Below are 56,716 nucleotides of genomic sequence, written 5' to 3'. Positions count from 1 at the left end.
TTTGGCTTGCCAGTTGATGAGTTAATTGTTACCGCACCCCTTCTCATTCTGGGGGTGCTTAACAATCTGTCAGTTGAACTTGGCGTTATAGCGGGAATCCTCTGGTTCATCGTCAGATATCTGAAAAAAGGGCAGGGGTCGTACTGGTTACTTAATTTCTGTTACTGGCACCTGCCATCACTTTTATTCAAAGTAACCTTTCGCCAGATACCTGATTCTAGTTTCCGGCACTGGAGGGCATAGTTTTCATGAAACTGAATATTAAAGGAGAGCGCGATAAACAACTCCGCTATGCGTTTATTGGTCTTTCAGCTTTAACTTTACTTATGGGGGCAGGCAACGTACTGACAGGTTCGCTTGCATGGTATTTTGCCACCACCCAGAAAACCATTACCACACCATTAACATTTAACCGCCCCTTCGCATCAGATTCAAAAGGTGTCGATGCCCCAGGCCTGACACAATTCGCCGCCTCCTTTATTTACTGGCGACTGAACGTCACCCCGGAAAACATCGACAACAACCAGAAAATGATTCTTGGATTCGTCCCTTCCGACGAACGGGACGAACTCAAGAAAGCTCTGGATATTGAAGCTGAACGCATAAGGAAAGCAGGCATCTCCACTCAGTTCGACACGAAAGAAATTCGCGTCATGGATGATGGCTCCGTGCAGTACAGCGGAGTTCTGAAATCCTCCACCACTAACGGCGTAATCATCACGCCATTAAAAGACCAGGAAAAAACCTACCGCCTGAAACTGAGTTATGAGAACGGTGTGATTAACCTCCACAGCTTCGAAGAACTCCAGCCGGTATCCACCACCAACTAACAGGACTGCCCATGAAATTTCGTATTTCACCGGCAGCTGCTGCTGTGTTTCTGGCAGCGGGATTATTTAACAGCGGCCTCCGGGCCGCTTCCGCACCCGCAGCCATTCCGTTTGAGAACGACGCCGCCTTTAACGTCACTCTCAGCAACACCAACCCGAGCAAGGTTGTTGTCGACGGAGAACTCATTACCAGCATCAGCGGACCAACCGGTGCCTATGACCAGAGCCAGACCGACGACGGAGCACTCATTCTGTCTCCACTTGTCAGCCAGAACTTCACGCTGTTTATTCAGACCGATCGCGGCTCATCCCTGAGCCTTAACATCAGGCCGCAGCCAGGTAACGGGAAAACACTGCGCTTCACTCCGATGTCGCCACCACTTCGCAAGAACGACGATGCGAAGACATGGGAAGAAGGGCAGACCTACGAAAAAACACTGGTCGCACTGTCCCGCGCCGTAGTCAACGGTCAGGTGCCGGACGACTACCAGGAGTATCCGGTCAGCCGCATGCCTGCATACACACCCGCCAGTGATGTACGCCTGACACCGGAACGCCAGTTTGTTGGTAACCACCTGCGCGTTGTGCGCTACCGGATGAGCAACCCTGGCAGCATCACCCGCAGCCTGCGCGAGCGCGATTTCTGGCACAAGGGCGTCCGGGCCGTGATGCTGTCGCAGAACCAGCTTTATGCCGGTGGCGAAGGCTACGCCTGGATTGTGTTTTCAGATGACGGAGACACCCGCCCATGAGTCTGAATAAAAACCTGAAAACCCGGCGCAAACAGCTGGCCATTCTTGCCGCCGTTATCACGGGAGGCGCCGCCGCCACGAGCGGCGTTATCTGGTACGGGCAACATCAGCAGGAACAGAAACAGCCCGCGCCGGTCGCCACCCCAAACATGACCGGTGTGGTCACGGCAGCGTTTAACCAGCAGGTTAATGATGCCGCACTGGCACAGCAGCAGGCCAAGACCTCCGCACTTGAGGACAGGCTCGCCACGCTCACCCAGCAGTTTGCACAGAACAAGCTCACCACCGAGCAACAACTGGCCAAAAAGGATGAAGAAATTCAGCGCCTGAATGACCAGCTAACGAAAGCCCCCGGCAGCAAAACGACCACTGGCCAGCAGACACCACCTGCCGGACAGAACGGAACACCACTCCCCGGTCCCGTTGCTGCCGGTCAGGCCCGGCCACCCGAATATACTGTGACCCCCGCAGGCACACCGGCCGCCACTGGTGTGAATATGGGGCAGGGCGCAGCGTTCTACCCGGGCGGCTCTGGCCAGAGAATGACAGGCGGGCTGAGCACCACAAAGTTCAGCTATGAAAGCCTGAAGAAAAAGCCAACGAAACTGCCATGGATTCCGTCAGGCTCCTTCTCTGACGCCATCATGATTGAAGGTGCCGACGCCAACGCCAGTGTTACCGGCCAGCAGAACACCCAGCCCGTCACTATCCGCCTGCTGGGCAATATCCAGATGCCGAACAACAAAGAATACAGCGCCGACGGCTGCTTTGTGGTGGGGGAAATCTGGGGTGACATCTCCAGCGAGCGCGGGATTGTCCGGACGAAATCACTCAGCTGCGTACTGAAAAACGGCAAGCACGTCGATATGGAGTTCGATGGCCACGTCAGTTACCAGGGTAAAGGCGGTGTTCGCGGCAAGCCAGTCATGCGAAACGGCATGATTGTCGGCTACGCCGGTGCAGCAGGCCTCCTGTCAGGTTTTGGTGAAGGCATCAAATCTGCGGCAACACCTTCTGTCGGCCTCGGTGCCACTGCTGATGTTGGAGCTGCGGATGTGTTTAAGCAGGGCTTTGGCGGCGGAGCCAGTAAGGCGGCCGACACGCTGAGCCAGTACTGGATTAAGCGCGCCGAGCAGTATCACCCCGTGATTGATATCGGCGCTGGTAACCTGGTAACTGTGGTCTTCCAGAAGGGCTTCCGCCTTGAAACCATCGAGGATGCCGATGACGCGAAAGCGAAAGAGGAACTGCAGAAAGCCGGCAACGCCGCGCAGAACGCCGTGACTCCTCAGCCTGCGAGCCAGACCACTGCATCCAGCACCACCTCAGTGGGCAATATCAACCCGGATGATGTTCTCCGTCAGGCCAGTCAGCTGCGCCTCGGTGACACCATCAACTGATGAGGGATGAAGATGGACGCACGAAAATTACTGTTTTGGGCAACAACCCGATGGAGGCCAGCGCTGACATTCATCGTTTCATGGTCCATTTTGTTCGCCACTCTTTACTCCAGTTTTAAGTGGATACAGCTGACCGGATTAGTTATCTGGCTGGCTGGAAACCTTTTTCTTGCTGAATCAATTCCCGGGGGCATGGTTTGGCGTACGCTGCACCCTTCCCCCTCAGCACCTGAAGAAAAGGAGGGCAAATGAAAACAACAGCGCAGGGGGACGGGCCAGACCACAAAGCAAAGGATGTGAACCGTCGATTAAGGATAACAGTTAACTGGTTCTATTCGATTTGCTGGGTTCTCTGGTGGGTGGCGGTGATTGCAATCATTATCAAAGGAGTACGGGAGGAATACGCATTTCGCATCTTTGGTGCAATCTTCATGGCCATCGTCCTGATTCGTATACGACCTCCCATCTGGCCAGATGACTCCGCCGAACCCCTCCCGGGACCAAACGACAGTGACCAAAAGGAGGGCAAATGAAGGGACCACGCATAGATGACCGTATCAATTTTCTGAGGGGTATTGAACGGGACTGGAAAGACTGGTCTGCAGGAAAAAAAACAAAACCCCACTGGATATTTTTTGTAGGAGTATTAACCGCTACAGGGATGCTGATTTTTAGCTTCTGGTCAGGCAATCAGAGGCTTGCCGTGGCTTCCTTTGCTATTGGAATAGCATTTATTCTCGCCGGATTGTTACAGCCAGGTGAAACATGGGAAGAAAAAATACAGAAGAAAATTCGGGCATATGAGCCGCTTGATATTGATGCCATGCGTACCCTGGCCGTCTCTGTTTTTCATAAGGATGAGTTGATGCAGGAAGAACTCAGACAGTGGCTGGATGCGGAGTTCAGCGCCATTTCGGATGCCGTTCTTCGTGATGGGCGCCAGCCACATTCCGGCGACACCATTAACTAAGGAGGCACTGCATATGTCGTATAAAACCAGGCTGGATGTTATCGAAGAAGACCTGAACAAATGGCGTGCCGGGAAAAAGATTTACAAGTACCGGCGGTTTTTGATGCCCACAGCGCTCGCACTTCTGCCTTGCAGTATTTTTCTCTACGGTGTTTTTCATAATAAGGCTGTATTTGTCGTTCTGGGCTTCATGCTCGCCTTCCTCCTGTTCCGGCTCTTTACAGGAAAAGAAGATACCCCGGACACCTGGGAGGATCGAATCAATCAGGCATTGCTGTCCTACAGCCCAATGAATCAGGACGCGTTCGAAAAACTGTGCCGCACCGTAAATGAGAAGAGGGCAATAGAGCCTGATGATGTTGCTGTATGGCTCAAGGACGAAAAAGAAGCACGTGCGCTTTTCAGGCGTCAGCGAGATGAACGGCAACGCTACAGTTTCACTAAATGGCTGGATAAACGGGAGTCTGACCAGAAAGCTGAATGTAATGAGGAGGACAAATGAAGCGCACAACCGCAGTTGTGCTGATTCAGTACCCCTCATCTTGCTACCGCCGGGATGGGCAGCGCACTGGACTCTTTATTTGGGTCTGCGACCGGGCGCGGTGAAGAAAGCTTCCAGGTGGCAAAGAAAAAGGCCCTCGCTGATAAAGACCCCTGGCATGCCTGGCTGGAATTGTCTGCCAGTGACCCGGGCGATATCTCCAGCGATATCCGAGAACAATACAGCGAGCTGGCAGCTTCACTGGTTCTGAGCGCAACCCGGAAAAATAACGGTCAACGTAATTAATTTGTACCAGAACCTTCTCATTCGTTTTTCACCACAACCCTGAAATTCCAACCGGAGTTACCCCCATGAAAAAACTACTGGGTGCTGCACTGCTGTGCAGCGCACTGACCGGCTGCGCCGGTCTCAATTCTGATTTCGACTGTAACAAGACCGCGACCGATCAGTGCCTGACCACCGGTGAGGCCAATAAGCTGGCCGCTCAGGGTAAAAGTCTGGATGACCTGACGGCAGAGAAAACCGCAAAAAAGCCTGCGGGTGAAACCCTGCCGGCACTGCGCAATTCGGCACCGGTCGTGAATCCGTTCCGTCCTGTCTCCGTCGCAGCAACCGGAACCAGCGCCGCTAAGCCACTCACCACTGCGCCAGCGAAAACGTCCGGTTCACTGGTCACGCCGCTGGCCACGACCAGTCATGTGACCCCCGAGCCGGTTAACACGGCGGGCCGCGTTCCGGTTCAGCGTATTCCTGACGCCACGCAGCGCCTGTGGATTGCCCCCTGGGTGGACACGGACGATAACTTTCATCAGCCGGCTGTGGTCGAGTTCGTGAAAAACAAATCCCACTGGGATGAAGAAAGCTACCGCGTTATCGGGGAGGGTGGGGAATGAGCAGCCACTACGTTTCCGGCAGGAACGGCATCGATCATCCGGTGAAATCATTCACCCATACACGGAAAGGAACGGCGCAAATCACCGCCACACAGTCAGTCGATACCGACGATGAAACGCTGGCCGTTCTGAGCGTGAGCTGTGGTTGGCAGATTAAGACTGCCGGTGATGCAGCGCACACCGGGCAGATGAACGAAGAGAAACTGCGTCGCCTGGAATTAATCCGGGCCGCTGCGGAGGGTCGAAAATGAGTTTTGTCGACAACCTGATGGATATGCTGAAAAACGGGAAAGAGGAAGACGGTGCCGCTACGGCCCGCGAGAATCTTTCCCAGACATGGGGCTACCCGTCCCTGGTTGCGGCACTGCCGTACCGGTATTACGACGACATCAATGAGATTTTCGTCAACGCCGGCTCTGCAGGCTTCATCATGGAAGCCGCCCCGCTGCCTGGCGCGAACGAACAGGTGATGGCCGCGCTCGATGACATGCTGCGCAAAAAACTGCCCCGCCAGACTCCCGTCACCGTCATCATGCTTGCCAGCAAGTGTGTCGGGGAACGTATCGATCGCGGTGTGAGTAACGACATGTGGAAAGGAGGGATGGCCGATCACCTCAATAAAATCACCCGCGCGTTCTGGCAGCGCTCTGCGCTGCACGGCCTGGCCAACGAACGCGAATACCCGCTTTACCTGCGTAACTACCGCATCTTTCTTGTCTATGGCCAGCCGCTGAAGCGCGCTTCCCAGACGCAACGGGTGATTGATGATCTGGTTCAGATCCGCAACACCATCCGCGTCTCCCTGGGGGCCGCGCGCATCGACAGCGTGAACGTTGATGTGAACGGTTTCCTGTCCGCGGTACGCGAGCAGATGAACTACCGCCAGGAACAGGTGCTGACGTCCTCCGGGGACTACAACGAGGATGAAAAGCTGAACCGCCAGGTGGTTGATCAGGGGATAGGGCTTGATGTCTATCCGTCGCATCTCCGGATGACGTTACCCGAAACCATCGACGCGCGCGGGACTCGGTTGCCGGCATCGGCATGTCGCATCATTAACATGCAGCTTGCCAAAACGCCTAAACGCTTCGCCCTGTGGCAGGGGGCGGACAATCTGCAGAACATTCGCTTTCCTGACCTCGGAATACCCTGTCCCTTTATGCTGACCTGGACAACGGAGCTGGAGGAGCAGACCAAAAGCCAGAGTGAGGCATTTCGCAAAGATACTGACTTGTCCAAAAAGGCCAACTCAGCCTACGCCGCACTTTTTCCCGGTACCAAAAGAGCCGCAGAGGAATGGCGACGTACCCGTGAGCAACTGAACAATAACGAAATTGCACTCTGCAATACGTATTTTAACCTGACTCTGTTCGCGCCGGACAACAATACTGACGCACAGGCCTGTGAGCTGGCCGCCGTGAACGTGTTCCGCAAGAACGAGCTGGAGATGGTAACGATACAGTACCAGCAGATGCGTAACTGGCTGGCCGGCTTCCCGTTCGTCATGCAGGAAGGGATGTGGGAAGACCTGAAAACAACAGGCGCGACGCTGCGCGCCAAGTCATGGAACGCGGTGAGTCTGATGCCGGTCGTGGCAGAACGCCAGCTGTCGAATGTTGGTATGCCGCTGCCGACCTATCGCAACCAGGTCGCATTCTACGACATGTTTGGTGAGGAGAACGGCAGCACCAACTTCAACATCGCCGTGACCGGCACGTCTGGAGCGGGTAAATCCTTCCTGACGCAGGGTATCCTGCGCGACGTGCTGAATGCCGGGGGATACGCCTGGGTTATCGACATGGGTGACAGTTATAAAAACTACTGTCATCAGGCCGGCGGGGTTTATCTCGATGGCGCTAAACTGCGCTTTAACCCGTTCGCCAACGTCAAAGATATCAAGCACTCTGCTGAAGGGATTGTGCGTCTGCTGACGGTACTCGCCAGCCCGACGCAGCCGCTTGATGGCGTCTGCGAGGCGATCCTGCAGAAAGCGGTAATGGATGCGTGGGAGAAGAAGGCAAACAAAGCCCGTATCGACGACGTTCATAATTACCTGACCAATGAGGATGTGAATCAGGCGTTTGCAGACAAGCCAACCATCATCGCGCGTCTCGCTGAGCTGGCCATGCTGCTCGATACCTACTGCACCTGGGGACCGGACGGAGAATACTTTAACGCCGACACCCCGACGCTCGATGGTGAAACCCGCTTCGCGGTGCTGGAGCTGCTGAGCCTGGAAGACAAGCCGAAGCTGCTCTCCGCTATCCTGTTCTCGCTCATTCTGGCGATTCAGGAAAAGATGTACCACAGCCCGCGCGACCTCAAAAAAGTCTGCATCATCGACGAGGCCTGGCGTCTGCTGGGTGGCTCCAACCCGCACGCGGCACGGTTTATCGAAACCGGCTACCGCACCGTGCGTCGTCACCGTGGCGCGTTTATCACTATCACCCAGGGCATCAAGGACTTCAGCGCCAGTAAGGAAGCGGAAGCCGCCTGGAACAACAGCTCCACCAAAATCACCCTGTTGCAGGATGCTAAGGCGTTTAAACAGTACCTTGCCGATAACCCGGATCAGTTCTCGGACATGGAAAAAGAAGTTATCCGTGGCTTCCAGCCAGCCCTGCAGACCGGTTACAGCTCCCTGCTGATAAACGCCGGCGAATACAGCTCCTTCCACCGTCTGTTCGTCGACCCCGTCACCCGCGCCATGTTCAGCTCGCGTGGTGAGGACTTTGCCTTCATGCAGAAATTGCAGAAGGAAGCCGGGGCCACTGCGGAAGAAGCGGCATATCTGCTGGCGGAGAAGAAATTCGGCAGTGAACTTCGTGAGCTTGAAGAATGGGTGAAAGCAGCATGAGTGAACAACAGGACAAGCCGTATGAAGGCGATACCGTTAACGATGGGGCAACGATCGCCGGCAAAACATCCCGCTGGGTAAAAGCCGGCATGCTGGGGCTGGCGGGACTTCTGGCCATGACAGGTGTGGCATATATGACGGCGAAAGCCGTCACCCCGGAGGTGGTGGTCTTCGATATGAAGGGAACCGTTGACCTGTTTATGCAGCAGTCCGCGCAGCTGCAGCTCGATGAGGACAAAGCCCGGGTGCTGACAACGCGTTTCAATACCGCGCTGTCAGACAGTCTCGGTGAATGGCAGGCAGCACATAACGCCATCATTCTGGTGAAACCGGCGGTGATGAGTCCGCAGCGGGATATCACGAATGAGATCCGTGCCGACATTGCGCGCCGCACTCAGGGGGGCCAGTGAAAAGACGACTGAAGCTGATGGGGATGTTGCTGCTGATGCTCTCCGCCGGCAGCGGAGCGAAAGATCTCGGAACCTGGGGCAACGTCTTCGAGCCTGCAGAGCAGGACATGCTGGCGTTTATCCAGAATCGCCTGAAGGGAATGGAGCAGACGGGCGAACTTGACCGCCTGCGCAAAGAGGCAACGGAAAGAGTGAAGGAGCATGCGGTACGTCCGACGCCGGTGGAAGGGCTCACGAAAGCGAAGGAATACCGCAGCTTTGCCTGGGACCCGACATTTACCGTGATGGAAACGATCACTGACATGCAGGGCAACGTGATCGCCCGGAAGGGCGATACGGTCAATCCTCTGGATAAGGTGCCTTTCAACCAGGTGCTCTTTTTTATCGACGGCGATGATAAGGAGCAGGTGAACTGGACCCGACAGCAGCTCGCCGGTCAGACCAGCGTGAAGGTCATCCTGGTGAAAGGCAACATCAAAGAAACCAGTGATGCGCTTAATGAACGTATCTACTTCGACCAGTCTGGCGTACTGACCCGTAAATTCGGTTTTGAACACATCCCCGTGCGGATATCGCGCGATGGCCGCGTGATGAAAGTGGAAGAAATTCCGGTATCAGGAGCAAAAAAATGAGTGCAACAACGTTAGGTGACCTGTTTCCCGAAATGCGTCAGGTGGCCATATCCCATCGCCGTTACGCCAGAAAACCGCGTACACCCGCAGAGATAACTCCGCGCATGGGAACAGCAGAACGGCTGAAGACGCTGTACCCCGAAATTGACTCCTGGCATCCGGTACTGGTGACCAAAGCCTGGCTCCACTGGTGTGAGCAGAACCAGCAGGACAGCCGGGAGCCGTCGAAACGTGATGAACGTTTCCCGGACTACATCATCCACCTCTTACTGGAGAACATGCGGGCCGAGGACAGCGCGAAACGTAAAAAAAGGCCGTCTATGTCTCTTTCTGAGCGCCTCGACAGGTTGTTCGCAGGCGAAGGGCAGGAGAACGCAGAATGTCACTGAGACACAATACTGGAACCAAAGGCAGTGAAGAGGAAGTGAATCGCCTCTGTCAGCTGTACCCTGAAATTGCATCATGGCAACCGGCGCTGATCACCGGTGCCTGGAATCAGTGGTGCGCTGAGAACCCGCATCTGCCGGCGATGCCGGAAAAACGTGACGAGGCGTTTCCCCTGTACCTCGTCAGGCTTATCCGCAACAGAATGGAGGAGATGAACGCATGGCGTTAATCAGCTGTTTCACCAGTCCCCAGGGACTGCAGGGGATGCTCACCTGTTTGCGCGATACTGAGGGCATGACCGGTATTCTTGTCGTCGTTGCGCTACTCGCTGGCTGGATTGCTGTTCAGTATTTTGCAGATGCACGGTGTGTACGTCAGGCGTGGGAGAGCAGACCGGGATTACCTGTCCCTCTGGCGCAATTTGGCAGTGCCCGACATGCCGATGCGGTTCATGCCTTTGCTAACCGGGAATTATACCAGGCGATGCTTCGCGGGCTGGAAAACGGTCTGACTGAAACGGGCTACAAACTGACGCGTGATAGATCCCGGCGTGTGGTGGCAATACCACTGGAACACAGACTGACGATCAGTCGCTGGGTTTTTCGGGCGCGGCAGTGGTACATGTCGCCAGGAATGTCTGAACAAAGGACGAAAGACATTGAAGATGACGCGGTGAACGACGGGTACGCTGGCATGCTGCTCAATGTACTTATCCGTGGATGTGCTCATGAGGGCTGGTACATTACAGAACCGGTACCAGAATTCACCCCGACATCCTTTCCGCTAAAACAGGTATCCATCAATGTCAGGGCCACACAGGCTGTACTGACCAGCGATGTGGTGAGCATCATCAATGACGTTGCTGGAAAAGTGAGAATGCAGCCATCTTTCCCCCATCACCCGACGTGTACTGTCGCTGACGTGGTGAACAGCGGGCTGAATTATGAGGTCCGGCAGCAGGAGATTGACGAGCCGCCTGGCTGGTTTAATTCTCCTGCGGGATGTGAGCTACCGGACGATATCACCGAAGGACATTCTCCACTCTTCATGACATCTGGACACCGGCATTTCATTGTCCGGGTGCAGGGAGGGAGATTTTATACACAGGGTACGCTTGCTTTCTTTATAGAGCAGGCCGCACACAGGATTGCACAGGGTGAAGTCAGCGGAGCGTGCTACGAAGATGACAGCGGCTATGCTTTTGCCGTGACGCCTGCAAAAAACACGCCCTGATACAACCGCGCTGCCCTTCAGGATGTTCGGTGCTCACTGCGTTGCGCTCCGCCTCAGCCTGAATGTCATCCCGGTTTCCGATTAACCCCCGACCAGGTAACGCCATGAAAAAAGACCCTGATACTGAAAAGGGCCGGAATGTTACAGCCGTTCGTCATGATGAAAAATCGGCTTTACGGCTTAAGGCCATTCTCGCAGAAAATCCCCTTTATTATCCCTCAATCGTGTTAAGAGCAGGCCTGCTGGCTCTTGAGGATATGTCCAAAGAGCAGCGGCTGACATTCATCATGAAAGCGGCTGATAAAGCGAAAAACCACTGACCATTTCTTAAGCCCTCCCGCCGTCCGGTGGCTGCGGCACGCCCGGAGATACCCCATGACTCACCCTGAAACGCTCAGGCCGGTGACGGTTACCCGTGACCGCAACGGCTTCTGGACGCACCCTCATTATTTTGCCCCCGCCAGTGATGAGGCCACGCAGACTGAATTTAGTGACTGGATTCGACAGCACAGGCTGACCTGCGCCACCCGCTGGATGGAAAATGACGCGCCTCCCCATGTTATCGCGGCCTGGGAAAAGGGCATACAGGACGTCAGTGACTGGCATCCCTCAGCGCCAGAGGGCGAGGGCTGGTTCATGGGCTCCATTCATGACACTGAGGATGGCCCGGTTTGTGTGTGGCTCCGGGAGGTGAAATGAAGCACTTTTCATGGCTGGCCGGTGTGTTGCTGGTTCTTATTTCCTGGATGCCATCCCAGGCAACGGCCGCAGCCAGTAATGCCGGTGACGGCAGATGGGTGAATCCGATCACGGACGTTTGCTGGAAGTGCCTGTTTCCAATGACGCTCGGTAATATCCAGCTGGCATCCGGGCCACAGAAAGACACGTCCAACCCGTCTTCACCCATCCAGATTTGCCCGGTGGGGATTCTGTACCGCATCGGTCTGGCCATCGGATTCTGGGAGCCGATGGCCATGGTGGACGTGACCCGTGAGCCGGGCGTCATGGTTAACATGGGCGGCTTTAAAATCGATCTCGGGCGAACGGGTACGGGAACCGCAGGTCAGAGTGACAGGCCCGCAGCTGGTACGTTCTACCACGTCCACTGGTATAAGTACCCGCTCATTTTCTGGCTGAACATCATCACCAGTCTGGGTTGTCTGCAGACCGGCGACATGGATATCGCCTATCTTTCCGAAGTCGATCCTCTCTGGAATGACAGCACGCTCTCAATGCTGATCAACCCCGAAGCCGCACTGTTCGGCAACCTGATAGCTCAGGGCGCGTGCGCAGCTGATGCCGCCGCCGCTTCAGCGGGTCTGCCGCTCTCGCCGTTGTTCTGGTGTGCAGGGAGTCAGGGGTCAATGTACCCGCTGACGGGCTATACCAGTGGTGAGTTTTCTCCGCTTGAGGCCTCTCTGCTGGTTGGCGAGCGAATGGCATTCAAGATGCATCGAGAGGGGCTGGTCTGGAATTCTATTGGTGCAGATAACGCAGTATGTAACCAGTATCCGTCACCGATCATCCCGAAAGAACGATGGCGATATCAGATGGTGAACATGTATCCCGAGACGAACAACTGTCATCCCTTCGGGGCCAGTACGCAGCTGTGGGGTACAAAGCACAATTCCCCGTCCTCCAAAAAGAACTTCGGCTATCTCTTCTGGCGCAAACGTAACTGCGTCTTCCTCTAAGGACATGACAATGAAAAACGCTTATCTCCGGGTGCTGACGATCGGCGTCCTGATTGCTTTCGCGCCGCTGGCTCTGGCGAGCGCCCAGACCGATATTTCCGTTTCCGACCATAGCTGGATCAAAGGTCAGCAGGACGCGCTGGCCGCCATGAAGGAAGACCTGCAGGGCCATCCGGCAACAGATTGGTCTGTGTTGCCACAGCGACAACAGGATCTGATTAGCCGCCTGCAGGGCGATATCGCCGCGCAAACCAACGCTATGGGGGAAAAAGACACGTTCCCGGCTATTTACTTTGTGAGCCTCGGTATTCCGCGCGAAGGTCTGCTGTCCATGCTGAAGGATGCCCGTCGTTTCAACATACCGCCAACGTTGCGTGGACTGGTCAATAACGACATGCGACAGACTGCGGCGGCCATGTTTGAGCTGAATAAGGAGGACAAGGACGCCGGCGTACAAATCGATCCAACGTTATTCACTCAGTACAACATCACCACGGTGCCCGCCCTGGTGGTGACCTGCCCTGGCCATCATGACGTTATCCGGGGAAGTCTGCCCCTGCAGCAGGCGCTGGAAAAGGTGGCAGAAAGCGGTGATTGTGCAGCAACAGCCCGCCATCTCCTGGAGGCTGCCAGATGAAAAAACTCCTTTCAACGATGCTGATGCTTTTCCCGCTCCTGGCTGGTGCAGCCGATCCAGCCTTTGAGGCGGGTGCGAGTTTTGGCAAGGGCAATGCCTCCGCCGGTACGGGGGTCCTGAAAAATCCGGGTACCGTCACAGGAACAATACCAGGCTATACCGCTAACCCACCGGAGAAAGGGTATTACGGCGGTGTGAATGGCGGCGACGGCGGACTGGCAAACAAAGGGCAGGCGGCCTTGCAGGGAAATGATGCGGCACAGTCGGTGATCAGTTCCGGTACCAAAAACCCGGCCCCCACAATTGACCCGAACGCCCCCTTTATTACCATCGGAAAAAATGCGGAGGGTACGGCAGGCGGGATCATGAATGGCACCAGTCAGCAGTGTAAGGAGACGACGGTATCAAAATCGACGTTTGAGAACTTTACCTGCGATCGGGATGTGGCCACCATCCAGACGTGCGGAAGAACAGCCAGTATCACCGGGCATTATGAGGATAACTACAGCTATAAGACCATCACCATTGATTCAGACAATCTGGACGTCAGCAGCCCGGAAGTGTCGTACAGCATGCCGGAAGGAACGGTGTATTCAGCGACGATGAATTACACGTTCAAGAAACATTTAGCGTTCAGCAACGATCTCTGGTTCCTGAACATTACGGCTCTCGGTTCACTGATGACGATGTACGAAACCTCCGGGTCGTATGACCTGCCCCCGGGTAAGAGTTTTACCGAAGGAGAGAAGCTGACCATCACGTTTAATAACAAACAAAAAGTACCCGAAAGGGTTGCCAGTATCTGGGAGATGGGTAAAACCAACCATATGTACCATTTTGTCATCACCATCGTTTACCGTACCGGTACAAAGGTTTGGGTTCCGCAGACGACCTGGACTGAAAGCTGTGGTTTTGACAAAAAAACGGCGCTGTCCAGTGCTGGCAGTACCTGTACTGAGCCTGGTGGCACCCGTACGGTAATCGTTGACGGCAAGGAGTACAGCCAGACAAACAGTTGCTGGGCCTGGTCGGATGAATACGTGACGGGTACCAGTTCCCGGGGAAACTGCGGTTCACTGATGGATAATCCCGCCTGCACACTTTCTTCACATACCTGCACAACAACGGAATCCGGGGTATGTACTCACCAGTCGGAGACGTATCAGTGTCAGAAAACGTGGTCATCCAGTGGTCTTGTCTGCGGCGGGGAATACATCTGCAAGTCCGGGGCCTGTGATGAGACCAATGGTACCGGTGATAACGGGTTTGATACGGCAGTGGCCAAACTTGCGGGCCTGGCCTCTGCGGCAGAAGATGTCAGGGATCAGAACAGCACTATAGATGTCAGAGCGTTCACGGGTAAGGCCATGAGCTGCCGCAAAGCGTTTGCTGGCTTCTCAAACTGCTGTAAGGACTCAGGATGGGGACAGGATACCGGGCTGGCAGCCTGTAACGATGATGAACTTGCTCTCGGTAAGGCGAAAGCCAAGAAGATAACCGTTAGCTTGGGTGAACGTTGCGACCGTAAGGTGCTGGGAGCCTGCATTCAGAAAAGTAAGGTTTACTGTGTGTTTGACGGCAAGCTTGCCCGCATCATTCAGGAGCAGGGGCGTCGCGACCAGTTAGGTGTGAAGTTTGGCAGCGGTGACAGCCCGGACTGCCGGGGGATCACGGTTCCGGAACTGCAGAGTATCGACTTCGACAAAATCAACTTCTCTGACTTCTACGAGGATTTGATGAAGAACCAGAAAATCCCCGATACCAGCGCGCAGGTCAAGCAGATTAAGGATCGCATCGCCGCGCAGGTGAACCAGCAGGGAGGTGGCAAATGAAGCGTGTCCTCTGTGGCCTGCTTATGGCGCTGGCGAGCCATACGGCACTGGCCGATGAGATTGTGACGCCGGCTGAGCCGTTCACCGGCTGGTCCTGGTACAACGAACCGAAAAAGCCCCCTGAGCAGCCCCGGAAACCGCAGCAGCCAGCACCGCAGGCCATTCCGGATCTCAGCAAAATGTCCCCGATGGAGCAGGCCAGGGTGCTGAAAGGGTATACACAGGAGGCGCTTAACCGCGCCATCCTGTACCCCTCAAGGGAAAACACGGCGACGTTCCTGCGCTGGCAGAAGTTCTGGACGGACCGGGCATCGATGTTCAGCCAGTCCTTTGCGGCGGCGCAGCTGAGCCATCCGGACCTCGACTACAACCTGGAGTATCCGCACTACAACAGCATGGCGCCGTTTATGCAGACCCGTGACCAGCAGACGCGGCAGAGCGCCGTGGAGCAGCTTGCGCAGCAGTACGGTCTGTTCTACTTCTACCGGGGCAGTGACCCGATTGATGTGCAGATGGCGGGCGTGGTGGCTGACTTTGCGAAAACCAACGGGATCTCACTCATTCCGGTCTCGGTTGACGGACAGGTGGCGGCCACCCTGCCGCAAAGCCGTCCGGACACCGGACAGTCCCGGTCGATGAATATCACGCACTTTCCGGCGCTCTTCCTGGTTGACCCGCGCAACCAGAACTACCGTGCCCTGTCCTATGGCTTCATGACCCAGGATGACCTGTCAAAACGATTCCTGAACGTGGCCACCGGCTTTAAACCCAATTCCTGAGAGCCTTTTATGACAAAAACACTGTTTACCCTCATCCGCGATGCAGGGCGGGCTGCCCTGTATTCCTTCGTCCTCGGCCCGGCACTGGTGCTGTATGTGTTTGTGATGCTGGCGGCATCAGACGGCTCACTTTCCCGGCAATTCCTGACGACCTTTCATCACCTGACTGAGGGTGCGCCTGCCGGCAAGGTGATGGGATGTGTTAATGAACATGAGATGGCAGGGCGTTTCTCGCCACCTGAACCCGGAGAGTCGTTAAAGCCCGTGCCTTCCGTTTTAGATAAAGCACCGCCTGAAGTGTTATGTCAGCTCGGGCCCGTTGACAGCGATTCGTGGGCGCGTACGACAGATGCAACGTTGCTCAACACCTGGATTATCTCGGTGATGTTTGGCTTTGGTGTGTGGTTTGTTTTATATGGCCTGTCCCGGGCCGCTCAGCGTCGCATTTCACCAGACACACATTCTGTACTGGTACGGCAGAACAAGGAGACACAGGAATGAAACCAACTCTTCTCGCAGGACTGATTTTCTGGGGCATGATGGCGCGCGTACTGAGCGAGCTGATGACCTGGTCCGTGGAGCATACACAGCAGGGCCTGCTGTGGCTGTGCAATGGGATGTGGGCCGGGGCGGCTGGCATGGTGATTTATGCAGGTTATCGCTGGTACCGTGACGAAAGAGGGCAAACGCATAAGGAAGGCGATCATGAACATTAAAACCGGACTCACGGCTCTGCTGATGTGCCTGCCCCTGCTGGCGAACGCCGGGGCGCGCGAGGAGTTAATGGCGCTTGAAGCGACAAAAACAACCTCTGCTGACGCTGCAGCCATCACCGCCTCCACCATTCCGGTACCTGCGCCGGCCAGCCTGATGGCGCTGCCGGACGGACGTCGGGCTAACATGAAAGATTATGCCGTGGTGCTTTTTATGCAGGCACACTGCCAGTACAGCGCGAAGTTTGACCCGCTGCTGAAGGGCTGGGCTGATGAGCATTCTGTCAGGGTTTATCCATACACCCTGGACGGCGGCGGTGATGTGTCTTACCCGACGCCGATGATCCCGCGCAAGACGGACCCGAATTCTCCCATTGCAGACGAGATTGTCACCTTCTTCGGAAACGGGCTGCCGATTGCGACACCAACGGCCTTTATGGTCAACGTTAACACCCTGAAAGCCTACCCGCTGACCCAGGGTGTGATGGACATCCCCGCTCTTGAGAGCCGTATGGCCAGCCTGATTCAGGCTGACATGGACAACGTCGATCCGAAAACGCTGCCGCCCATGCCGGCAAGTGCGCAGGTCACCCCTCAGTAATACAAACGGACTACAAAATGACGACAAATACGTATGCGTTATCGCGTACCGAGCGCGTGTGGCTGTTATTCAGCGTGACGCTGCTTGTGTCCGCAGCTTTCTATGGGGTACTGGCCCACCGGGTGGTCAGCGTCCTGAACCGTCCAGAACTGACAACCTGTCTGCAGGACTTTCCGGTGCTCCTGCTTATCTCGCTGAGTATCGGATTCTTTTTCACCGTCACCGGGCTGTACGTCTGCCGGCAGACCCTGGTCAGGAAACCCCGGGAGGAGATTGCATGAGGCACATCAGACTGAAGACGTTTATCCGAAACCAGGCTATCGGGATACTGAAAGACAGTAGTGAGGATACGGAAACCCGAAAATGGACGGATTTGTTAACCCTGAAACTGTTTTATGCCTTAATTTTTACCGCCGTAGTCGAAAGGGTATACGTGAAGTGCGCCATCACAACGCTCAGTGCGATCTCCGTTGACCGCTCCGAACAGTTTACGCTCTCGCTTCTCATCCACTATCCACAGTACCTGTTGTGGGGCGTTATGGCCGCGATTATCGCGCTCATTGCGGTGAATTTACTCGTCTGCGGCTGGTTCTGTCTGGCCACATATCTTTGCCGCAAACTGAACCGGACTGACATCCCGGCAGGCAAGGATATGCAAGCTGTGGAGGTGCCTAATGATTAAGGCGCTTATTACGGCAGGGGTTGTGTTCTTCTCAGGTCTGGCAGCGCTGCCTGCTCAGGCGGACGTCAATGGTGACCTCAACGGCTTCTTTGGCAAGCTGGGCTACAGCGGCAACGTCTCTCAGGCGCAGGCCTGGCAGGGGCAGGCGGCCGGGTATTTCTCCGGCGGGTCGGTCTACCTGCGAAACCCCGTCAAAAACGTTCAGCTGATCTCGATGCAGCTGCCGTCCCTGAACGCCGGCTGCGGCGGTATCGATGCCTACCTGGGGTCATTCAGCATGATCAGCGGTGAGGAAATTCAGCGATTCGTGAAGCAAATCATGAGTAACGCGGCTGGCTATGCATTCGACCTGGCACTGCAGACGATGGTCCCGGAGCTGAAGCAGGCGAAAGATTTCCTGCAGAAGCTGGCCAGTGATGTTAACTCCATGAACATGAGTTCGTGCCAGGCCGCTCAGGGCATCATAGGCGGGTTGTGGCCCGTAACGCAGGTGTCACAGCAGAAAATCTGCCAGGACATTGCCGGCGAAACCAACATGTTTGCTGACTGGGCGGCCTCCCGCCAGGGCTGCACCGTCGGAGGACAGGGGGATAAAGTCACGGCCAAAGCCGGCGACGCAGAAAAAGACCAGGTACTGAAAAACAAAAACCTTATCTGGGACACGCTCAGTAAGAACGGGCTGCTTGGTAACGATCGCGCCCTGAAGGAGCTGGTCATGAGTACTGTCGGCTCCATCATTTTCAACAAAACCGGAGACGTGACAATCCTGACGCCGCTGGTCGATAACCGCGACCTGATTAAAGTTCTGATGCGCGGGGGAACAGCGAAGGTCTACGGGTGCGATGAGGCAACACTCTGTCTGGGGCCTGTCGTTACTAACCTGACGATTACTGAGTCCAACGCTCTGGTCACACTGGTCAAAAAACTGATGCTCTCGATGCAGAACAAACTTGTCGATGACAAACCGCTGACCGATCAGGAAAAAGGCTTCGTGAACACCACCTCTGTGCCGGTACTGAAATACCTGACCAACGCCCAGAGTATGGGGATGAGCGCCACGTACCTCCTGCAGGTTTCCGACTTCATCGCGCAGGACCTGATGATCCAGTACCTCCAGGAACTGGTGAAACAGGCAAGCCTGTCTCTGGCTGGTAAGAACTTCCCGGAAGAGGCCGCTGCGAAGCTGCGCGACAACATCATTCATGCCCAGGGACTGCTGGCCGACATGAAGCTGCAGTCTGCGGCAGACCAGAACGCACTGGACGGCATCGACCGCAACATGCAGTACCTGCAGCAGCAGGTGTCCACCATTGTTTCAGGCTCCTATCAAAGCAACTATCACTGGGGTGATCGCTGATGCTTGAGATATACACCATTTATGGCGGGGGAATGTGGAAAACGGCGCTGGACGCCGTTGTCACCCTTGTCGGTCAGAATACCTTCCACACCTTAATGCGTATTGCCGGCACCTTCGGGGTGCTGGCTGTATTGCTCACTTTCATCAAACAACGTAACCCGATGGTCTTCGTCCAGTGGCTGGCGATCTTCATGATCCTGACGACCATCCTGCTGGTACCGAAACGTTCAGTACAGATAATTGACCTCTCAGACCCGGCTGCGGTGTGGAAAACCGATAATGTACCGGTCGGTCTGGCTGCCATCGCGTCACTGACGACCAGCATCGGTTACAAAATGGCATCGGTGTACGACATGCTGATGGCCAGACCTGACTCGGTAACCTACAGCAAGACCGGTATGCTGTTTGGCTCGCAGATTGTGGCGGAAACCAGTGACTTCACCACGCAAAACCCGGAACTGGCTCAGATGCTGCCGGACTACGTGGAAAACTGTGTGATCGGCGACATTCTGCTGAACGGTAAATACACCATCAATCAGCTGCTCAATTCCACTGACCCGCTGACGTTGATAACCAGTAACCCAAGCCCGCTGCGGGGCATCTTTAAGATGACCTCCACCTCGCGCCAGTTCCTGACCTGTCAGCAGGCGGCAACGGAGATTAAGACGCTGGCGAATACCGACGTCAATCCGGGCAGTGCGACGTTCACCTGGCTGACGCGGAAGGTATTCGGCAACAAGCTGAATGGTGCCTCGCTTCTGGCCAACGCTATGGGTGAGAGCTACGGATTCTTCTATGCCGGGGGAATGACGGCTGCGCAGATCATGAAGAACAACATCACGAACAGTGCAGTTCGGCAGGGGATTAAGGGTTTCGCCGCTCGCTCATCCGACACGGCTAACCTGCTGAACCTGGCCACCGAGAACGCTGCAACCAAACAGCGTCTCAGCTGGGCTGCGGGTAATGAGCTTGCCACCCGAACTCTGCCGTTTGCACAGTCCCTGCTGATGCTTATCCTGGTGTGCCTGTTCCCGTTGATGATTGCGCTGGCCGCATCAAATCACACTATGTTTGGGCTGAACACCCTGAAAATATACATTTCCGGTTTTATCTATTTCCAGATGTGGCCGGTGATGTTCGCCATCCTTAACTATGCTGCCAACTACTGGCTGCAGAGTCAGTCCGGGGGCACGCCTCTGGTGCTGGCCAACAAGGATGTAGTGGCACTGCAGCATTCGGACGTGGCGAATCTGGCAGGGTATCTGTCGTTGTCCATTCCGGTGCTGTCGTTCTATCTGACCAAGGGGGCTGCGGCGATGGGCTCTCAGGTGGCAGGCAGTGTCCTCAGTTCGGGCGCCTTCACGTCGGCAGGTGTGGCAGCAACCACGGCGGACGGGAACTGGTCGTTTAACAACATGTCAATGGACAATGTCAGCCAGAACAAGCTGGATACCAACCTGATGCAGCGTCAGGGCCAGCAGACGTGGCAGGCAGATAATGGTTCCACGCAGACGCAGACGGCCGGTGGCCATACGGTTATCGACGGCTCAGGCGCAATGTCGAATCTGCCGGTGAACATGAAGCTCAGCCAGCTGGCCAGCAGTGGTTTCCAGGAGTCTGCCCGCCAGTCGCAGGTCCAGGCGCAGACGGCGCTCGATGGCTACAACCACAGTGTCACCAGTGGCTGGTCGCAGCTCTCACAGCTGTCTCACCAGACCGGTACCAGCGACAGCCTGACCAGCGGCAGTGAAAACAGCCAGGCCACTAACTCAACGCGCGGCGCGAGCATGATGATGTCGGCCGCTGAAAGCTATGCGAAAGCTAACAATATCTCGACGCAGGAAGCCTATAACAAGCTGATGGATATCAGTAATCAGGGTTCTGTATCTGCAGGCATTAAAGGTACGGCCGGAGGGGGACTTAATCTGGGCGTTGTTAAGCTTGGTGCTGAAGGAAGTATTTCGGGCGATTTGAGACACTCGACAGGCAGCTCAAGAGGAATTCAGAATTCAGATTCCCATTCGCAAGATATGCGACATGATCAGAACAGCCAGGCCGTTAATGACTTCCGCCAGGGTATGGACATGGTGAAAAGTAGCCGAATCACTGATGGCGCGAATCATTCCGAGAATGCTGCAAGCAGCAATGTTCAGCAGCTGGCCGCAACGCTTAATGATGCTGAGAGCCAGTACCATCAGTACACCACCAGTTCGACGCAGAGTAGCGAGTTCAGTAGGATGGCCACTGTTGCGCAGAACCAGAGTGCAAGCCTCGATACAAACTATACGCAGGAGTTTGTTGACTGGGCGGCCAATAAATACGGCGATAAGGCGCAGTCCATGCTGACAAGCGCGCCATCGGCGCGCGAAGCGGCGATGGAGTTCGTGAATGAGCGTCTCAAACCTGAAATCATGGGGGATTATCAGCAGGGCCGTTCAGATCTTACCAGCGGTCAGGAGCATGCAGCATTCAGTGGTGAGCACGTGGTTCAGCCAGCCCACGGCAGTCAGCAAGGATCAGGCCCGACAGGTAATGATGGAGGTATACGTTACAGCCCTGTCGAGAGTGGTGCTTATAATTCGAACGACACGGGGAACCACCATGCAGACGGAGCGTCCCAGGTGACGGAATATGCGGGAACTTACGGTGGACAGGTTTCATCTGGGGGAGGAAGCGTGTCTGTGAGAACAGGTGGTTCTGGTAGCCATGAGTCATCATTGTTAGCGCAAAATCAAACAGACAGTGAGAACTTAGCCGGTCAAAGGGAAATCAGCCATAACGAAGTACATACTGACTATGGCAGACAGGAGCAAAGCTCCCAAATCCAGTCAGGCACTCACAGAAGCGAACAGGATAGCCTCTCCATTAAATCCAGTGGTCATGATACCGGAAGACATTCGACTGAAAGGCAACGCTCTGACTCCAGCGCTGGGATGCAGCAGGAATTACGCCAATCCGGTACCTTACGGGAACAAGGAGGAGCAGCAGGCCACGGGAACGACATGAGCCATAGCCATGCAACCATGAATGTTGAGGAGCCGCGGGTTCAGGGTAATGCTATGCAGGCGTCTTTCAAAGAAAACCAGGCAAAACTGCATGAACAGTCAGGTCAGGGTTTTGGACCGCAAAATGATATCCAGCGACGTGTAGCGGAACAAAGATCTGAAAATGAGCATAAAATCAACGAATCTGCTGGGGAAATTGATAAAAAACAATCCACTGTTCAGGCATCCAGTGATATCCTGAAAGGAGAAAACTTAATCGGTCAAGGGCGATTCAAGCTTGGTCGTGCTGAAGCTGAACTGGATCAATCAAGTAAACTCAATCCGTTTAATGATCTCCAACCAGATGAGCTGCAACAGAGAGTGGCAGAATTAAGGAAGAAAACTGGAGGATAAAATGACCAAAAAGGTAAGTGCTTATTGTTGTTTCATTCCAATCGGCATTTATGCAGCTTATTCTTTAAGCCTGCAATTACTTTTTGACGTGCCATTTATGGCTAAGAGCATGCTCTTATCAGTAATCCCCAGCGCCATCTATATTTTCTGCTTTTGGAAGTTACGAAGCAGCAAAAAAGGGATGAACCTAAAAGCGACTCTCCTGTTTAACACGCTGCTTGCAGGCTTACTAACTTTCTTGGTGGAGTTTGTAGGAAATGATACCGAAAGTGCTTTAATAGCAGGCATAGCTGTTCACTCGCTGATAGCTTTCATCTTTGCGGGAGTAGTCTTACGGCCTATTACTTACAAGGATAATACCCTTCTTAAGGATGAAGATGATGGCCGGGTATATGTTATCCGGAATGGGAGAGCTCATGTTTTGACAGATAATGAAGCTCAGCTCATAAGCACTACTGACAACAAAATTATCAGTTTTTCAGGCAGTCAAATGAGTATCCAGGATGGTGGCATAACCAATATTCCTATGACTACATCCTTCAACGATTCGTTTAGCAACGGAATAACTGTGAACCCTGCGTCAGGAATGCCAATGGTTGGTGGCATCTCTGGCCTGGATATACACGGAAACAGTTGGGGAACAAACTTCAACGAACCTTCAAATACGTATGACCCTAACCGGGGATACTGAAAGTAAGGGGGCAATGGCCCCCTTAATTATTGTAGTTATCAAAGCCAAATCATTTTTAACCTAAATTTCCTTTCAAATCAGCTGATAACGTCTCTGTTAGCTATATCACGCTAACGGGGACGTTTTTCTATGCACAGGATGAATTCATGAAATTAAAACAATTAGCCGTTGTTGGTCTGATCGCGTCTACTCTCGCTTTGTCTGGTTGTGGTGCCATGTCCACGGCGGTGAAGAAGCGTGATCTCGATGTCAAAACTCAGATGAGTGAAACCATCTGGCTGGAACCATCATCAGAGAAGACTGTTTATTTGCAGATCCGTAATACTTCCGACAAGGACATGTCCGGTCTGCAGGCACAAATTACAAATGAACTGGCCGCCAAAGGCTACCGCGTAACCAGTTCTCCTGACACCGCCTACTACTGGATTCAGGCGAACGTACTGAAAGCAGAAAAAATGGATTTGCGTGATGCGCAGGGCTTCCTCAAGACCGGGTACGAAGGTGCGGCAATGGGAGCGGCACTCGGCGCGGGTATTACGGCGTATAACTCGTCTTCAGCTGGCGCAACGCTGCACTGAAGCAGGGGACCTCAGGCGTCAAGCTACAAACCAGCTCAGAACAGGGCAACCGCGCCAAATACCAGACCCGTGTGGTATCCAATGCCAACAAGGTAAACCTCAAGTTCGAAGAGGCGAAACCTGTCCTGGAAGCTCAGCTGGCCAAATCCATCGCCGGCATCATGTAATAACCTGCGGCTGTGGCGACCGTCACAGCCTGTTCCCCCTCAGACTGATATTCACCGTGTTCTTTCCGGAGCCGGGTGCGTCTGTGCTTTCTGTCAGTTACCAGTAATTACGCTTCCTCGCATGGCTGCGCCAGGCGCAGCCCTGTCTGCGGCGAGCGTTGCGTCCTTAATTTCAAAGGAGTTCGTCCATCATGATGCATCAGATAAATGAACGTGCAGATTACTCAGCTGAATTCTGGTCGCTTATCCATCTGGAAAGCGAGCTGATGGCAGCAAGGGCCTGGATGAATGTATTTGGTTCACTTCCTGAGGGGCAGGGTATGACCATTGTAGCTTTCTGGGCTGGCTATGAATTTACCCTTTATGATCTGGAGCCCCGGGAGTGGCATTCACCGGTTTATAAGGATGTGGCCTCGTCGGTCCGTTCTGTGGCTGCATACATTAATAAACAGGACTGGGAGGACGGATGTCAGCAGGCCAGGTATGAACTGAGTCAGATGGCATAACCTGACGATTACCCCCCACGCGGTACCACATTTTTTCATCACCCTTTTCAACGTTTCTTCTCTGATAACGAACATCACCACGCAGGTGATGCGATAACGGCTGGACAACACTCTATGAGCTTCGCAGGAAAAAACCTCACCCAGGGCGGGCAGATGACCGCCTACCGCTGGCGCATGTTCATTCAGGTTAACAACTGGATAGGATTCTGGATCTTCATCCTGTTCGCCGTACTGACTACCGCCATCTTTCTCTGGCGAATCCCTCAGGAAGCCCTGGATAACGGTTCCCTGTGGTGGTTCGCAAGTATCAACAGCAGCTTTATCGATCTGATGCCGGCATCGGGAACGCCAAAAATCTACGACGTTCACTACTGGTATGCGCCTACCGCGACGGCAATGGTGCTGAAAATGACCCTGCCGCAGATTTATACCGACCCGTACATGCAGGCGATGGGCGACCAGTGCCTGCGTGAGCTGCATTGGGCAGCCGGTGCCAGCGGGCTGTTCAGTATGGTGGTGTTTATCGCCGTGACCTGGTTTATCGCGAATATCGGCAGAAAGGAGAGCGAGGATGAATATCTCTCCGGCATGCAGCTGACCGACAAGCCAGCGGAAGTGAATAAATTGCTGCGCCAAAACGGTGAATTGTCCGATCTGCGGGTGGCTGATTTACACATGGTTAAAAGGGCTGAGGTAATGAATTTCCTCATGCATGGCACCATTAACGTGGGTAAATCGACCATCATCCGCTGGCTTCTGGACTACATACGCAAACGTGGTGACAGGGCTATCATTTACGACTCCGGCTGCACCTTCACTGAAACCCACTACAACCCCTCCACCGATTTCATTCTTAATGCCCACGACGAACGCTGTGCCAACTGGCAGATGTGGGGGGAATGTATTGATGCGGTCGACTATGACAACCTGGCAGCCAGCCTCATTCCGGTAGAAGGGGAATCCGATCCGTTCTGGGTTTCAAGCTCACGTACCATCTGCGCTGACCTCGCTATACGGATGTCGGTTGACCCGGACAGGAGTATAGAGAAGTTCCTCAAAACCCTGCTGTCACTCAGCATGAAAAGTTTGCGTGAATATCTTGTCAATACGCCTTCAGCCAACCTGGTTGAGGAGAAGATCGAGAAAACAGCCATCTCCATTCGCTCGGTGGTAACCAACTATGCCAAAGCGCTGAGATTTCTTCAGGGTCTGGATGACGGCACCAAGCCACCTTTCACCATTCGGGAGTGGATGACGCAGGAGCGTTATGACAACAGTTGGCTGTTTATTTCCACTCAGGCCCGACATCGCAAGAGTGTGCGACCACTGATCTCACTTTGGGTGTCGCTGGCCACATTGTTACTGCAGAGCATGGGGGAAAACAGTGAGCGCCGCGTGTGGTTCATTCTTGATGAAGCCCCGAGCCTTCAGCGCATCCCGGAGCTGGCTGAAACGCTGGCGGAAGCACGTAAATTCGGCGGATGTTTCGTGCTGGGAATGCAGAACATGGCGCAACTGGTTCACGTCTACGGCCGCGAGCTGGCAAAAAGCATCTTTGACCTGATGAACACCCGTATGTACGGACGTTCGCCGAGCGCCGAGATGGCCAAAGTAGTTGAAGAGGAGCTGGGCAACCAGCGTAAGCGCAAAATCCGTGAGCAGAACAGCTACGGTCTGGATCAGGTGCGTGACGGTGTGTCGCTCGGTAAGGACGAGGTGAATAACCCGATTGTCGACTACGAGCAAATCATGCGTCTGCCAAACCTCAACTTCTACGTGCGCCTCCCGGGTGAGTATCCGGTCGTCCGTCTGAAGCTGAAATACCGTCCATTCAAAAAACGCCATGCTGGCCTTATCGAGCGCAATATCCGCGATGCGCTCAGCCCGGAGCTGGAGAGGGTTATTCAGGAGAATGAGCGTGCAGCGGTCATTGCAGGTCTGACGTTCCCGACCGGTGACGAAGTGCTGGAGAAGGGGAGCGAGACATCCTCTGCAGATGACGGTCCCGCTCCGGTTTCTTCTGCAGGGGCATCCGGCTCACAGGCAACACCGGTCGTCGAAAAAGTGGCTCGTACCCGAATGGAGGAACCGAAACCCTCGCGCAGCGCTGCGCCTGAACGGAAGCCAGTACCAGTCAGGGAGCCAGACATATCGCGAAAAGAACCAGCAGTAACTGAAAATCACAGGCCGGTGACAGCCCCTGTCACCGGAGACAAAAAAGACAATGTTGTCTCTCTTCGGCCCTCGAAACCTGCACCAAATCATCAAAAAGGGACCGCGTCCCTTAATCCGGAAATTCCAGCAGCACTGCAAAAAATCCGCAGCAGAACCCAGCTGGATATTCCCTCCGAGCCTGCTGCGGCTGGCGCGCTGGGAATGCTGAAACGGCGGCTCAGTACCGGAGCCACCTCAGACGGAGGCGAAGATCAGGCCAGCGAGAATGCGGGCGAATCCATGAACCTGGATATGAAGGTGACGGCACTGCCTGACGGTGGCCTGAGTCTGACGACGGCAGGGAAGTCAGTGACACCGCAAACCCCGGATGAAGCCCACAGCACACATCGCAAGCTGGCGCAGGAAGAAGAGAACATTTTACTTCACCGTCACGCGGGCGATCCGGGTTACGACGAAAACGACCATTACTATTACGACAGAGAGCCTGAATTATGATGTCAGTCGCCCCAGTAGCGTCAGCCGGCGAGGCTGCAGGCTACTACAGCAATTCCGATAACTACTATTTTCTGGGCAGCCTTCAGAGCCTCTGGATGGGGGAAGGTGCAAAAGCGCTGGGCCTTGAGGGCAATGTCCGTGGCGATGATCTGACGGCCGTGCTCGAGGGGCGTCTTCCGGACGGCTCACGGCTTGGCAAGGAGGTTAACGGACAGCATGTCCACCGCCCGGGTCATGACCTGACCTTTTCAGCCCCCAAAAGCGTGTCTATTCTGGCACTCATCGGTAACGATAAAGAAATGGTGGAGGCGCATAATCACGCCGTCCGTGTGGCGGCCGGCTATGTGGAGAAGCTCATCTCGGCCCGCGATACGAAAGACGGCGTTACGTCCATCGTACACACCGGCAAGATGGTAGCGGCCGCCTATACGCATGATACCTCGCGCAATCTTGACCCGCAGCTGCACACCCATCTCCTGATTGCCAACATGACGGAGTATGCGGGCAAATGGAAAGCCCTGGCCACGGACTATATCCATAACGCCGGCTTTATCGAGACCGTCATGAAGCACCAGGTCACGCTCGGGAAAATCTATCGCAGCGCGCTGCGTGAGCGGGTTGAAGCACTCGGTCATGAAGTGGAAGAAGTAGGCAAGCATGGTATGTGGGAGATCATGGGCGTTCCGGAAGACGTCAGGGACGAATATTCTTCACGGGGCCGGGAAATTCAGGGGGCCGTGGGGGCTGAAGCCACGCTGCGCAGCCGGGATGTGGCCGCCAAAGACACCCGCAGGGCGAAAGTTGACCCTTCACGTATGCGCCTGATGGAGCGCTGGCTGGGCCAGATGAAGGAGAAGGGATTTGACCTGAAGGCGTATCAGGAGAGCGTGGTGCCGCGTGATGCAGGTCTTCGTGAGACCGCGACTCATCCGGAGCGAGATCACCTGGCTAAGCCGGTTCCTGCCGGGCCTGAACTGGCTTCTCTGCAGACGTCGTCCACGGCAGAAAAGAGCGTCGATACACCTGCTCAACCCGCAGAACGGGAGAGCCAGTCCCGTCAGCCTGTACCACAGCAGATTGACACGCTGAGTCAGCCGGCACAGACCAGACCCGAAAAGACGCCGGCGACCAGGAGCTTTCCTGCAGCGCAGCTGGACACTGAAATACCCCGCCCGGAACTGACTGAGGCTGTCCGTCTGGCCATCTCGCAGCTCAGCGACAGTAAAACGCGCTTCACCTTTGGCGAGCTGATGATGACCACGGCGGAGCTGAGCGAACAGCTGCCGGAGATTCAGGATATTCGCGTGGCCATCGATGCGGCGCTGAAGGACGGCATGATTGTGCCGCTGGACAGTGAGAAAGGGGTCTTCACCTCCCGTATTCACCTGCTGGATGAACTCTCGATCCAGGCGCTGAGTCAGGAACATCTCAAATCCACAAAAGTCGTCAGTTTCACCCGTCCGGCGCAGTACGCGCCGGCGGCGCTGGAAGTCGTGGAGAAAGACGCCCTGGTTCTGATGAATGCCCCGTCAGGCGTAGCGGGTATCCGGGACCTGACCGCGCAGCTGGCCGGTATTGCCGGCGCGAACGGTCGTGACGTTCAGGTGCTGGCCAGCTCTGCCGAGCGCGCCATTTCGCTGGCGAAATCCGACGATTTGCGGGAACGGATTATCAGCCGGCAGCATGTTCTGAGCGGTGATTTCCACCTGAAACCCCAGAGCACGCTGATTATCGAAGGGGCAGAGCGTCTGGGGCTAAAGGAGACGCTGGTTCTGCTGGGCGAAGCGCGCGCGCAGGACGCACAGCTGGTCTTTCTCGACAGTGCCGGGCGTCAGGCGAACGGTAATGCCATGTCCGTACTGGAGTCCGCGGGGGTTGCCCGCTCCCGCCGCACTGAGCCGGCGCCCAGACTGGAGGCCGAAGTGGTCAGTATTCCGAACAAACGCGACCGTTACGAGGCGCTGGCCAACCGGTTTGCAGAGCTGAGCGGAGGAACTGAAAACGTCACCGCCGTCGTGGTCGGCAGACGTGAACAGGCACAGCTGACGGGCCTGGTACGTGAGGCGCTGCAGAACGCAGGGCAGCTGGGCCGCGATGGCGTGGAGATAGAGGCCCGGCAGCCGGTCTGGCTCGACAGCAAAACGCGCCGCATGCCCGGTTCATACCGTCCCGGCATGGTGCTTGAAGATCGCGCGGACGCAAAAGAGCGTAAGTCCTATGTGATTGACCGGGTGCATGAGGATACGCGAGTCCTCTCGCTCATCGATGGTGATGGCGTGCTGACCCGGATGAAAATCGGTGATATCAGCGCTGACTGGCGTCTCTTCAGCCGTGAAACCCTCAGCGTGGCCACCGGCGAAAAACTGCTGTCCGTGGCGGGCGACCGCGAGCACAGCCTGAAGGCCAAAGATCGTCTTGAGGTGACCGGGATAAGTGAAAAGGGGATTGAGGTGAAACGGGGGGAAGACACCCTGACGCTGCCAAAAGACCAGCCGCTCTATCTGTCACATGCTTACGTGACCGCGCCGGGTGGACGGGATAACGACACCGGGGTGGTCCTGGCCGCGCTGAACAGCCGCGACATATCGACCCAGACCATGAACTCATTGGCACAGAGTGGCCACCGGGCGGAAGTGTTCACAGCCGAAGTACAGGACCGGGCTGAAGCCCGGCTGCAGCGCATGAAGACAAATGCCTCTCCCGTGCAGCTGGTCAGAAACCTGAGCGGTCACCAGGACATCAGTCAGGCGGTTGATTCACTACATGACAGAGTCCGGACTGACGCGGGCCTGGCCGTCTGGCGTGCCATTAACGACCAGCGCACCGTGGTGATCAGCGAGCTTAAGCTGGCGACGGAAGCGCAGAAATATCATCCCGACCTTGAAGCCATCGGGAATGAAATTGGCGCGATGATTAAAAATGGCGAGCTGTTGTCCGTATCCGCAGGGGGAGAGCCGGTACTGGTTTCCCGGTCCACCTGGGAGATGGAGAAAGCCATTCTGCGTGTGGTGGAGGAAGGGAAAGGTACGCAGCAGCCGTTGCTGGAACAGGTACCGGAGGCCGTGCTGAACGGCCTGACGGATGGACAGAAAAAGGCGACCACCCTGGTGCTGGGTACCACGGATCAGTTTATCGGGATTCAGGGCTATGCTGGCGTGGGGAAAACCACTCAACTGAAGGCGGTGATATCTGCACTGGAGACCCTACCGGCGGACGTTCGTCCGGTGATGACGGGGCTTGCTCCTACGCACCAGGCGGTGAAAGAAATGAGCGACGTCGGTGTCCGGGCGCAGACCATCAAATCCTTTGTCGTTGAGCATGACCAGGCGACGGCCGGAGGCGGGAAGCCTGACTATAAAGGACAGGTGTTTCTTATCGATGAGTCATCAATGGCAGGCAACCAGGATACGGCGGCACTGTTCCAGGCCATTGCCAGCGGCGGCGGACGTGCAGTCTCGATGGGGGATATCGACCAGTTTGAAGCGGTCGACGTGGGCGCGCCGTTTAAGCTGATGCAGGAGCGCAGCCCGATGGATGTGGCCATCATGAAGCAAATCGTCCGTCAGAAAGACCTGCAGCTGCGCGGCGCCGTTCACGACATCATTGATAACCGGATCGATGCGGCCCTGCAGCGGATTGAAACCCAGCCGGCTGACCGCGTGGCGCGTAGCGCTTCAGCCGCGCTCCCGGAGAGTGCGATTCAGGAAACGGAAACGCCTGTTAACGACATCGTGGCTGACTGGAAGGACCGGACACCGGAGGCGCGGTCCCGTACGCTCATCATTGCGCAGCTGAACGCCGACCGTAAGGCGATAAATGCCGGCATCCATGCCACGCTGGCAGCGCGGGGAGAACTGGGGGAGAAGGCCATTAAGGTGCCTGTGCTCGATAAAATCACCCATACCCGCCATGCGTTCAATAAAACAGAGGCCTGGGAGCCGGGAATGGTGGTTAAACGCGGTGACCGCTACCAGGATGTGGTGGCCGTTGACCGTAACGGCAGCACGGTGACGGTACGTGATGAGGAAGGGAAGATTGCTCTGGTTTCACCGAAGGAGCTGATCACCGGTGACGTGCAGCTGTTTCGCCGCAGCGAGATGGAAGTCCGTTCCGGCGATCTGCTTAAGTTCACGGCGACCGATCGCGAACAGGGGCAGATGGCCAACCAGCGCTATACGGTGGAGTCGGTCAGCGAGGAGGGGAATATCCGTCTGAAGGGGGAGAACGGTCGCGTCACCATCAATCCGGAGAAGGTCCGGGCGCAGCAGCATCTCGACTACGGCTGGGCCGTCACCGGCTACGGCGCACAGGGGGCCAGTAGCGATTATGTCATTGCGCTTGAGGGCACGAAAGACGGACGTAAGGCACTGGCTTCCCGTCGTGCCTTCTACATTTCAGCCTCACGCGTGAAAGAGCACGTCCAGATATACACCGACGGGAAAGCGGACTGGGTTAAGGCGGTAAAAACGCCGGAGCGTGATATCAAAACGGCGCACGATGCGCTGGCACCAGAAACGCAGCGCAAACAGGCGAAAGCCATCTGGGCAATGGGGCAGCCGGTGAATAAAACGGCCATCGGTCGCGCCTGGGTGCGCCATCAGGGCATGCAGGATGCGTCACTGACGGCAAAAATCATCCCGGCCACCCGGCGCTTTCCTGAACCGGCGCTGGCGCTGCCGGTGTATGACAACAATGGCAGGAGTGCGGGCCTGGCCCTGGTTTCCCTGGTTGCCAGCCCGGAAGGACGGATGACGCAGGGTGAGACCCGGATGGTCATGACAGAACGCGCCCGTGGCGCCGTGCTGCAGCGGAGTCAGTCCGGAAACACGATAGTGGCCAGCGACCTGACGGCTGCACTCGATGCAGTACGAAATAATCCAAAGGACGGCGTGGTCTGGCAAACCGGTGATGAACCACCTTCAGCATGGCTGCTTAAGGTAAGCGGTGGGACAAAACAGGATGTGTCACCAGGTATTGTCTCCACGCTGACGGACGAACAGAGCGTACAGCAGCTGCGTGAGCAAATGCTGGCAGACCTGGTTCGCAATGAAGAAGCCAGTCGGAGCAGGCAGCCGGAGTCGTTGCTAGCGGAAGTTCCACAGGAAGAGGTGATCAGACTGAAACCGGAAGACATTAACCCGCGTAAACCGGAACCACTCAACCCAGATGCAGATGTAATCGCCAGGGTGAGAGGTGAGGAAAACACCGATGGACGGGAAATAAAAGCCGCTGCAGGCGTCAGAAGTGAGCTGGAAGGTGCTGACAAGGCATCCGGTGAACAGTCGCGGGCATCGCGTGTGATTGCAGATCTGGCAAACGCGGAACGCGACATGCTCAGGGCGGCAGAAAATACTGAACGCGGCCGCACGCCGGAGCGTGAAGAACAGACTCTCACCCGAACCATTCAGAAAGAACGTTAATCCCCTTTTGACCATGAGAATCAATCTATGAAAGCAAACAAATTAACTGCATTAATAGTTACAACATACATTGGCTTTGTTTCAATGGCACACGCTTCGGCCCCTCAGGCGGTATTCAGTCCGGAGCAGGAGGCTCGTATCGGAGAAATCGCTGCCGACTATCTGATCTCCCACCCGGAGATTCTCGTGACGGTCAGTCAAAAGCTGCAGGAACAGCAGGAGGTACGTAAGCAGAAAATGTTTGCACTCAGCGTGATGGAGAATCAGGCGAACCTTCTGCATGATCCGGACACACCGGCTTACGGGCCTGAAAATGCAAAAGTCGCGGTGATTGAATTCTTTGATTACCAGTGCGTGTTCTGCAGCCGCTTTGCGCCGGAGCTGGAGAAGGTTATGAAAGCGCAGCCGGACGTCCGCTACCACTTTAAGGAGTGGCCAATTTTTGGTGGTCGCTGGGAAGCTTCATTTCAGGCAGCACAGCAGGGGCTGACGGTCTGGCAAAAGAAAGGGCCGCAGGCCTATGTCACCTATCACAATGCCATCTACGCCACCGGTCATAATGAAGGCAAACTGACGGCGGAGGATATTCACGGAGCAGCGTCAAAGGCGGGACTGACCACCCCAGCTCCTGGCGACCATACCGCATCCCTGGAGAAAAACAGTAACCTGGCTGAGGCGCTGGGACTCACCGGAACGCCGGGGATCATCGTCATGCCCGTTAGCGGAGCGACTCCTGATACCATCACGGTTTTCCCGGAAGCCGTAACCGCTGAAAGACTCCAGGCAGCAATCCTGAAAGCCACGGCCAGATAGAGGATTTCAATTTCCTGTTTGCTGTGCCAGCCACATATGCAACCAACTTTTTTTAGCATATAGTTAAGTTCAGTAGTAAAATGCAGCGCCTCGTCGAGAGATGATGATTATGGAGTCCGTCGTCGTGAAATTTAAAATCCAGCACTTGCAGGCCGCAGTGGCACTGGTTCTTGCCAGTTTCCAGCCGCAACCCAAAGCGGTTGCGTGTCAGCCTACGATTGTTGAACGGGTTTACGAAATGGGCTCCAGAGTCAACAAAACCGATATCAGCGAGCTCACTGTTGCTCTCAATGACGTAGCTGAAGAATTACGCTCAAGTCGCATTGAGCTGGCCCGGTATGCAGACAGCGATTTCTCCGGCGCTATCAAAGTCGCCAGCGACATCAGAAATCATACTATCCATGTCGCAGGTATCGCAGAGTCCTTTGTTCTGATGTTGCCGGAAAAAAACATCATTCAGTCGTATGACAGGAATTCTGTTGAGTTTGCGTTCTTTAAGGCCATTAAGATGGTCAGTCTTGCGACCAAAAACTACCTTAGTCTGATTGATCAAATCACGCGAACGACAGAAGTGCGTGACTCTGGAATCAACCTCTCGGCCATGAATCACCTGCTGGATTCAGGCGACAGGGCTGCGGCCAAATGGCGTTAACGGCTGAGTACAGTCATGTCACGTGGGATTCGTTTTTCCAGCCCACGTTTGCCGTTTACCCTGAGCTGGAGAGTCAGCTACAGGCAGAGTTCATCACGTATAAATCAACTGGCGCACCGTCGAATCTCCTTGGAAGGGACGCCCCCTTTGATTTCCCGCCATTCGCTGTCGATGCTAACGTCCAGCATATTCACGTTAATCTGCATTTCCAGCTCACCTGGAGTGCCAGACAAGAGAATTACAACCGTACCTCAGATCATTATCTCATTTACACAGAACACATGTGGGATAGCGGCCGCTTTCTGCTGATGGGGCTGATAACACCGGCTCATGAACGTATGCCAGCGAGAGATACCCGGTTACTCAGCTACTTTTCTGAAGTTGCAGAAGATTTTCACGCTTCATAACCCTCAAAATCACATATGGTACCCGGCGAAAGAACGAAAAGGACCGGCCATCCCGCATATCCAAACCACCCCGGTTCAGAAGGGGAAGCAGGATAACCGGCAGACCTACTTTAACGGAAGTTCCACTGTTGAACCATTCGAGAAAATCGCGCAGCCTGCGAGCATCTTTGCACACTATCTTGTTAACTTATCATCTTGGTATGTTATTAAGTTCATATCAGATCCAGACGGTCACGAGCCGTGCGCAGGCGCGCTTCGCCGCGGCGATCGTACTGCTGGGTGGTGGTGACGCTGGCATGCCCCATGGCATCCTTTACAGTGATTAAGTCCTCGCCGTTATCCAGCATGGAGGTCGCAAAGGTTCGCCTTAAATCGTGCGGTGCGCATTTTGCAATCCCAGCCAGGCGCTGGCGCACCTGCAGGACATGGTACACCGTCTGGTCGGTAAGCCGGTCGTTCGTCAGGGTGTCAAAGCGGCGGATACGGGTGAACAGCGGCCCGTCTTTTTCTCCCCGCACGTCATCGATCCACTTTCTGAGCCGCTGCCAGGTGCCCGCCGGCATATAGGCCAGCCTTTCCTTGTTCCCCTTACCCAGTACCCTGAGCGCCCGCTCATCTGTGACAATGTCACACAAATCCAGCCCCACGGCCTCCGAGCGACGCAGGCCGCAGCCGAGAATGACGGCCAGCATCGCCGCATCGCGGATACCGATACTGGAATCATCGGCCTCGCAGGCAGCAAACAGAGAACGGATCTCCTCCGGCGGCAGGGCCCTGCCGCGCGGGAGACGGCTGCCGCGCAGGTTACGCACCGCCCGGATGTGCTGGAAACTCTCCACGTCCATCAGCTTCAGCATCCACGCCTCCTTCGCCACGCCCTTCAGTGCCGAAAGATAGGTGTTGACGGTGGCGGTGGCCCGGCCGGTGTCGCGCAGCAGTTCGGTCACGGCCATCACGTGATGGCGCCGCAGGCTGCCCCAGCTGCAGGACTCCAGGGAGGCAGCTCCGAGCATAACGGCGACGATGTTCAGGAACGAGGCCATGGTCTGCCGGCTGCGGTGGGAATTGAGTGAAAGCAGGTAGGCCCGGGCCGGGCTGACCGGGGCATTCTCACCTGACAGCGCCGGCAGGAATTCCTCACTGGCTGCGGGCAGACTCAGCTCCGGTTCGTCATCGGGAATCAGGATCATGTCGGGCTCCGTCCGGCGCGCTGCGTAAAAAATCGGGGGCAAACTTACTGTCAGAGCGTACCGCAGAAAGTCTACTTTTTCAAAGGTACATTTTAATAAGTAGATAAAGCAGCTATCTCGCCTTGATACTGGTGGTATTGCTCTTTACGAAACCTAGTCCGTTCCCTTAGCGGAAATGCTTATAGTTCCTTTGGATTGCTCGGCGCTGTGCTGGCTTTAGCCGTAACGAATATGACGAATGACGTCTTTTTCAAAGTGGGCCAGATAACCCTGATTGGCCTTTCCGCTAAGAATGCGATTCTGGTTATCGAATTCGCGAAACAATTGATGAAAGAAGGAAAGACCCTTATTGATGCGACATTGATTGCATTGAAGCAGCGCTTGTGGTCAATACGGATTACTTCTCTGGTTTTCACATTAAACACTGTTCCGCTGATGCTTACCATGGGGCCAGTGACAGCACAAAGCATGCGATCGGTACCAGTGTATTCGGCGGGATGATTAGCGGAACGCTACTGGCCATTTCCTTTGTTCCGGTATTTTTCGTAAATATCACCCGATTTACTGGCATGCGAAAAGACATACCGGGGAATAGCCGGAACGGCTAATCTCTGCGCTATGTTCCGGTCAGTTTAAAGCAGGCTTCTTGCTGAACTGGCTGGCATTACATTATCAAGGATATTATGAACATCATTATCACACAAAGGTTAATTTAAGGGAGAGGATGCGGCAGCACTTTTCGATTACCTCTCTTCACCACGTGCTCCTTGCTTTTAGGTTGAAAAGTTACATTCACTAGCCGAGGCGGAGGTCGACGTGGCTAAACGAGCCACTGACCCAGCACAGTTTGCCGTTTGTCTAAAAACCGATACGTTAATCGGATATCTTTTTGCGGACAATAGCAATAAGCCAGACAGCGATACCAGGTCAGTAGGCTGACACTTTACTCAACGTTATGAACGCCAGAGATATGCGAACGAGTCATTTGCTGCATTGTTTGATTATTTATTTAAACAGACGTTTGTATGCCTGGGTAGAAGTTTACAATCTGGCTTCTCAAAAATTTTGTGAACGTTACACGCAGAGGTTGCAGAGCAATAGTGGCCCAGAAAAAATGCCTGCTAATTGAAATGAACAATATTCTTAGTGTTTTTAATGGTAATGCAGTTACTGAACACAATTTTATTGAACACAGATCATTGATCTGACTCTCCACTAAATCAAAATTTCAACGTACCTTAGTCTTTGTCTGTTTTTGAAAATAATAAGTAGCGGTAATTCTGAATTGTTTATGAAGAGGTCCCGTACGCCTGCCGTTCACCATCATAAGCTAGCCGGATGTTCGTAACACTTATTTTGGCAATCCGACGGAGCTGACCGACTCTGCTAGTTACTTGAGGATGCCAAGACGCGCCGAACCAATCAAGTAAATGAAAGAAAACAGACAATGCGGCGCCGGAAACAAATACGAATGTTCAGAGTATGAGCAGTTGATATGCACGAAAGGAAGAAAAAAGGCAGGGAGATTAATTCCCTGCCTTTTTTATCATTTAATCAAGAAGTCATCAACATTGCCGCCGTTGGCAATGTGTTCAGCAAGAACTTTAGGTGTACGGCCCTGGCCAGTCCATGTTTTAGTTTCACCGTTTTCATCGGTGTACTGGTATTTGGCCGGTCGTGCTGCACGCTCTTTTTTAGGTTTTGTCTGGCCGGTGGAGAATTCAAGCAACTCTGACGGGTCAATACCATCATCCAGCATCAACTGGCGCAACTTATTCAGCTTCTCTGTACGTTCCGAAATCTCGTTACGTTTTGCTTCTTCTTCATCACGACGTTCCGAAACGATGACATTAAACTTCTCCAGAATGTCTTCCAGAGTTTCGAGAGGCAACTCACGCGCCTGAGCTCGCAGTGAACGGGTGTTATTAAGTGTTTTCAGTTCTTCAGACATTTTAGCTCCAGAGGGTAGTAATCATAATCTCAGTTGATTATGAAACATTAAAAAATAAAATCAACAGAAAGCCAACTGAATTAATGAACAATGTCGAACGGATTCACTTCTTTATGTTTCTTAAAATGAATGAACTGCGCTTGAAGAGCTTCTGAGACATTGTGCCTTGGTATACAGGTTGTAAAGTCGCATGGGGTTCATACATGTTAGATGGGAACGATACTTAAAATGAATCACAGGTAGGGATTTACCCGGCATATTTATGATGTTAAAAAGTTAGAAATACAAAATTAGTTACAAAAACCTTATGGCAACTCATACCATATACCTGGTTTAAAATGCATCAACCCTGACTACTTGAGAGTGTTTTGATAAGCGTGGGTCAGGGGTAATGTTACCCCTTATATGAAGATAATCTGAGTTCAGCTTTGATGTAAGGTATTCGCTGATAGTGGCTATGGCAAGCATAATGCTGAGTCAGGGCAACTTTGGTCGAAGATAAATAAACGCTCCCGGTTAAAGTTTTACTTACCATTGCAGGAGTAATGGTTTACCGGGTGCGCATATTTTATGCTCTCTGTCGGTTACTTTGTGTTAAGGGGATTCATTTTTCCGAATCTTCTCATTTTCACGGCTTTCCTTTAAAAGCTCGTCAATCACACGTTCCGTTATTTTTTCCACGGCCTCGCTTCTTGAGAGACCTTCCATATCCGCAAGCCTGTCTATCTTCCGCAGTATTTTCATACGCAGCGATAAAGAGACCGCTGTTTTTTTATCTTTATCCAGAATGACGCGGCCACCTGACTCTGTGCTTTTCAGTTCGGCATTCTTTGCCAGATCATCACTCATCCGTCGCAGCGTTTTTTTATCAAGGTTACCCGGCGTGATCATCTGGTAAGAGTGACTGGCCTTGCTGTACTTTATTTCTGCTGAATAGTCTTCCCTGAGTGCTTTAAGGGCCCGTGTCAGGGTTGGCTCTGAACATTCCAGGCTGGTGATGATATCGGCGGCAGGAACCGGTTTCCCGGTGCCCAGTAAATTAGCCAGAGTGAAAATGCGGACCTGTCGCGTATTGAGTTGCATCGTTAGTTAAAGCCTGCGTCAAAAAAAAGTGGTTCAATTGCCTGAAAGATAAATGTCGTGCTCATCTTTCTGATAACCGGATAGTCTCCAAGCGCTTCCACCGGATCCACATGTTCTATCCCGGCAAAATTAATCGACGCCATCTGTGCTCTGCTAAATTTGCATGACAGGATGTATTCGTCTTCAAGATACCCGGTCCGTTTACTGATGCGCTGGGTAAAACCTGAAACCACCACGTAGTCAAAGGGTAGTGTATGCAGGGCAATACCGGCCAGGCGCAACAGGCACCCATGAACATGGCGTGCGTAATTTTCTCGCTGTGCTTTTTGCGTCATGGCCTTTTCGGTGATTTCTGTACCGCGGGCATTCACACCGTAAGTTTTATCAGGCATGTCTTCTATCTCAGGCAGATCGACATCGAGCCAGACCGTGGACTGTTCAGGTTTGACTTCGAACGTCACCAGAGTTTCCCGTGGCCACTCAGTTTGCGCCAGTACCTCACCCAGTCGGGACTCAAAGAAAGCACTGTCCCTGCGAAACTGGTCACGGGCTTCAGCCTGCGATGCGATCAGCCTGCTTTCATGCTCCTTAGCCTCGAATTGCCAGTTGGCATACTGTTCAGCCCAGGCGGTGCGCTGCTGCTGATAGCGATGCTGGCGGAGCGTATTTTCTCGTTCCGTATCAGCCAGCGTCTGCTGCCATTGATTCCTGAGCTCCTCAAGACGCTCTGCACGGGCCGCATCGGATTCAAACCATTTCCCAAAAAATCCTGCACTAGTGCTCTCATCCGGTTGCTCTGGTAAGGGCATCAACTCAGGTTTCGCCGGACGTACCGGCGCCGGTACCAGCCAGGGTTTCTGACGACTGGCCAGATATTCTGTTTCCAGTTCGGACCAGCTGATACCCTGGCGGGGATCCGGCGTCAGCTCATGGATATTGGCAATACTGCTCACAACAGACATCAGTGCGCCCACTTCCTTTTCGAGCTCCAGCCGAATAGAAGGATCGGGTTGTGCGCTACGGGCAGTACGTGAGCGGGCTGAGCTATCCAGTCTGGTGCGATAACTCAGGCCGGTACCCGGCAAACCCAGGTTGGCATAAGTGCCCCGGCTACCAATGGATACAGACGCCCCCCGCGGTCCTACGCTGAGACTCGGTGCGCCGTTACTTAAGTTCAGCCGTACGCCGGGAATGATGTTGATCGTTTTACGAAATCGAAATCCCATTACGACATCCTCAGTTTTTCTGTGACAGTGGCATCAGTCTGATACCCTCTGCGCTTTGTTCCGGGATCATGCCATATATCCGGGCTCGTTCCAGTATGCTCGCTGCCCAGCGGCGATGCGTTGCCGGTTCGCACATCGCGCCCTGCGATTTGAATACAGCCTGAGTGGAGTTGAGGATCCGGAGCGCATCCGAATGTTCGCCTGCTGATACCTTCAGTGCGTTTTCGATAACATCAATCTGAGCAGGGTGGATGGCCGTTTTACCCACCAGCCCATGCGCCATATCAAGCGCCAGCTCCCGCGCCATAATGTCATGATCGTCAATATGCTCACAGACTGGCGCCGTCAGCGCAAAATCACGCGGACCGAATACTGACACCAGCATTTTAATCACGTAGCCCATAGGCCCGTCGTAAAGTGTCAGATTCCGCGGCCGTCTCAGCGAGACCACATTCATCAGGTCATTTCCGCCGATACGCAGGGCAATGAGCCGATCAAGGCATGGATGAGAAAGTAGCTTTTCCGCAAGTTCACGCATCCGGAGGACATCAAACACGTCGTCGGTTTCAAGGGTCGGCATAAGACAAAGGTGCGTGTCTGCCATTGCCGCCCACCATTCCGGCAACGAGGCCAGAGTGAATTTTGGCAGTACAAAACCGTCAACGGCGCTCAGGTCGACATTCTGAACCAGCCATTGCCCCATTTCCGTATGTCGCGGGCGAATAAACACCAGCGGCCAGTCCTGGTTACCGGCACGTAATTTTTCCTGGCTGAGGCGCTGCAGCAGCTGTCTCAGATTTTCCAGCGCCCGGGGGATATCTGTTTCACTGACCGCATCCTCCAGACAAATGACCAGCGAGCGAAGTCCCGGGATCTTGCCGTCCAGGATAGCTCCCTCAATATCGTAACGGGTTGCGGGCATGTACAGCGTGGCGCCAAGATTCCAGGGCGAGAGGCGATTTTTCATCAGAGCACCTTTTTAATAATGGTCACGGCCCGGTACTGGCCAAGTGCGTCACCCATTTCGGTAACGATGATCCCTTTATCGCGGGCCAGGCCTACCAGTAACTCGACATCCGGATCGCTGACTGAGCGTACAAACACATGATCGGGTACCCGGCGTAATACGGCGCGGGTTGCTTCAGCGATACCCGGTTTAATCCGGTTGATGCTGTCGACCGCATACCTGTCAGCAAGGAGGGCGATCACATCACGACTCTTCTGCCACAGACCGGTATTCGCTGCCATATTCCAGTCGAGCCCGGGTACAGCCGCGGGATCGAGTTTTTCGCGATAATCGGCAACCGTCCCGACCAGCAAGCGGCTGCATTCGTACTCATTCAGATGTTCGCACACGACGCAGCCGTGTAACCCTTCAGTAGTCCATACAGAGCGTGAAATAAGGCCTGATACCGGCGCCCCCATAATCCCGAACGGGATCAGCCAGTCATCATCGCTTGCCGCCAGCCAGGAGCAGCCACACGGGTCAGCGAGCACCACAAGGCGGGGGTGTTCCGGATAACCGCTGCGTCCTTCCAGGGAGCGAACCAGTTGACCCGTGATCGCGCCTTTACCGGTCCAGCCATCAACGAACACAATGCCATGTGTGCCATGACGGGATTCAATGATATCCAGGGCAGCGGTATCGATGCCGCGATCACGAATGATGCTGATCCCGTAGTGGAAGGATGTTTTCCCCATGTCCCGCAGCGTCTGATGCAGCATCACGCCCAGAGGCACACCGGCCCGGACGAGACTTGCCAGAATAATGGGTTCATCACCAAAGCGGTTGGCCAGTTCGCGGGCAAGTTGTGTTACTTCGTGTGCCAGTCGGGCCGCGCCACGATCCAGTGCGCGTGAGAATAGATCCAGATGCCAAGAGGTAGGGGCAGGCTCCTGGCTCAGCATGTCTGAATAATGCTTTTTGCCGGACTGGATCAGCGCCTCTTTTTGGTCAACCGGCGTCATTTCCATTTCAATGGGTTTGAGCAGGAACTGGACATCACTGGCGTCGTAAGAGCCCGAAAAAGGAATGAGTGGCTGCATCTTACAGTTCTCCAAAAATTTTCATTGAGACGGCTTCAGCGAACTGGCTTTGACGCGGGATCCCGTACCAGCTGCAGAGCTTCATAAAGCGGTGATCGCTAAGACTGTCACCGAGCCCAATCACCGGGAATACACCTCGCTCGGCACGTAATTTGTTCAGCAACCAGGTAACGGCCAGACCTTTTTCCACGGGATGAGGAAGCCAGGCAACATTGTTGCTGTTACGGTGGATATAGAAGTCCGCGACCGGGAATACCGCTTCAATCTCGTCTGCAATGGCATACAGCTCATCAAGCCGTGTGCTGTCGCGGTGCTTCATCACCAGATAGACGGGTGTGCCGTCATATTCATAGTTGAGTCGCGCCCAGGCGTTAATACCCCTGGCTTCCATCATCTCTGTGATCGCACGTTGCATGGAGATAAGCCTCTCTTCGTACTGCGCCAGGCTCTGCAACATGTGCGCTTTCCAGTCCTCGTCAGGCTGACCCTGTGGGTTCAGGATAACGGCACCATGGGTTGTAATCGCCCAAGAGTGGAAGGGGATCTGCACGCGGCTGATTTCTTCAGTGCCGCGGGCCGTCACCGGAATAAGTTCAGCCTGCTCCAGTAACCAGTCCACCAGCATGGACTGCTCTTCAGTCATGAAGCTGCGTGGCGCTAAACTTCTGTCCAGCGCTCCGGTTTTAAAGGGCTCCAGCGCGAGCTCATCCACCATTTTGCGTCGGGTCTGGAAGAGGGTGTCATCAAGGTCACTCAGGACAACGGGTTTATTCATAGCTAATAATCTCCACACTGGCGGCTACTCCTGCCAGCGTCTTCATCAGGTGACTGTCCACGCTGGCCGCTGGCGTCTCGGTGCAAAGCAGAACGCGATCAAACCGCTGGTGCGCAACGTTGTATAAAAAATTGGGAATGCCCAGACCATAGTTATCCGTGAAGGCAATAGCCGACTGAATGGCGAAGCCTGTGGCTATCGGTGATCGGGTAGTGGAACTGTAAAACGCATCCGCACCGGCCTCGGCCAGACGCTCAGCAAGCAGGAACGGTTCCCACACAAATTCACCTGTGCCCAGCACCAGCACGCGTTCTCCCGGTGAGATGGTGATATTACGGCCCAGGTCATTAGCGGGCGCCGTCATCCCCAGTCGGCCCCAGGACTGTTTGCCGGTGATGGGGAAGTTACCCCGGGAAGTCACATTCACCGCTGGCATTACCGGGACGGGCGCGTCCGGGATGGGTTCCCACTGCCATGCACCGCTGACCAATGACAGCGTGCGCACCGGCAAAGGACAACGCGTTTCCAGCGCATCACCACTCCAGTCGGTGAGTGTGACAGCCACAACCTGCTCCAGCTGTGGCAACCGGCCAGTATTGCGCAGTGCCGCAAGGAGATTGATGAAGGTGTTACCGGTTGTGGCTTCATCATCAATCAGAACCAGGGTTCGCGCTTCGGTCACTCTGCGGCGCATTTCCGCCTCAGCGGGCAGGTAGATCAGATGATCTGTCGCATGGCTGTGCTCTTCCTTAAATTCACACAGCAGTTCACCGTCCTGAGGATGGCGCGTTGAGGTCAGGTAAACGGAATCCGCGTACTGGTGGCGAAGTTCATCAAACACGCCAGCCCCGAGACCTACCGCAGTCTCGGCCATCCCGATAAACAGCACCGGTCCGGGAACGGACTCCGGAAACTGGCGGGCCAGACGCTGGTATGCCTGACGCATTGTCGAAGGAGGAACCGGAATATGTCTGCCCAGCACTTTGCTGACAAAGAGAAAAGCACGTTTCGGGTTATGGCGCTCAGCAATATCAAAAAGATCGTTAAGGGACATCTCGCCCCGGGCGCGTGTGACCTGAATCGTGCCGCATGACAATGCACGTCGATAAACAGTGTCTTCGTTCAACAGTGACATAGTGAGCCTTAATTAATACGGTTGGTGAGGTCGGCTGGATAGACGATGACATCGGTAATGGATCGCACCGTTGCAGGCTTGAAGGAAACCATCGCGTTATCCATCACTTCATTTTTCGACATCAGGCCCAGCTGGTGGAAGGCAAACAGCCCCGGCAGATTTACGCCGCTGCGCAACGTGTATCCAATCCCACCTGACGGACGCATATTCGTCTCAAGCAGCACTGGCTTGCCGTTGTGGTCATTACGCGTCTGCACATTGGTGAGGCCGTCCGCGTTCATAGCCCGGGCACAGTTACAGGCCAGCTCGTATGCTTCGCCGCAGTTCACCAGATACTGAAGCGCACCTTCTTTGCGACGTCCCACAGCTGCGAGGACTTCACCCTTGTGCGCCAGAATATCGACAGAATATTCGGGTCCAGGCAGATACGGCATCAAAACAAGGGGGGTAAACGTCTTAGCGGCGCTCAGCGCTGCAATATACTGGCCGGGTTTCACGATCCGGTTTTCCGGGTTGTTGAATACCGCCATGGAGGAGGCCTCGTCATCGAAACGCCAGAATCCCATGCCATAAATACCCGTGACGGGTTTGACACATAGCGGAGTATCCGCAAAAGGAGGATTAGCAAGATGGTCCTGCAGCGCCGAAATCGAGTTGATGCGTACAGAAGGGACGACCGGCAGTCCACATTGCTGCATAAAGTCAGCGAAAGTAACTTTATCGTCGGCAAGCGTCAGCCAGTCAGAAGCCGTCGCGCCAGTGGTGAGCGTAGTGCCCGACGCTTCGATTGCAGCACGATGCTGTTCGAACCACTGACTATTTCGTCCCGTATGAACAGCATTAATCCCGTGTTTCCCGATAGTGTCGAGAATGAAAGCAAGGCGGCTTTCCGGGTCAGAGGGTTCGATTAGCGCACAGTCAGCAACGGCAAGCAATTCATTACGTTCGTGACGATGAGAGGCATAAACAACAAGATTGAAGTTATTAAATTTAGCGAAAGACTTCATTCCCTGAATAATATCACGCTGTGATGAAAGTCCTTCCATAAGCCAAATTTTGTTTTTCATTTTTTAAGTTATTACCTGATAAGTTCAAGCTGTTAAGGCGGTTATGAGAGTCTAAGAATGTCTTAAGTTGATGTCAATCATAATATGATTGTTAAATGCGGGCATTTTCAACGCTGTGACTGTGATCATGCAGGGAGTTTATACACTTATATTTCAGCAACTTGAAAGATTTAAGTGCGCAACAATGTAGCGAAAATACAGCCCTGGATCAAAAAACCCTAAAAATTTGTTCTTGCCTCAGAACTTCATCATGATATGATTTTTTACGTTAGTGGATAAGCGTTATCTCTGGGTTAACTTTCTCATCACCATTTAAGGAAATAAATATGGTTTCATTAAGCAAGAATCAGACGGTTTCACTCACTAAACAATCTTCTGCACTCAGCCAGCTTCAGTTTGGTCTTGGCTGGGATCCAATTAAGAAAAAAGGGCTGCTGGGTGGGTTGTTTGGTGGCAGTGGTTCCATCGATCTAGATGCCGGATGTGTCCTCATGGACAGCGCCGGAAACAAAATCGACACCGTCTGGTTCCAACAACTGAAATCCAAATGTACGGCTGTTGTTCACAGCGGCGACAACCTGACAGGTGAAGGCGATGGTGATGATGAAGTGATCAATGTCAATCTGAGCAAACTGCCTGCAAATGTCGAGTACCTGGCCTTTACCGTGAACAGCTTCCGTGGTCAGTCGTTCAACGATGTCGATAATGCATTCTGCCGTGTAGTTGATCAGACCAACAAAGAACTCGCCCGTTATCAGCTGACCGAGCAGGGCGCCCATACCGGCATCGTTATTGCGTCCCTGCGTCGTAATAATGGCAACTGGGACTTCACGGCCCATGGCCACCCATGCCGCGGTCGTACCATTACCGATATGCACTCCGATATCGTTTCAACGGTAGTCCGCTAATGAACCTGACGCCGGGGGGCAATGCCCCCGTACCATCACAGGAGCTCCGGGTTCGAATCACCTCAGGTGGTCCGGTTGACGCCTCTGCGTTTCGTCTTTATGCAGACGGAAAAGTGCAGGGGGATGCGGATATGGTCTTCTACGGCCAGCTGCGCAACGATGATGGCACTGTCAGCCTGGTGAGTGAGGGACAGTATTCAACATTTACTGTCGCTCTTAACCGGCTGAGGACCGATGTCCAGAAAATTGCCTTTACCGTTACCTGTGACGGTGGGCAGACCGTTGCTGGTCTTCGCAATCTGTCTATTGACGTAGAGCAGGGTGCAACCCGTCTGGTTAGCGGCGTCGTGGATTTAACGGGCCGTCAGGAAGCTGCGCTCATTCTGGGTGAATTCTATCGTCGTAATAACGAGTGGAAATTCCGCTTCGTTGCTCAGGGTTTCAATGGCGGACTAAAGCCGCTGGCGGAACACTTTGGTGTTGATATCGCAGACTCACCGGCTCCGGACACTACAACTGCGCCGCCTGCCGTTACGCCACCAGCACCAGCTCCGGCAGCTAATAAAGTAAGCCTGAGCAAGGTTTCCCTGACCAAGGAGAAACCAGCAATCAGCCTGGCCAAACGCGATAACTTTGGCGAGATCCGTATCAATCTTAACTGGAATCGCGCAAGCGGCAGCTCAGGACTGAGGGGCATGTTTGGTTCCAAAGGGATTGATCTGGATCTGGGTGCCTTTGTAGAGCTGGAAGACGGTTACAAATCGGTAATACAGGCGCTGGGTAATGCCTTCGGTGATTATCATGACGAACCTTATGTTCAGCTGCAGGGCGATGATCGTACTGGCGACAATGCTTCAGGTGAATGGCTGCACATCAACGGCCGCGAATGGAAGCACGTTCGTGAGGTCCTGATCTATGCCTTCATTTACGAAGGTGCGGCCAGCTGGGATAAAACAGATGGGATCGTCACCATCCATGTTCCGGATCAGCCGCCTATTGAAACCCGGCTGACAGAAGGCGATAACCGTCGCACCTTGTGTGCGATTGCCCGCCTTGTCAACGAAAATGGCGCCATCAAGGTGGAGCGAATCAACCAGTATTTCAAAGGCCAGTCTGAAATGGACAAAGCCTTTAACTGGGGCTTTCGCTGGAGCGCCGGTTCTAAATAACGTCACATCAAAGGATTTAACCATGAGTTTTTTCGACAAAGTTAAAGGTGCGCTTAATTCCGGGCGCGACGAACTGACCCGTCAGGTTGGCCGTTTCAAAAATAAGAAGTTCATGCAGGGTACAGTCGCTGTCTGCGCCCGTATTGCTGCCGCCAGTGACGGCGTAAGCTCGGAAGAAAAACAGAAAATGATGGGTTTTCTGCGTGCTTCCGAAGAACTGAAAATTTTCGATACCAATGAGGTTATCGAGTTCTTCAACAAACTGGTTTCAAGTTTCGATTTCGATGTTGAGATTGGTAAAGGTGAAACCATGAAGTACATCCTGGCGCTGAAAGATCAGCCTGAAGCCGCACAACTGGCATTACGCGTTGGTATTGCTGTTGGCAAAAGCGACGGTAACTTTGACCCGGATGAGAAAGCAGCCGCACGTGAAATCGCTGTCGCGCTCGGCTTTGACCCGGCTGAATTCGGCCTCTGAGATACATCCTTTAAAGGTAAATTATGGTTTCGACACATATTGGTTTTCCGGTTGAGACAGTCACAGTGTTTATTGCGCTGTCACTCGGTGCCATTTTCATTGACCTGTTCATGCACCGTCATGACAAGCCAATTTCGCTGAAAAGTGCCGCGCTGTGGTCCGTGTTCTGGGTCATTGTCGCGATGGCATTTGCCGGGTTCCTGTACGTTCACCACGGTGCTGAAGTCGCAAGCCTGTTTGTCACTGGTTATGCACTGGAGAAGGTGCTTTCTGTCGACAACCTGTTCGTGATGATGGCCATTTTCTCCTGGTTCTCGGTACCGGATCGTTTCCGTCACCGTGTGCTCTACTGGGGCATTATTGGCGCCATCGTCTTCAGGGGCATTTTTGTGGCCATCGGTGCTGGCCTGCTGAGCCTGGGGCCGTATGTTGAAGTGGTATTCGCCCTCATCGTGGCCTGGACGGCTGTCATGATGCTCAGAAGTGGCGGTGATGAAGAGGAAGTGGAAGACTATTCGCAGCATCTTGCATACCGGATGGTTAAACGCTTCTTCCCGATCTGGCCAAAACTTCAGGGTCACGCTTTCCTTCTCTCTCAGAAAGAAGTGGATGCCGAGCTGGCAAAACCTGAAAACAAAGATGTGACCATCGGTCGCGGTAAGAAAGCATGGCGCTACGCCACGCCGCTGATGCTCTGTGTGGCAGTAGTGGAGCTCTCCGATGTCATGTTTGCGTTTGACTCGGTCCCGGCCATCATAGCCGTCAGCCGTGAGCCACTGATTGTCTACAGTGCCATGATGTTTGCTATCCTGGGCCTTCGTACCCTGTATTTCGTACTCGAAGCCCTGAAGCAGTATCTGGTGCATCTGGAGAAAGCCGTTATCGTACTGCTGTTCTTCATCGCTGCCAAACTGGGGCTGAACGCAACAGACCATATCTGGCACCACGGGTATAATATTGCGGCCACCACCAGCCTGTACGTCGTGCTGGGTGTCCTAGCCGTCGGGATCATTGCAAGCGTCATGTTCCCGGGCAAACCAGAAACAGAGGGAAAGGAGAGCTAATCTCCTGAGAATTTCACTAATTCTATTACTAATGCATGAGGCTGAACTATGAGTGTTTCTCTTTCTAAAGGCGGTAACGTATCCCTGAGCAAAGCAGCTCCAACCATGAAAAATGTTCTGGTTGGTCTGGGCTGGGATGCTCGTTCCACTGACGGGCAGGACTTCGACCTGGATGCTTCTGCGTTTCTGCTGAGCGCCAGTGGCAAAGTTCGTAATGACGCAGATTTCATTTTCTATAACAACCTGAAGTCAGCTGACGGGTCCGTTACCCATACCGGTGATAACCGTACCGGTGAAGGCGATGGTGATGATGAATCCCTGAAAATCAAACTGGATACTATCCCGGCAGACGTGGATAAGATTGTGTTTGTGGTGACGATCCATGATGCACAGGCCCGCCGACAGAGCTTTGGTCAGGTATCCGGTGCGTTTATCCGCCTGGTGAACGACGATAACCAGACTGAAGTCGCTCGTTATGATCTGACTGAAGACGCCTCCACAGAAACCGCCATGCTGTTTGGCGAACTGTATCGTCACAATACCGAATGGAAGTTCCGTGCGGTCGGCCAGGGTTATGCTGGTGGCCTGGCTTCCGTGTGTGCTCAGTACGGCATTAACGCGTCCTGATAAAAGTCGCTTTTCTGTCCCCGGGCTGTTCATTCAGCCCAAACCCTAATTAATAGCAGGAGCTTAACAATGGCAGTTTCTCTCGTTAAAGGCGGTAACGTATCCCTTACTAAAGAAGCACCAACCATGAATGTTGCGATGGTTGGTCTGGGCTGGGATGCGCGTGTCACCGACGGTCAGCCATTTGACCTGGATGCGTCTGTGTTCGCGGTAGGTGATGACGGTAAAGTGCTTTCTGATCAGCACTTCATTTTCTTCAACAACAAAACCAGTCCTGACGGCGCCGTGGAACACCAGGGTGACAACCGTACTGGTGAAGGGGATGGCGATGATGAGTCGGTCAAAATTGATCTGACCAAAGTGTCAGCTGACGTTAAAAAACTGGTATTCGCTGTCACCATCTATGACGCCGAAGTCCGTAAGCAAAACTTCGGTATGGTGAGCAACAGTTTCATGCGCGTTTACAACAACGATAATGCTGCTGAAATCGCACGCTTCGATCTGTCTGAAGATGCGTCCACCGAAACCGCTATGATCTTTGGCGAACTGTACCGCCATGGCGCCGAATGGAAATTTAAAGCCGTAGGCCAGGGTTTTGCAGGTGGATTACCGGCGCTGGCATCCCAGCACGGTGTTAATATCTAATAATAATTACATACTCAACCCCGGTGCTGTCACTGGGGTTTTTTTATAGGTGTCTGCACATGGCAAAGAAAAAAGATGATGGTTCGGCTGTAATACTACTTTTTGTTGTAGCGTTTTTTGTGTTCCTGCCCTTTCTGATATTCGGGATGTTCTTCTACCGAAAATTAAAAAGAAAATACTCAGCAATACCAAACATCCAGCGTGTTTACGATATTGGCGTTCTGTTTAAAACGTTGGGTGCCTCCATTGCTGTAATTGTGGTTTCAGCCGTACTGGTTCTGCAACTGAGTGCACTTCCGGCTAAATTTGTATCGCCAGGAACCGCACATTACATTGCGAGAGTTTTATTCATTCTCTATCCGATTGTCATGATATGGCCAATGAAAAAAATGGCTGAGCGCATCGCCATTGAGTACTTCGGCATCGTCTTCAATGACAACGACAGAACAATTATCCTCCCAGCCGACATAGGCAATATGGGACTGGGTGACTGGCTTCGCCTCAGGTTCCTGAGCAGAATGGGCGAGCAGGACAGCATAGAGATACGCAAAATATCGAATATCACCCGAGAGAAAGGCGTCAATTTCTACATTCACGGTGATTTTGGGTCCCGCCGTATCAACTTTTCCAATAAACAAAAGCGTGACGAATGTCTTTCGGCGCTGCAGGCCAGAACCCGCGTAAAGGGTGGCAGAGACTACGGTTATTAAACAAGGAGCAGAAGCCATGCAATTACAGTCAGGTCAGAATATCCCTCTAACTTCATCCTCTATCACGCTCAACCTGCGATATCCGGTGCGACCGGCTTTTCGCGGCGAACCCGATACCTGCGTTTTCATGCTCAACGCACAGGGAAAGGTGAGTGGTGATAACGATTTCATCTTTTTTAATAATCTGAGTTCACCGGATGGCGCCGTTAAACTGACTCCTGGGACACAGCAATCAAGCGTGCATATTGAACTTAACCGTGTATCACCGGCTGTTCAGAAAATTGCCTTAACTCTCGTCATCGATGGCAGCGATACCATTACCGGCCTGCAGCAGCTGAGCCTGCAGGCACCCGGCATCGCATCATTCGATCCCGAGACGGCAGGGCGCAGCGAGAAAGCCATCATCGTGGCGGAGGTCTATCGTCATAACGGCAACTGGAAGCTCCGGGCGCTTGGCCAAGGTTTCAATGGCGGGCTTGAGCCGCTGGCCATCAGCTACGGTGTTGACGTGTCATCTCCAGCTCCGACACCGGCTCCTCAACCTTCAACAGCTCCGACGATAAGTCTTGAGAAAAAGCTGGAGAAACAAGCGCCACGCCTGGTCAGCCTTGCAAAAAAAGCGACCGTCAGCTTGACCAAGCACAAGCTTAATACGCTGCAGGCGAGCGTAGCGTTTGTGCTCGATGCCTCTGGCTCAATGACCGGAGAGTTTTCAAGAGGGCATGTGCAGTCTGTACTGGATCGCATCGCTGTTCTTGCCGTTCAGTTTGATGATGACGGTGAAATGGATCTTTGGGGCTTTGCTGAAAAGCACCGAAAATATCTGAATGTCACGCTGAGTAATCTCGATAATTATGTCGAAACCATTCAGGGGAGTGGCAAACGCTCAAGGTGGGAATTACTGCCTGGCTTGGGTGGTACGAACAACGAGCCACCAGTGATGGAGGAGATTGTTGATTACTACCGGGACAGTAAGCTACCTGTCTATATCGTATTCATCACGGACGGCGGCATCAGTAAAACAAAAGCGATAAAAGATGCTATTCGTCGATCCGCAAATTATCCAATCTTCTGGAAATTTGTCGGCCTCGGAGGTTCGAATTATGGCATCCTGAAAAACCTTGATGATTTTACAGATCGTAAGATCGATAACACGCACTTCTTTGCCATGGATAATTTCGCAACCGTTAGCGATGAAGCACTTTACGATAATCTTCTTGAAGAATTCCGAACGTGGATTGATGAGGCTAAGTTAAAGAATATTCTGTAATTTTGAAGGCCACGTGCCTGGTGTAATTCCAGGCATATTAAGATTAACCCAGGCAATTTAACTTAAGTTTAATTTAATATTTCCGGCGTTAATGGCATGTTAAAATGCTGTAAAGCGAACAAATACGCTGTTTATTTATTGTCCGGAAGGTATGGATGTCGTATCTTCCGGAATTCTTTACAATGCCTCGTATGATGACATTTTTGTACCAAGGACCGTTGAAGCTAGAAAGTTAACTCTGGCTAAACACTTAGCTACAGCTTTTTAAGCTAATTGTATTAGCATCATCAATATGCAACATATCCTTGATCGTAATACTATATCATTCATCTCTGGTCACTATCACGAAACCTTTTCTTTTTTGCCTCCTGCATCGCCTGATGCCTTCTTCGTCTGGGCACCTCATTGGCGCCAAATATAATAACAAAAGCAATTATTGCAATAACAACAAATAAAATAATCATTTTCCGTCCTTTTTGAGTTTTTTATCGATCCCATCTTCTTCCTTTTCAAGCGACTTTTTACGTCGCTTTTCAAGATGGTCCGAAGCTTTTTTTCCTGCAAAAGCTGATGAAATAGCCGTCACTAATAACCCAACAGCGGCCAGGATGTTTTTACTTTGTGACAAGACCATACTCCTCGTTCAGAAATGTGTAGAAGCCTTTGTCTATATTGCCATTATCGAAAGGTTCCCGGCCATGGACATCGATTAAATTATTACGCAATTTTTGTATCTGCGACTTTAAATCATCCACCGGCATTTCGCCAGAAGCGTACTCATATCTCAGCAGTTCAAGCGAGACAATCGTTTCCAGTTGGGCGACATCTGCAGCATTAAGATCTTTGCTTTGCCGCAAACGCTCAGCTGCTGCTGTTACTACAGCAGGCTCGCAACAATCATCGGAGTCTTCAAAATGATAAAAGTTTTTTGTATTAGTGGCATGGTTTACTAAGCGCATACAGTTTTTATCCAATCGTCAAAATTTGATTCGCTGTCATTAAGTACGGCAATAGATTTTTCATAATGAGTCATGACCTGACGATGCTGTTTATGGACTATCAACACCGAACGGGCGCTGTTCCAGAGGAACGGACCGGCAATAAGGTAGTTCAGCTTTCCGGTTCGTCCAAGAGTTCCTGTTACCAGCAGAAGCATCTGTATAACAAGCGCAGTGCCATAAGCGATCACCGCAAGTTGCGTCTTATGCAGCTCTTTTTCATCTTCAGGAGTATCCAGTCCCCTGTGGGCAAAAGCGCCATAAGATAGTAAGAGCATCTTCATAACAGCGTAGGTGGATGCATCAGCTGCGTTAATAGTTCCGTACTCATCTCCCAGAGCTTCCATTAAAGGATTCGAGGCTGCATACCCTGTAGCTTTGGTGGGGTCCTCTTTCCACTCTGTAAAAAAAGAAGAAAAGGGCAGAGGAAGACCTTTCGTTGTGGGTAAATCGGAAAGATAGTGGGTCAGAATATGCAGTATTGCCTTCAAATGCAGGCCGAGGCCACTGCTACCGGGAAAGTTACTTTCGAGATACTTGAGTACCAGGGAATAGACCGATTGCCCTCCGACATCTTGCCCGCCATACGTATAACCGTCAGGCAGTTTCTGATTGAGATTAAAGTCGTGCCCAAAGATTGAACGATGGTTACCACCTGCCCGGTAGTCTAAGGGACTGGGGCCTTTATCCTTAGGCTTAAAATTCTCATGCAGCTTTACGAATTTCTCTTCAAGTGCATCTGCATAGTGATTTGTCAGTTGCGCAGCTCCAACTCCCATGATCCCAATGCAGACTGCCACAACAATATCATTGGGATTGAGTGAACGATAATCTGTTGATATCTCCAGGTCTGCAAGCATCGTCTCGAAATCCACCGTACCGACTGCCATTTTGGCCCGTTCATCCAGGGACAAGTGCGCGGTGGTAGGATCAACTATAATTTCACCTGTGTGCCTCTTCACCAGATAGTCAAGGTTGGTCGCTCTTTGATCCCAGTAAGCATCTTCCGGTTCTGCTATGAAAACCGATTTAATTTTGTGCCATATTTTCGCCATTTCGTCCTCATGAGTTTACTAAGCGGAGCTATGTTCTAGGCTGGCTGTCCGTCAGCATGACGGAATAGTGGATGCCATGTGGCAGACTGATTAATAATGGCTTATTGAGTGTCAGCGGGATGGTCTGTGGTGCAAGTGGTATTGTCCTGACAACACCTCCTACCAGATGGGCATTCACGTATTGCTCGTGATCATAGTAATTTATCTCACCACTGATTTCGGCCGTACTGTTTCCTTTATGTGGGTAAAAATCGATATAGATCGTCGCTGCTGCAAATTTTCTGTCCAGATCAGAGGTGAATACTTTACCAGGCAACGGACGGAGTGCGTACAGTAGCAAATTACGGGTATTGTCTTTTTTCAGAAGGCTTTCCGCGGTTACAGTTACTGTGGTTGGTCCTGAAACTGGTGACCGCATTTCCGTTATCAGGTACTGCGTTCTGTTTTCTGAGGGCATAGAACTGCATCCCATCAGCGTAAGACTTAAAACAGCAACTCCTGTCATTCTGTACAATTCAAGTTTCCTTCTTTCATTATCATTAAATGATAGTCATTCTGTCAGTATCGGCATAGTTTGCAATTAGTTGATACTAATATGCTCAGAGGGTTTGAAAGGCAATACACATCCGGCTCATAAGTTGATGGTGTTAGTCACATCTGCTTTGGTTGTTATCCTTTAAGCTGGCTACTCCACTCCTCGTCCACTAATGATCACGCGCAACTTCCGCTTTTCACTCATAACCGCCTGATGCTATCCGGGGGATTTAGTGTCAGAATTGGATATTGCTATTCTCATGATATGTTCGTTGAAGGAGAACATTTTGAACCTGAGTAAAGATGGATACCCACAGGGTCTGTTAGTACGGGCAGTGTGGGACTGCTGTAATGAGCTTTATCAGAAACTCGGTCGAGCACCCTCCCGACAGGAATTCAATGATGAAATTGGCAAACGCGAACCCCATCGCATAGGTATTAGCACCCATTCCCGCCAGTGGGGAGAATGGATGCGTCATCATAATTTTTCAACGTTTGATGTTGATGTGTCTGGTATAATTCCTGAAGAAATGCACTATCCGCAATATCTCCGCGTATGGTATGCCGTGACACAACTGAATTCCGCTTCTGCTACAAATATTGTTAAGTGGATCCGTAACAGCAATGCCCCCCTGAAAGAGACCGAGATTCGCATTCAACTGGATGCATTAACCGTCAATAGCAACTCCCGGTATCGATATCTTGGTAGCCGAAAAAGCGCTCGGACTGACCTGGGTAGCCCATACGATTTGTTATTTCGTAGTGGAAACCTACGAAATACACGGTATGAACTGTATGTGCAGGAGCTGCACGGCATATGGGACATTGGCGATGATGGTAAGACGCCAATTCAGATTGCAGTCCCCAGGCCAGGCGACAGGATGGTAGTTGAAGCGAGAGATGAATTATTCAATGAATTGCCTGAAGATGAAGGTGACTTTCGCCTTAAAGCCCTACGCGAGGTAATTATTCGAGAAGGGCAACCAGTATTTAGACGAAAGCTCATTGAAGCTTATGAGGGTAAATGTGCAGTAACGGGCTGTTCAATCCAAGTGTTACTTGAAGCTGCACATATTACCCCCTACGCAGGAGCTTGGCATACCCGTGCTCAGCATGGGCTGTTACTGAAAACAGATATCCATACTCTGTTTGACCGCGGTTTGCTCTGGATTGATACCGAGTTGAAAATAAGGATATCAGAACAGTTGGCCGGAACAGAATATACAGAGTTAGATGGCCGAAATCTCAGGTTACCTAAAGATAAGCAAAACTGGCCGTTAACAACTCATCTGAAAAATCATCGCCAATATTGGATTGAAAATCGTAAAGACGTTGAAAGTGCTTAACGTTACTACTGTCTGCATCTCGCTCACAGCGGAACTTTATCTCTTAAGTCGGTCCGTTTTGAGCCAGAAGCGGACGTGGGAATTTTTGCCGACTTGTAAGTTGGACTGACCCCGCCCCGGTAGACGATCCTGCCCTATAGTTTTTGAGCATAGGAGGAGCGTATGGGCACACCACGATTTACACCTGAATTTAAGGAAGAAGCCGTCCGTCAGATAACAGAACGCGGTTATTCCGTTGCCGAAGTATCCGACCGTCTGGGCGTTTCTGCACACAGCCTCTACAAGTGGCTACGGGCTATCAAACCTGATAACAGCGAACAGCATGCCCGGGATTTACTGGAAGCCAAAAGCGAGATCCTGAAACTCCGGGCGCAGCTAAAACGCACCGAAGAAGAACGGGATATCCTGAAAAAGGCCGCGCGGTACTTTGCAAGGGAGCCCGACTGAAGTACCGCTTTATCAATGAACACCGCACTGTATGGGGTGTGATGACGATGTGTCGGGTACTGAATGTCGCCCGGGCCGGGTTCTATGCGTGGCTGCACAACCCGGTCTCGGCGCGTGATAAAGATAACCAGCGTCTGCTGATGCTTATCCGCGACTCATATTCACTGAGCGGAGGCGTATACGGTTACCGGCGGGTTCATGGCGACCTGAACGAAATCGGGGAAACCTGCGGCAAAAACCGGGTGGGTCGTATTATGCAACAAAACCGGATCAAAGCCGTACGCGGCTATAAAGCGCCGCGTCGTATCGCCGGCCGGCCTTCAGTGGTTGCCCCTAATCGCGTGCAGCGGCAGTTTACTGTTGTCCGGGCCAATCAGGTCTGGGTCACAGATATTACTTATAGTGTGCCCGGAGTTCAGGGCGGGCATGGATGCTTAAATGAACCGCGAGTCTGTCTGGAATATTGAACCGGTAACTCACGATGAGAAACCCAACAATCCCACCGGGTGTGACGGTGGAGAACCTGAGC

General features: G+C 53.2%; 58 protein-coding genes and 4 pseudogenes (1 of these 62 cut by a window edge). 49 read left to right on the top strand and 13 right to left on the bottom strand.

Annotated elements, in window-relative coordinates; all coding sequences use genetic code 11:
- The 37 genes and pseudogenes from traL to LLF79_RS23330 form a co-directional block, all read left to right on the top strand.
- On the top strand, window positions 1-243 hold the 3' portion of the coding sequence (traL, locus tag LLF79_RS23510; protein WP_013087195.1) for a type IV conjugative transfer system protein TraL. The gene continues 60 nt to the left of window position 1, outside the view; only the last 243 of its 303 coding nucleotides appear in the window; its start codon lies beyond the left edge, outside the window; the stop codon is at window positions 241-243.
- Between the two features lie 5 nt (window positions 244-248).
- A complete protein-coding gene (locus LLF79_RS23505) occupies window positions 249-830 on the top strand; it encodes a TraE/TraK family type IV conjugative transfer system protein (protein ID WP_013087196.1) in 582 nt (193 codons plus the stop codon).
- A gap of 11 nt (window positions 831-841) precedes the next feature.
- Window positions 842-1,582, top strand: coding sequence for a type-F conjugative transfer system secretin TraK (traK, locus tag LLF79_RS23500; RefSeq protein WP_013087197.1), 741 nt, complete (start codon window positions 842-844; stop codon window positions 1,580-1,582).
- Window positions 1,579-2,982, top strand: a complete 1,404-nt coding sequence (traB, locus tag LLF79_RS23495; RefSeq protein ID WP_013087198.1) for an F-type conjugal transfer pilus assembly protein TraB — start codon at window positions 1,579-1,581, stop codon at window positions 2,980-2,982. Before traK ends, traB begins: the two co-directional genes overlap by 4 nt.
- Before the next feature lie 248 nt (window positions 2,983-3,230).
- A complete protein-coding gene (locus LLF79_RS23490; protein ID WP_013087200.1) occupies window positions 3,231-3,515 on the top strand; it encodes a hypothetical protein in 285 nt (94 codons plus the stop codon).
- Window positions 3,512-3,952: an MgtC/SapB family protein gene (locus tag LLF79_RS23485; protein WP_013087201.1), complete on the top strand. Its 441-nt coding sequence runs from the start codon at window positions 3,512-3,514 to the stop codon at window positions 3,950-3,952. The genes LLF79_RS23490 and LLF79_RS23485 overlap by 4 nt, the downstream gene beginning before the upstream one ends.
- A 13-nt stretch (window positions 3,953-3,965) precedes the next feature.
- Window positions 3,966-4,454, top strand: coding sequence for a hypothetical protein (locus LLF79_RS23480; protein WP_013087202.1), 489 nt, complete (start codon window positions 3,966-3,968; stop codon window positions 4,452-4,454).
- A gap of 117 nt (window positions 4,455-4,571) precedes the next feature.
- Window positions 4,572-4,739 carry a hypothetical protein gene (locus tag LLF79_RS23475; RefSeq protein WP_155404428.1) on the top strand — a complete coding sequence of 56 codons (168 nt, stop codon included), beginning with the start codon at window positions 4,572-4,574 and terminating at the stop codon, window positions 4,737-4,739.
- Between the two features lie 65 nt (window positions 4,740-4,804).
- A complete protein-coding gene (gene traV, locus LLF79_RS23470) occupies window positions 4,805-5,347 on the top strand; it encodes a type IV conjugative transfer system lipoprotein TraV (RefSeq protein WP_013087204.1) in 543 nt (180 codons plus the stop codon).
- Window positions 5,344-5,598, top strand: a complete 255-nt coding sequence (locus tag LLF79_RS23465; RefSeq protein ID WP_013087205.1) for a hypothetical protein — start codon at window positions 5,344-5,346, stop codon at window positions 5,596-5,598. Before traV ends, LLF79_RS23465 begins: the two co-directional genes overlap by 4 nt.
- Window positions 5,595-8,204 carry a type IV secretion system protein TraC gene (gene traC, locus LLF79_RS23460; RefSeq protein WP_013087206.1) on the top strand — a complete coding sequence of 870 codons (2,610 nt, stop codon included), beginning with the start codon at window positions 5,595-5,597 and terminating at the stop codon, window positions 8,202-8,204. Before LLF79_RS23465 ends, traC begins: the two co-directional genes overlap by 4 nt.
- On the top strand, window positions 8,201-8,614 hold the full coding sequence (gene trbI, locus LLF79_RS23455) for a type-F conjugative transfer system protein TrbI (protein ID WP_032662369.1): 414 nt from the start codon (window positions 8,201-8,203) through the stop codon (window positions 8,612-8,614). Before traC ends, trbI begins: the two co-directional genes overlap by 4 nt.
- Window positions 8,611-9,246, top strand: coding sequence for a type-F conjugative transfer system protein TraW (gene traW / locus LLF79_RS23450; protein WP_013087208.1), 636 nt, complete (start codon window positions 8,611-8,613; stop codon window positions 9,244-9,246). The genes trbI and traW overlap by 4 nt, the downstream gene beginning before the upstream one ends.
- Window positions 9,243-9,635: a hypothetical protein gene (locus tag LLF79_RS23445; protein ID WP_013087209.1), complete on the top strand. Its 393-nt coding sequence runs from the start codon at window positions 9,243-9,245 to the stop codon at window positions 9,633-9,635. The genes traW and LLF79_RS23445 overlap by 4 nt, the downstream gene beginning before the upstream one ends.
- The gene (locus LLF79_RS23440; protein WP_013087210.1) at window positions 9,626-9,862 is read left to right on the top strand and encodes a hypothetical protein; all 237 of its coding nucleotides are present in this window, start codon (window positions 9,626-9,628) and stop codon (window positions 9,860-9,862) included. The genes LLF79_RS23445 and LLF79_RS23440 overlap by 10 nt, the downstream gene beginning before the upstream one ends.
- Entirely contained in the window at window positions 9,853-10,866 is a 1,014-nt protein-coding gene (locus LLF79_RS23435) for a hypothetical protein (protein WP_013087211.1), read from the top strand. The genes LLF79_RS23440 and LLF79_RS23435 overlap by 10 nt, the downstream gene beginning before the upstream one ends.
- Window positions 10,867-10,970: 104 nt before the next feature.
- Window positions 10,971-11,186, top strand: a complete 216-nt coding sequence (locus LLF79_RS23430) for a hypothetical protein (protein ID WP_013087212.1) — start codon at window positions 10,971-10,973, stop codon at window positions 11,184-11,186.
- 55 nt (window positions 11,187-11,241) lie between these two features.
- Window positions 11,242-11,565, top strand: a complete 324-nt coding sequence (locus tag LLF79_RS23425; RefSeq protein WP_047365733.1) for a hypothetical protein — start codon at window positions 11,242-11,244, stop codon at window positions 11,563-11,565.
- On the top strand, window positions 11,562-12,560 hold the full coding sequence (traU, locus tag LLF79_RS23420) for a conjugal transfer pilus assembly protein TraU (protein ID WP_032662317.1): 999 nt from the start codon (window positions 11,562-11,564) through the stop codon (window positions 12,558-12,560). The genes LLF79_RS23425 and traU overlap by 4 nt, the downstream gene beginning before the upstream one ends.
- Before the next feature lie 10 nt (window positions 12,561-12,570).
- Window positions 12,571-13,197 (top strand): type-F conjugative transfer system pilin assembly protein TrbC, encoded by a 627-nt coding sequence (gene trbC, locus LLF79_RS23415; protein ID WP_013087215.1) that lies wholly within the window; start codon window positions 12,571-12,573, stop codon window positions 13,195-13,197.
- The gene (gene traN, locus LLF79_RS23410) at window positions 13,194-15,029 is read left to right on the top strand and encodes a type-F conjugative transfer system mating-pair stabilization protein TraN (protein ID WP_013087216.1); all 1,836 of its coding nucleotides are present in this window, start codon (window positions 13,194-13,196) and stop codon (window positions 15,027-15,029) included. The genes trbC and traN overlap by 4 nt, the downstream gene beginning before the upstream one ends.
- On the top strand, window positions 15,026-15,808 hold the full coding sequence (gene traF, locus LLF79_RS23405; RefSeq protein WP_013087217.1) for a type-F conjugative transfer system pilin assembly protein TraF: 783 nt from the start codon (window positions 15,026-15,028) through the stop codon (window positions 15,806-15,808). Before traN ends, traF begins: the two co-directional genes overlap by 4 nt.
- 9 nt (window positions 15,809-15,817) lie before the next feature.
- A complete protein-coding gene (locus LLF79_RS23400) occupies window positions 15,818-16,309 on the top strand; it encodes a hypothetical protein (RefSeq protein WP_013087218.1) in 492 nt (163 codons plus the stop codon).
- Window positions 16,306-16,524, top strand: a complete 219-nt coding sequence (locus tag LLF79_RS23395) for a hypothetical protein (RefSeq protein WP_013087219.1) — start codon at window positions 16,306-16,308, stop codon at window positions 16,522-16,524. The genes LLF79_RS23400 and LLF79_RS23395 overlap by 4 nt, the downstream gene beginning before the upstream one ends.
- Complete coding sequence (locus LLF79_RS23390) at window positions 16,514-17,122, top strand: type-F conjugative transfer system pilin assembly thiol-disulfide isomerase TrbB (RefSeq protein WP_013087220.1); 609 nt, start codon at window positions 16,514-16,516, stop codon at window positions 17,120-17,122. Before LLF79_RS23395 ends, LLF79_RS23390 begins: the two co-directional genes overlap by 11 nt.
- A gap of 17 nt (window positions 17,123-17,139) precedes the next feature.
- Window positions 17,140-17,403: a hypothetical protein gene (locus LLF79_RS23385; RefSeq protein WP_013087221.1), complete on the top strand. Its 264-nt coding sequence runs from the start codon at window positions 17,140-17,142 to the stop codon at window positions 17,401-17,403.
- The gene (locus tag LLF79_RS23380) at window positions 17,400-17,804 is read left to right on the top strand and encodes a hypothetical protein (protein ID WP_013087222.1); all 405 of its coding nucleotides are present in this window, start codon (window positions 17,400-17,402) and stop codon (window positions 17,802-17,804) included. Before LLF79_RS23385 ends, LLF79_RS23380 begins: the two co-directional genes overlap by 4 nt.
- On the top strand, window positions 17,797-19,161 hold the full coding sequence (gene traH, locus LLF79_RS23375) for a conjugal transfer pilus assembly protein TraH (protein ID WP_013087223.1): 1,365 nt from the start codon (window positions 17,797-17,799) through the stop codon (window positions 19,159-19,161). The genes LLF79_RS23380 and traH overlap by 8 nt, the downstream gene beginning before the upstream one ends.
- Window positions 19,161-22,559 (top strand): conjugal transfer mating-pair stabilization protein TraG, encoded by a 3,399-nt coding sequence (traG, locus tag LLF79_RS23370; protein ID WP_013087224.1) that lies wholly within the window; start codon window positions 19,161-19,163, stop codon window positions 22,557-22,559. Before traH ends, traG begins: the two co-directional genes overlap by 1 nt.
- A 1-nt stretch (window position 22,560) precedes the next feature.
- Entirely contained in the window at window positions 22,561-23,250 is a 690-nt protein-coding gene (locus tag LLF79_RS23365; protein WP_013087225.1) for a hypothetical protein, read from the top strand.
- A gap of 146 nt (window positions 23,251-23,396) precedes the next feature.
- Window positions 23,397-23,995, top strand: a pseudogene (gene traT, locus LLF79_RS23360) (complement resistance protein TraT).
- A gap of 191 nt (window positions 23,996-24,186) precedes the next feature.
- A complete protein-coding gene (locus LLF79_RS23355; RefSeq protein WP_013087227.1) occupies window positions 24,187-24,501 on the top strand; it encodes a hypothetical protein in 315 nt (104 codons plus the stop codon).
- A gap of 114 nt (window positions 24,502-24,615) precedes the next feature.
- Window positions 24,616-27,171: a type IV conjugative transfer system coupling protein TraD gene (gene traD / locus LLF79_RS23350; RefSeq protein WP_047365729.1), complete on the top strand. Its 2,556-nt coding sequence runs from the start codon at window positions 24,616-24,618 to the stop codon at window positions 27,169-27,171.
- Window positions 27,168-32,591, top strand: coding sequence for a conjugative transfer relaxase/helicase TraI (gene traI / locus LLF79_RS23345; RefSeq protein ID WP_013087229.1), 5,424 nt, complete (start codon window positions 27,168-27,170; stop codon window positions 32,589-32,591). The genes traD and traI overlap by 4 nt, the downstream gene beginning before the upstream one ends.
- Window positions 32,592-32,618: 27 nt before the next feature.
- On the top strand, window positions 32,619-33,404 hold the full coding sequence (locus tag LLF79_RS23340; protein WP_013087230.1) for a DsbA family protein: 786 nt from the start codon (window positions 32,619-32,621) through the stop codon (window positions 33,402-33,404).
- A 109-nt stretch (window positions 33,405-33,513) separates the two neighbouring features.
- Window positions 33,514-34,056 carry a hypothetical protein gene (locus LLF79_RS23335; protein WP_224773246.1) on the top strand — a complete coding sequence of 181 codons (543 nt, stop codon included), beginning with the start codon at window positions 33,514-33,516 and terminating at the stop codon, window positions 34,054-34,056.
- On the top strand, window positions 34,047-34,463 hold the full coding sequence (locus tag LLF79_RS23330; RefSeq protein ID WP_023338064.1) for a type II toxin-antitoxin system YafO family toxin: 417 nt from the start codon (window positions 34,047-34,049) through the stop codon (window positions 34,461-34,463). The genes LLF79_RS23335 and LLF79_RS23330 overlap by 10 nt, the downstream gene beginning before the upstream one ends.
- 212 nt (window positions 34,464-34,675) lie before the next feature.
- Here LLF79_RS23330 and LLF79_RS23325 read toward each other — a convergent pair whose 3' ends face one another.
- Window positions 34,676-35,653, bottom strand: coding sequence for a tyrosine-type recombinase/integrase (locus LLF79_RS23325; protein ID WP_047365726.1), 978 nt, complete (start codon window positions 35,651-35,653; stop codon window positions 34,676-34,678).
- A gap of 157 nt (window positions 35,654-35,810) precedes the next feature.
- Here LLF79_RS23325 and LLF79_RS23320 point away from each other — a divergent pair.
- Both LLF79_RS23320 and LLF79_RS23315 read left to right on the top strand, forming a co-directional pair.
- Window positions 35,811-36,261: pseudogene (locus LLF79_RS23320) on the top strand (efflux RND transporter permease subunit); the annotation flags it as partial.
- Between the two features lie 103 nt (window positions 36,262-36,364).
- Window positions 36,365-36,740: pseudogene (locus LLF79_RS23315) on the top strand (GNAT family N-acetyltransferase); the annotation flags it as partial.
- Window positions 36,741-37,199: 459 nt separating this feature from the next.
- Here LLF79_RS23315 and LLF79_RS23310 read toward each other — a convergent pair.
- The 8 genes from LLF79_RS23310 to LLF79_RS23275 all read right to left on the bottom strand — a co-directional run bounded on the left by LLF79_RS23310 (window position 37,200) and on the right by LLF79_RS23275 (window position 44,936).
- Entirely contained in the window at window positions 37,200-37,604 is a 405-nt protein-coding gene (locus LLF79_RS23310; RefSeq protein ID WP_045295138.1) for an H-NS family nucleoid-associated regulatory protein, read from the bottom strand.
- Window positions 37,605-38,198: 594 nt separating this feature from the next.
- The gene (locus tag LLF79_RS23305) at window positions 38,199-38,687 is read right to left on the bottom strand and encodes a tellurium resistance protein TerW (RefSeq protein ID WP_045295136.1); all 489 of its coding nucleotides are present in this window, start codon (window positions 38,685-38,687) and stop codon (window positions 38,199-38,201) included.
- Between the two features lie 2 nt (window positions 38,688-38,689).
- Complete coding sequence (locus tag LLF79_RS23300) at window positions 38,690-39,913, bottom strand: DUF4236 domain-containing protein (RefSeq protein WP_227880497.1); 1,224 nt, start codon at window positions 39,911-39,913, stop codon at window positions 38,690-38,692.
- Window positions 39,914-39,923: 10 nt separating this feature from the next.
- A complete protein-coding gene (locus LLF79_RS23295; protein WP_045295132.1) occupies window positions 39,924-40,880 on the bottom strand; it encodes an HpcH/HpaI aldolase/citrate lyase family protein in 957 nt (318 codons plus the stop codon).
- Window positions 40,880-41,959: a cysteine protease StiP family protein gene (locus tag LLF79_RS23290; protein ID WP_045295130.1), complete on the bottom strand. Its 1,080-nt coding sequence runs from the start codon at window positions 41,957-41,959 to the stop codon at window positions 40,880-40,882. The genes LLF79_RS23295 and LLF79_RS23290 overlap by 1 nt, the downstream gene beginning before the upstream one ends.
- Window position 41,960: 1 nt before the next feature.
- Window positions 41,961-42,734 carry a hypothetical protein gene (locus LLF79_RS23285; protein ID WP_045295128.1) on the bottom strand — a complete coding sequence of 258 codons (774 nt, stop codon included), beginning with the start codon at window positions 42,732-42,734 and terminating at the stop codon, window positions 41,961-41,963.
- Window positions 42,727-43,869, bottom strand: coding sequence for a phosphoribosyltransferase domain-containing protein (locus LLF79_RS23280; protein ID WP_045295126.1), 1,143 nt, complete (start codon window positions 43,867-43,869; stop codon window positions 42,727-42,729). Before LLF79_RS23280 ends, LLF79_RS23285 begins: the two co-directional genes overlap by 8 nt.
- Before the next feature lie 8 nt (window positions 43,870-43,877).
- Window positions 43,878-44,936 carry an ATP-grasp domain-containing protein gene (locus tag LLF79_RS23275; RefSeq protein ID WP_047365721.1) on the bottom strand — a complete coding sequence of 353 codons (1,059 nt, stop codon included), beginning with the start codon at window positions 44,934-44,936 and terminating at the stop codon, window positions 43,878-43,880.
- A 326-nt stretch (window positions 44,937-45,262) separates the two neighbouring features.
- Here LLF79_RS23275 and LLF79_RS23270 point away from each other — a divergent pair, with 326 nt between their 5' ends.
- The 8 genes from LLF79_RS23270 to LLF79_RS23235 all read left to right on the top strand — a co-directional run bounded on the left by LLF79_RS23270 (window position 45,263) and on the right by LLF79_RS23235 (window position 51,807).
- Window positions 45,263-45,844, top strand: coding sequence for a TerD family protein (locus LLF79_RS23270; protein ID WP_045295122.1), 582 nt, complete (start codon window positions 45,263-45,265; stop codon window positions 45,842-45,844).
- On the top strand, window positions 45,844-47,013 hold the full coding sequence (locus LLF79_RS23265) for a TerD family protein (RefSeq protein ID WP_045295120.1): 1,170 nt from the start codon (window positions 45,844-45,846) through the stop codon (window positions 47,011-47,013). The genes LLF79_RS23270 and LLF79_RS23265 overlap by 1 nt, the downstream gene beginning before the upstream one ends.
- Window positions 47,014-47,035: 22 nt before the next feature.
- Window positions 47,036-47,491 carry a tellurite resistance TerB family protein gene (locus tag LLF79_RS23260; RefSeq protein WP_045295118.1) on the top strand — a complete coding sequence of 152 codons (456 nt, stop codon included), beginning with the start codon at window positions 47,036-47,038 and terminating at the stop codon, window positions 47,489-47,491.
- A 23-nt stretch (window positions 47,492-47,514) separates the two neighbouring features.
- Window positions 47,515-48,555 carry a TerC/Alx family metal homeostasis membrane protein gene (locus LLF79_RS23255; RefSeq protein ID WP_045295116.1) on the top strand — a complete coding sequence of 347 codons (1,041 nt, stop codon included), beginning with the start codon at window positions 47,515-47,517 and terminating at the stop codon, window positions 48,553-48,555.
- A 48-nt stretch (window positions 48,556-48,603) separates the two neighbouring features.
- Window positions 48,604-49,182: a tellurium resistance membrane protein TerD gene (terD, locus tag LLF79_RS23250; protein WP_045295115.1), complete on the top strand. Its 579-nt coding sequence runs from the start codon at window positions 48,604-48,606 to the stop codon at window positions 49,180-49,182.
- 69 nt (window positions 49,183-49,251) lie between these two features.
- Window positions 49,252-49,827, top strand: coding sequence for a TerD family protein (locus tag LLF79_RS23245; protein ID WP_045295113.1), 576 nt, complete (start codon window positions 49,252-49,254; stop codon window positions 49,825-49,827).
- Between the two features lie 59 nt (window positions 49,828-49,886).
- On the top strand, window positions 49,887-50,537 hold the full coding sequence (locus tag LLF79_RS23240; protein WP_045295110.1) for a hypothetical protein: 651 nt from the start codon (window positions 49,887-49,889) through the stop codon (window positions 50,535-50,537).
- A 16-nt stretch (window positions 50,538-50,553) separates the two neighbouring features.
- Window positions 50,554-51,807: a VWA domain-containing protein gene (locus tag LLF79_RS23235; protein ID WP_045295108.1), complete on the top strand. Its 1,254-nt coding sequence runs from the start codon at window positions 50,554-50,556 to the stop codon at window positions 51,805-51,807.
- Window positions 51,808-52,267: 460 nt separating this feature from the next.
- Here the strand turns inward: LLF79_RS23235 and LLF79_RS23230 are convergent, their stop codons facing one another.
- From LLF79_RS23230 to LLF79_RS23215, 4 genes are read right to left on the bottom strand one after another with little or no spacing between them, the layout of a single operon-like run.
- A complete protein-coding gene (locus LLF79_RS23230; protein ID WP_155404427.1) occupies window positions 52,268-52,435 on the bottom strand; it encodes a hypothetical protein in 168 nt (55 codons plus the stop codon).
- The gene (locus LLF79_RS23225) at window positions 52,422-52,766 is read right to left on the bottom strand and encodes a hypothetical protein (RefSeq protein WP_045295107.1); all 345 of its coding nucleotides are present in this window, start codon (window positions 52,764-52,766) and stop codon (window positions 52,422-52,424) included. The genes LLF79_RS23230 and LLF79_RS23225 overlap by 14 nt, the downstream gene beginning before the upstream one ends.
- Window positions 52,757-53,860, bottom strand: a complete 1,104-nt coding sequence (locus LLF79_RS23220; RefSeq protein ID WP_045295106.1) for a hypothetical protein — start codon at window positions 53,858-53,860, stop codon at window positions 52,757-52,759. Before LLF79_RS23220 ends, LLF79_RS23225 begins: the two co-directional genes overlap by 10 nt.
- A 28-nt stretch (window positions 53,861-53,888) precedes the next feature.
- Window positions 53,889-54,374: a hypothetical protein gene (locus LLF79_RS23215; protein ID WP_131638990.1), complete on the bottom strand. Its 486-nt coding sequence runs from the start codon at window positions 54,372-54,374 to the stop codon at window positions 53,889-53,891.
- 253 nt (window positions 54,375-54,627) lie between these two features.
- Here LLF79_RS23215 and LLF79_RS23210 point away from each other — a divergent pair, with 253 nt between their 5' ends.
- Complete coding sequence (locus tag LLF79_RS23210; RefSeq protein ID WP_224435157.1) at window positions 54,628-55,740, top strand: HNH endonuclease; 1,113 nt, start codon at window positions 54,628-54,630, stop codon at window positions 55,738-55,740.
- Between the two features lie 162 nt (window positions 55,741-55,902).
- Window positions 55,903-56,588 (top strand): annotated as a pseudogene (locus LLF79_RS23205) (IS3 family transposase); the annotation flags it as partial.
- Window positions 56,589-56,716 lie beyond the last annotated feature (128 nt).

The sequence above is a fragment of the Enterobacter cloacae complex sp. 2021EL-01169 genome (assembly GCF_020733125.1).
In the GTDB taxonomy this organism is placed as follows: domain Bacteria; phylum Pseudomonadota; class Gammaproteobacteria; order Enterobacterales; family Enterobacteriaceae; genus Enterobacter; species Enterobacter roggenkampii.
This window is presented reverse-complemented; position numbering and strand designations above follow the sequence as displayed.

Bases quoted from the DNA above. Each gene is read 5' to 3' on its own strand.
- LLF79_RS23505 (WP_013087196.1), top strand. From the start codon at position 249: ATGAAACTGAATATTAAAGGAGAGCGCGATAAACAACTCCGCTATGCG.
- traK (WP_013087197.1), top strand. From the start codon at position 842: ATGAAATTTCGTATTTCACCGGCAGCTGCTGCTGTGTTTCTGGCAGCG.
- traB (WP_013087198.1), top strand. From the start codon at position 1,579: ATGAGTCTGAATAAAAACCTGAAAACCCGGCGCAAACAGCTGGCCATT.
- LLF79_RS23490 (WP_013087200.1), top strand. From the start codon at position 3,231: ATGAAAACAACAGCGCAGGGGGACGGGCCAGACCACAAAGCAAAGGAT.
- LLF79_RS23485 (WP_013087201.1), top strand. From the start codon at position 3,512: ATGAAGGGACCACGCATAGATGACCGTATCAATTTTCTGAGGGGTATT.
- LLF79_RS23480 (WP_013087202.1), top strand. From the start codon at position 3,966: ATGTCGTATAAAACCAGGCTGGATGTTATCGAAGAAGACCTGAACAAA.
- traV (WP_013087204.1), top strand. From the start codon at position 4,805: ATGAAAAAACTACTGGGTGCTGCACTGCTGTGCAGCGCACTGACCGGC.
- LLF79_RS23465 (WP_013087205.1), top strand. From the start codon at position 5,344: ATGAGCAGCCACTACGTTTCCGGCAGGAACGGCATCGATCATCCGGTG.
- traC (WP_013087206.1), top strand. From the start codon at position 5,595: ATGAGTTTTGTCGACAACCTGATGGATATGCTGAAAAACGGGAAAGAG.
- trbI (WP_032662369.1), top strand. From the start codon at position 8,201: ATGAGTGAACAACAGGACAAGCCGTATGAAGGCGATACCGTTAACGAT.
- LLF79_RS23445 (WP_013087209.1), top strand. From the start codon at position 9,243: ATGAGTGCAACAACGTTAGGTGACCTGTTTCCCGAAATGCGTCAGGTG.
- LLF79_RS23440 (WP_013087210.1), top strand. From the start codon at position 9,626: ATGTCACTGAGACACAATACTGGAACCAAAGGCAGTGAAGAGGAAGTG.
- LLF79_RS23435 (WP_013087211.1), top strand. From the start codon at position 9,853: ATGGCGTTAATCAGCTGTTTCACCAGTCCCCAGGGACTGCAGGGGATG.
- LLF79_RS23430 (WP_013087212.1), top strand. From the start codon at position 10,971: ATGAAAAAAGACCCTGATACTGAAAAGGGCCGGAATGTTACAGCCGTT.
- LLF79_RS23425 (WP_047365733.1), top strand. From the start codon at position 11,242: ATGACTCACCCTGAAACGCTCAGGCCGGTGACGGTTACCCGTGACCGC.
- traU (WP_032662317.1), top strand. From the start codon at position 11,562: ATGAAGCACTTTTCATGGCTGGCCGGTGTGTTGCTGGTTCTTATTTCC.
- trbC (WP_013087215.1), top strand. From the start codon at position 12,571: ATGAAAAACGCTTATCTCCGGGTGCTGACGATCGGCGTCCTGATTGCT.
- traN (WP_013087216.1), top strand. From the start codon at position 13,194: ATGAAAAAACTCCTTTCAACGATGCTGATGCTTTTCCCGCTCCTGGCT.
- traF (WP_013087217.1), top strand. From the start codon at position 15,026: ATGAAGCGTGTCCTCTGTGGCCTGCTTATGGCGCTGGCGAGCCATACG.
- LLF79_RS23400 (WP_013087218.1), top strand. From the start codon at position 15,818: ATGACAAAAACACTGTTTACCCTCATCCGCGATGCAGGGCGGGCTGCC.
- LLF79_RS23395 (WP_013087219.1), top strand. From the start codon at position 16,306: ATGAAACCAACTCTTCTCGCAGGACTGATTTTCTGGGGCATGATGGCG.
- LLF79_RS23390 (WP_013087220.1), top strand. From the start codon at position 16,514: ATGAACATTAAAACCGGACTCACGGCTCTGCTGATGTGCCTGCCCCTG.
- LLF79_RS23385 (WP_013087221.1), top strand. From the start codon at position 17,140: ATGACGACAAATACGTATGCGTTATCGCGTACCGAGCGCGTGTGGCTG.
- LLF79_RS23380 (WP_013087222.1), top strand. From the start codon at position 17,400: ATGAGGCACATCAGACTGAAGACGTTTATCCGAAACCAGGCTATCGGG.
- traH (WP_013087223.1), top strand. From the start codon at position 17,797: ATGATTAAGGCGCTTATTACGGCAGGGGTTGTGTTCTTCTCAGGTCTG.
- traG (WP_013087224.1), top strand. From the start codon at position 19,161: ATGCTTGAGATATACACCATTTATGGCGGGGGAATGTGGAAAACGGCG.
- LLF79_RS23365 (WP_013087225.1), top strand. From the start codon at position 22,561: ATGACCAAAAAGGTAAGTGCTTATTGTTGTTTCATTCCAATCGGCATT.
- LLF79_RS23355 (WP_013087227.1), top strand. From the start codon at position 24,187: ATGATGCATCAGATAAATGAACGTGCAGATTACTCAGCTGAATTCTGG.
- traD (WP_047365729.1), top strand. From the start codon at position 24,616: ATGAGCTTCGCAGGAAAAAACCTCACCCAGGGCGGGCAGATGACCGCC.
- traI (WP_013087229.1), top strand. From the start codon at position 27,168: ATGATGTCAGTCGCCCCAGTAGCGTCAGCCGGCGAGGCTGCAGGCTAC.
- LLF79_RS23340 (WP_013087230.1), top strand. From the start codon at position 32,619: ATGAAAGCAAACAAATTAACTGCATTAATAGTTACAACATACATTGGC.
- LLF79_RS23335 (WP_224773246.1), top strand. From the start codon at position 33,514: ATGGAGTCCGTCGTCGTGAAATTTAAAATCCAGCACTTGCAGGCCGCA.
- LLF79_RS23330 (WP_023338064.1), top strand. From the start codon at position 34,047: ATGGCGTTAACGGCTGAGTACAGTCATGTCACGTGGGATTCGTTTTTC.
- LLF79_RS23325 (WP_047365726.1), bottom strand. From the start codon at position 35,653: ATGATCCTGATTCCCGATGACGAACCGGAGCTGAGTCTGCCCGCAGCC.
- LLF79_RS23310 (WP_045295138.1), bottom strand. From the start codon at position 37,604: ATGTCTGAAGAACTGAAAACACTTAATAACACCCGTTCACTGCGAGCT.
- LLF79_RS23305 (WP_045295136.1), bottom strand. From the start codon at position 38,687: ATGCAACTCAATACGCGACAGGTCCGCATTTTCACTCTGGCTAATTTA.
- LLF79_RS23300 (WP_227880497.1), bottom strand. From the start codon at position 39,913: ATGGGATTTCGATTTCGTAAAACGATCAACATCATTCCCGGCGTACGG.
- LLF79_RS23295 (WP_045295132.1), bottom strand. From the start codon at position 40,880: ATGAAAAATCGCCTCTCGCCCTGGAATCTTGGCGCCACGCTGTACATG.
- LLF79_RS23290 (WP_045295130.1), bottom strand. From the start codon at position 41,959: ATGCAGCCACTCATTCCTTTTTCGGGCTCTTACGACGCCAGTGATGTC.
- LLF79_RS23285 (WP_045295128.1), bottom strand. From the start codon at position 42,734: ATGAATAAACCCGTTGTCCTGAGTGACCTTGATGACACCCTCTTCCAG.
- LLF79_RS23280 (WP_045295126.1), bottom strand. From the start codon at position 43,869: ATGTCACTGTTGAACGAAGACACTGTTTATCGACGTGCATTGTCATGC.
- LLF79_RS23275 (WP_047365721.1), bottom strand. From the start codon at position 44,936: ATGAAAAACAAAATTTGGCTTATGGAAGGACTTTCATCACAGCGTGAT.
- LLF79_RS23270 (WP_045295122.1), top strand. From the start codon at position 45,263: ATGGTTTCATTAAGCAAGAATCAGACGGTTTCACTCACTAAACAATCT.
- LLF79_RS23265 (WP_045295120.1), top strand. From the start codon at position 45,844: ATGAACCTGACGCCGGGGGGCAATGCCCCCGTACCATCACAGGAGCTC.
- LLF79_RS23260 (WP_045295118.1), top strand. From the start codon at position 47,036: ATGAGTTTTTTCGACAAAGTTAAAGGTGCGCTTAATTCCGGGCGCGAC.
- LLF79_RS23255 (WP_045295116.1), top strand. From the start codon at position 47,515: ATGGTTTCGACACATATTGGTTTTCCGGTTGAGACAGTCACAGTGTTT.
- terD (WP_045295115.1), top strand. From the start codon at position 48,604: ATGAGTGTTTCTCTTTCTAAAGGCGGTAACGTATCCCTGAGCAAAGCA.
- LLF79_RS23245 (WP_045295113.1), top strand. From the start codon at position 49,252: ATGGCAGTTTCTCTCGTTAAAGGCGGTAACGTATCCCTTACTAAAGAA.
- LLF79_RS23240 (WP_045295110.1), top strand. From the start codon at position 49,887: ATGGCAAAGAAAAAAGATGATGGTTCGGCTGTAATACTACTTTTTGTT.
- LLF79_RS23235 (WP_045295108.1), top strand. From the start codon at position 50,554: ATGCAATTACAGTCAGGTCAGAATATCCCTCTAACTTCATCCTCTATC.
- LLF79_RS23225 (WP_045295107.1), bottom strand. From the start codon at position 52,766: ATGCGCTTAGTAAACCATGCCACTAATACAAAAAACTTTTATCATTTT.
- LLF79_RS23220 (WP_045295106.1), bottom strand. From the start codon at position 53,860: ATGGCGAAAATATGGCACAAAATTAAATCGGTTTTCATAGCAGAACCG.